The 56157-nt window shown below is 69.0% G+C and carries 53 protein-coding genes and 2 tRNA genes (2 of these 55 cut by a window edge); 39 read left to right on the top strand and 16 right to left on the bottom strand.

Annotated features, from left to right (window positions below; translation table 11 throughout):
* Positions 1-135 carry the beginning of a hypothetical protein gene (locus ITJ43_RS13875; protein ID WP_194584441.1) on the bottom strand. It extends 363 nt beyond the left edge of the window, so 135 of the gene's 498 nt are visible here — the first part of the coding sequence; its start codon is at positions 133-135; the stop codon falls past the left edge of the window.
* A 129-nt stretch (positions 136-264) separates the two neighbouring features.
* On the opposite strand from ITJ43_RS13875, the gene ITJ43_RS13880 reads away from it, so the two are divergent.
* A complete protein-coding gene (locus ITJ43_RS13880) occupies positions 265-2067 on the top strand; it encodes an ABC-F family ATP-binding cassette domain-containing protein (protein WP_194584442.1) in 1803 nt (600 codons plus the stop codon).
* Positions 2068-2082: 15 nt separating this feature from the next.
* On the opposite strand, the gene ITJ43_RS13885 is transcribed toward ITJ43_RS13880, so the two are convergent.
* Positions 2083-2580, bottom strand: a complete 498-nt coding sequence (locus ITJ43_RS13885; RefSeq protein ID WP_194584443.1) for a MarR family winged helix-turn-helix transcriptional regulator — start codon at positions 2578-2580, stop codon at positions 2083-2085.
* Positions 2581-2673: 93 nt separating this feature from the next.
* Here ITJ43_RS13885 and ITJ43_RS13890 point away from each other — a divergent pair, with 93 nt between their 5' ends.
* The 8 genes from ITJ43_RS13890 (at position 2674) to ITJ43_RS13925 (ending at position 10648) form a co-directional block, all read left to right on the top strand.
* A complete protein-coding gene (locus tag ITJ43_RS13890; RefSeq protein ID WP_194584444.1) occupies positions 2674-4359 on the top strand; it encodes an FAD-dependent oxidoreductase in 1686 nt (561 codons plus the stop codon).
* A 221-nt stretch (positions 4360-4580) separates the two neighbouring features.
* Positions 4581-4898, top strand: a complete 318-nt coding sequence (locus ITJ43_RS13895) for a metal-sensitive transcriptional regulator (RefSeq protein ID WP_194584445.1) — start codon at positions 4581-4583, stop codon at positions 4896-4898.
* 73 nt (positions 4899-4971) lie between these two features.
* Positions 4972-5043: transfer RNA gene (locus ITJ43_RS13900), tRNA-Gln, on the top strand.
* Position 5044: 1 nt separating this feature from the next.
* Positions 5045-6517 (top strand): bifunctional UDP-N-acetylglucosamine diphosphorylase/glucosamine-1-phosphate N-acetyltransferase GlmU, encoded by a 1473-nt coding sequence (glmU, locus tag ITJ43_RS13905; RefSeq protein WP_194584446.1) that lies wholly within the window; start codon positions 5045-5047, stop codon positions 6515-6517.
* A complete protein-coding gene (locus tag ITJ43_RS13910) occupies positions 6492-7526 on the top strand; it encodes a ribose-phosphate diphosphokinase (protein ID WP_194584447.1) in 1035 nt (344 codons plus the stop codon). The genes glmU and ITJ43_RS13910 overlap by 26 nt, the downstream gene beginning before the upstream one ends.
* A gap of 181 nt (positions 7527-7707) precedes the next feature.
* Positions 7708-8196, top strand: coding sequence for an FMN-binding protein (locus ITJ43_RS13915; protein ID WP_194584448.1), 489 nt, complete (start codon positions 7708-7710; stop codon positions 8194-8196).
* A gap of 35 nt (positions 8197-8231) precedes the next feature.
* Positions 8232-9098 carry an FAD:protein FMN transferase gene (locus tag ITJ43_RS13920; protein WP_194584505.1) on the top strand — a complete coding sequence of 289 codons (867 nt, stop codon included), beginning with the start codon at positions 8232-8234 and terminating at the stop codon, positions 9096-9098.
* Positions 9098-10648, top strand: coding sequence for an FAD-dependent oxidoreductase (locus ITJ43_RS13925; RefSeq protein WP_194584449.1), 1551 nt, complete (start codon positions 9098-9100; stop codon positions 10646-10648). Before ITJ43_RS13920 ends, ITJ43_RS13925 begins: the two co-directional genes overlap by 1 nt.
* Here ITJ43_RS13925 and ITJ43_RS13930 read toward each other — a convergent pair.
* Together ITJ43_RS13930 and ITJ43_RS13935 are read right to left on the bottom strand one after the other, a co-directional pair.
* The gene (locus ITJ43_RS13930) at positions 10642-12120 is read right to left on the bottom strand and encodes an ATP-binding protein (RefSeq protein WP_194584506.1); all 1479 of its coding nucleotides are present in this window, start codon (positions 12118-12120) and stop codon (positions 10642-10644) included. The genes ITJ43_RS13925 and ITJ43_RS13930 overlap by 7 nt on opposite strands.
* Positions 12121-12200: 80 nt before the next feature.
* Complete coding sequence (locus ITJ43_RS13935; RefSeq protein WP_323741241.1) at positions 12201-12935, bottom strand: response regulator transcription factor; 735 nt, start codon at positions 12933-12935, stop codon at positions 12201-12203.
* Between the two features lie 123 nt (positions 12936-13058).
* Between ITJ43_RS13935 and ITJ43_RS13940 the strand changes: the two genes are divergently transcribed.
* Complete coding sequence (locus ITJ43_RS13940; RefSeq protein ID WP_194584450.1) at positions 13059-14072, top strand: magnesium and cobalt transport protein CorA; 1014 nt, start codon at positions 13059-13061, stop codon at positions 14070-14072.
* A gap of 69 nt (positions 14073-14141) precedes the next feature.
* Here the strand turns inward: ITJ43_RS13940 and gndA are convergent, their stop codons facing one another.
* Entirely contained in the window at positions 14142-15635 is a 1494-nt protein-coding gene (gene gndA, locus ITJ43_RS13945) for an NADP-dependent phosphogluconate dehydrogenase (RefSeq protein ID WP_194584451.1), read from the bottom strand.
* Positions 15636-15789: 154 nt separating this feature from the next.
* Here gndA and ITJ43_RS13950 point away from each other — a divergent pair, with 154 nt between their 5' ends.
* Both ITJ43_RS13950 and ITJ43_RS13955 read left to right on the top strand, forming a co-directional pair.
* Positions 15790-16851, top strand: coding sequence for a D-2-hydroxyacid dehydrogenase (locus tag ITJ43_RS13950; protein ID WP_194584452.1), 1062 nt, complete (start codon positions 15790-15792; stop codon positions 16849-16851).
* Positions 16852-16981: 130 nt separating this feature from the next.
* On the top strand, positions 16982-17497 hold the full coding sequence (locus tag ITJ43_RS13955) for a gluconokinase (protein ID WP_228495918.1): 516 nt from the start codon (positions 16982-16984) through the stop codon (positions 17495-17497).
* Between the two features lie 28 nt (positions 17498-17525).
* On the opposite strand, the gene ITJ43_RS15235 is transcribed toward ITJ43_RS13955, so the two are convergent.
* Entirely contained in the window at positions 17526-17648 is a 123-nt protein-coding gene (locus tag ITJ43_RS15235; RefSeq protein WP_267238055.1) for a hypothetical protein, read from the bottom strand.
* 277 nt (positions 17649-17925) lie between these two features.
* Between ITJ43_RS15235 and ITJ43_RS13960 the strand changes: the two genes are divergently transcribed.
* A complete protein-coding gene (locus tag ITJ43_RS13960; protein ID WP_194584453.1) occupies positions 17926-18543 on the top strand; it encodes a 50S ribosomal protein L25/general stress protein Ctc in 618 nt (205 codons plus the stop codon).
* A gap of 115 nt (positions 18544-18658) precedes the next feature.
* On the top strand, positions 18659-19243 hold the full coding sequence (pth, locus tag ITJ43_RS13965; RefSeq protein WP_194584454.1) for an aminoacyl-tRNA hydrolase: 585 nt from the start codon (positions 18659-18661) through the stop codon (positions 19241-19243).
* A gap of 25 nt (positions 19244-19268) precedes the next feature.
* Here the strand turns inward: pth and ITJ43_RS13970 are convergent, their stop codons facing one another.
* On the bottom strand, positions 19269-19853 hold the full coding sequence (locus ITJ43_RS13970; RefSeq protein ID WP_194584455.1) for a hypothetical protein: 585 nt from the start codon (positions 19851-19853) through the stop codon (positions 19269-19271).
* A gap of 79 nt (positions 19854-19932) precedes the next feature.
* On the opposite strand from ITJ43_RS13970, the gene mfd reads away from it, so the two are divergent.
* On the top strand, positions 19933-23562 hold the full coding sequence (gene mfd / locus ITJ43_RS13975; protein WP_194584456.1) for a transcription-repair coupling factor: 3630 nt from the start codon (positions 19933-19935) through the stop codon (positions 23560-23562).
* 29 nt (positions 23563-23591) lie between these two features.
* Here mfd and ITJ43_RS13980 read toward each other — a convergent pair whose 3' ends face one another.
* Entirely contained in the window at positions 23592-25028 is a 1437-nt protein-coding gene (locus ITJ43_RS13980; protein WP_194584457.1) for a basic amino acid/polyamine antiporter, read from the bottom strand.
* 117 nt (positions 25029-25145) lie between these two features.
* Here ITJ43_RS13980 and ITJ43_RS13985 point away from each other — a divergent pair, with 117 nt between their 5' ends.
* Positions 25146-25745, top strand: coding sequence for a gamma carbonic anhydrase family protein (locus ITJ43_RS13985; protein WP_194584458.1), 600 nt, complete (start codon positions 25146-25148; stop codon positions 25743-25745).
* Between the two features lie 26 nt (positions 25746-25771).
* Here the strand turns inward: ITJ43_RS13985 and ITJ43_RS13990 are convergent, their stop codons facing one another.
* Positions 25772-28444, bottom strand: coding sequence for a phosphoenolpyruvate carboxylase (locus ITJ43_RS13990; RefSeq protein WP_194584459.1), 2673 nt, complete (start codon positions 28442-28444; stop codon positions 25772-25774).
* Between the two features lie 138 nt (positions 28445-28582).
* On the opposite strand from ITJ43_RS13990, the gene ITJ43_RS13995 reads away from it, so the two are divergent.
* The 19 genes from ITJ43_RS13995 (at position 28583) to ilvA (ending at position 46950) form a co-directional block, all read left to right on the top strand.
* Entirely contained in the window at positions 28583-29734 is a 1152-nt protein-coding gene (locus ITJ43_RS13995) for a Na+/H+ antiporter NhaA (protein WP_194584460.1), read from the top strand.
* Positions 29698-30414: a MazG family protein gene (locus tag ITJ43_RS14000; protein WP_194584461.1), complete on the top strand. Its 717-nt coding sequence runs from the start codon at positions 29698-29700 to the stop codon at positions 30412-30414. Before ITJ43_RS13995 ends, ITJ43_RS14000 begins: the two co-directional genes overlap by 37 nt.
* Before the next feature lie 31 nt (positions 30415-30445).
* The gene (locus ITJ43_RS14005) at positions 30446-31732 is read left to right on the top strand and encodes a histidine--tRNA ligase (protein WP_228495945.1); all 1287 of its coding nucleotides are present in this window, start codon (positions 30446-30448) and stop codon (positions 31730-31732) included.
* A 59-nt stretch (positions 31733-31791) separates the two neighbouring features.
* Positions 31792-32634 (top strand): SGNH/GDSL hydrolase family protein, encoded by an 843-nt coding sequence (locus ITJ43_RS14010; RefSeq protein ID WP_416361081.1) that lies wholly within the window; start codon positions 31792-31794, stop codon positions 32632-32634.
* A 70-nt stretch (positions 32635-32704) separates the two neighbouring features.
* Positions 32705-33076: a GntR family transcriptional regulator gene (locus tag ITJ43_RS14015; protein ID WP_194584463.1), complete on the top strand. Its 372-nt coding sequence runs from the start codon at positions 32705-32707 to the stop codon at positions 33074-33076.
* Positions 33073-34080, top strand: a complete 1008-nt coding sequence (locus ITJ43_RS14020; RefSeq protein WP_194584464.1) for a DUF1648 domain-containing protein — start codon at positions 33073-33075, stop codon at positions 34078-34080. Before ITJ43_RS14015 ends, ITJ43_RS14020 begins: the two co-directional genes overlap by 4 nt.
* 31 nt (positions 34081-34111) lie before the next feature.
* A complete protein-coding gene (locus tag ITJ43_RS14025; RefSeq protein WP_194584465.1) occupies positions 34112-34780 on the top strand; it encodes an O-methyltransferase in 669 nt (222 codons plus the stop codon).
* Between the two features lie 109 nt (positions 34781-34889).
* The gene (eno, locus tag ITJ43_RS14030; RefSeq protein ID WP_194584466.1) at positions 34890-36170 is read left to right on the top strand and encodes a phosphopyruvate hydratase; all 1281 of its coding nucleotides are present in this window, start codon (positions 34890-34892) and stop codon (positions 36168-36170) included.
* Between the two features lie 84 nt (positions 36171-36254).
* Positions 36255-36761 (top strand): FtsB family cell division protein, encoded by a 507-nt coding sequence (locus ITJ43_RS14035; protein WP_194584467.1) that lies wholly within the window; start codon positions 36255-36257, stop codon positions 36759-36761.
* A gap of 86 nt (positions 36762-36847) precedes the next feature.
* On the top strand, positions 36848-37318 hold the full coding sequence (locus ITJ43_RS14040; protein WP_194584510.1) for a DUF501 domain-containing protein: 471 nt from the start codon (positions 36848-36850) through the stop codon (positions 37316-37318).
* On the top strand, positions 37315-38625 hold the full coding sequence (locus ITJ43_RS14045) for a S8 family serine peptidase (protein ID WP_323741242.1): 1311 nt from the start codon (positions 37315-37317) through the stop codon (positions 38623-38625). Before ITJ43_RS14040 ends, ITJ43_RS14045 begins: the two co-directional genes overlap by 4 nt.
* Before the next feature lie 20 nt (positions 38626-38645).
* Positions 38646-40154, top strand: coding sequence for an NAD(P)/FAD-dependent oxidoreductase (locus tag ITJ43_RS14050; protein WP_194584469.1), 1509 nt, complete (start codon positions 38646-38648; stop codon positions 40152-40154).
* A 37-nt stretch (positions 40155-40191) separates the two neighbouring features.
* Positions 40192-40264 (top strand) — tRNA-Leu (locus ITJ43_RS14055).
* A 133-nt stretch (positions 40265-40397) separates the two neighbouring features.
* On the top strand, positions 40398-41630 hold the full coding sequence (locus ITJ43_RS14060) for an alanine racemase (protein WP_194584470.1): 1233 nt from the start codon (positions 40398-40400) through the stop codon (positions 41628-41630).
* Positions 41627-42940: a D-arabinono-1,4-lactone oxidase gene (locus ITJ43_RS14065; RefSeq protein WP_194584471.1), complete on the top strand. Its 1314-nt coding sequence runs from the start codon at positions 41627-41629 to the stop codon at positions 42938-42940. Before ITJ43_RS14060 ends, ITJ43_RS14065 begins: the two co-directional genes overlap by 4 nt.
* 106 nt (positions 42941-43046) lie before the next feature.
* Positions 43047-43613: a LemA family protein gene (locus ITJ43_RS14070; RefSeq protein WP_194584472.1), complete on the top strand. Its 567-nt coding sequence runs from the start codon at positions 43047-43049 to the stop codon at positions 43611-43613.
* A 13-nt stretch (positions 43614-43626) separates the two neighbouring features.
* On the top strand, positions 43627-44514 hold the full coding sequence (locus tag ITJ43_RS14075) for a M48 family metalloprotease (RefSeq protein WP_194584511.1): 888 nt from the start codon (positions 43627-43629) through the stop codon (positions 44512-44514).
* A gap of 16 nt (positions 44515-44530) precedes the next feature.
* Positions 44531-45727, top strand: coding sequence for an AI-2E family transporter (locus tag ITJ43_RS14080; protein WP_194584473.1), 1197 nt, complete (start codon positions 44531-44533; stop codon positions 45725-45727).
* Positions 45724-46950, top strand: coding sequence for a threonine ammonia-lyase (gene ilvA, locus ITJ43_RS14085; protein WP_194584474.1), 1227 nt, complete (start codon positions 45724-45726; stop codon positions 46948-46950). Before ITJ43_RS14080 ends, ilvA begins: the two co-directional genes overlap by 4 nt.
* Before the next feature lie 61 nt (positions 46951-47011).
* Here ilvA and greA read toward each other — a convergent pair whose 3' ends face one another.
* A complete protein-coding gene (gene greA / locus ITJ43_RS14090; RefSeq protein ID WP_194584475.1) occupies positions 47012-47500 on the bottom strand; it encodes a transcription elongation factor GreA in 489 nt (162 codons plus the stop codon).
* A 121-nt stretch (positions 47501-47621) separates the two neighbouring features.
* Positions 47622-48026, bottom strand: coding sequence for a DUF4307 domain-containing protein (locus tag ITJ43_RS14095; protein WP_194584476.1), 405 nt, complete (start codon positions 48024-48026; stop codon positions 47622-47624).
* A 64-nt stretch (positions 48027-48090) separates the two neighbouring features.
* Here ITJ43_RS14095 and ITJ43_RS14100 point away from each other — a divergent pair, with 64 nt between their 5' ends.
* Positions 48091-48405, top strand: a complete 315-nt coding sequence (locus tag ITJ43_RS14100; RefSeq protein ID WP_194584477.1) for a hypothetical protein — start codon at positions 48091-48093, stop codon at positions 48403-48405.
* 28 nt (positions 48406-48433) lie between these two features.
* Here ITJ43_RS14100 and trhA read toward each other — a convergent pair whose 3' ends face one another.
* Positions 48434-49138 carry a PAQR family membrane homeostasis protein TrhA gene (gene trhA / locus ITJ43_RS14105; RefSeq protein ID WP_194584512.1) on the bottom strand — a complete coding sequence of 235 codons (705 nt, stop codon included), beginning with the start codon at positions 49136-49138 and terminating at the stop codon, positions 48434-48436.
* Between the two features lie 121 nt (positions 49139-49259).
* Between trhA and ITJ43_RS14110 the strand changes: the two genes are divergently transcribed.
* The 3 genes from ITJ43_RS14110 to ITJ43_RS14120 all read left to right on the top strand — a co-directional run bounded on the left by ITJ43_RS14110 (position 49260) and on the right by ITJ43_RS14120 (position 52804).
* Positions 49260-50045: an isoprenyl transferase gene (locus tag ITJ43_RS14110; RefSeq protein ID WP_194584478.1), complete on the top strand. Its 786-nt coding sequence runs from the start codon at positions 49260-49262 to the stop codon at positions 50043-50045.
* A 53-nt stretch (positions 50046-50098) separates the two neighbouring features.
* Positions 50099-51271 carry an aminotransferase class V-fold PLP-dependent enzyme gene (locus ITJ43_RS14115; RefSeq protein WP_194584479.1) on the top strand — a complete coding sequence of 391 codons (1173 nt, stop codon included), beginning with the start codon at positions 50099-50101 and terminating at the stop codon, positions 51269-51271.
* Between the two features lie 177 nt (positions 51272-51448).
* The gene (locus ITJ43_RS14120; protein ID WP_194584480.1) at positions 51449-52804 is read left to right on the top strand and encodes a PhoH family protein; all 1356 of its coding nucleotides are present in this window, start codon (positions 51449-51451) and stop codon (positions 52802-52804) included.
* 22 nt (positions 52805-52826) lie between these two features.
* Here the strand turns inward: ITJ43_RS14120 and ITJ43_RS14125 are convergent, their stop codons facing one another.
* The 4 genes from ITJ43_RS14125 to ITJ43_RS14140 all read right to left on the bottom strand — a co-directional run.
* Entirely contained in the window at positions 52827-53483 is a 657-nt protein-coding gene (locus ITJ43_RS14125) for a response regulator transcription factor (RefSeq protein ID WP_194584481.1), read from the bottom strand.
* Positions 53480-54469 (bottom strand): HAMP domain-containing sensor histidine kinase, encoded by a 990-nt coding sequence (locus ITJ43_RS14130; RefSeq protein ID WP_323741243.1) that lies wholly within the window; start codon positions 54467-54469, stop codon positions 53480-53482. Before ITJ43_RS14130 ends, ITJ43_RS14125 begins: the two co-directional genes overlap by 4 nt.
* A 35-nt stretch (positions 54470-54504) precedes the next feature.
* A complete protein-coding gene (locus ITJ43_RS14135) occupies positions 54505-55902 on the bottom strand; it encodes a class II fumarate hydratase (RefSeq protein ID WP_194584482.1) in 1398 nt (465 codons plus the stop codon).
* An 85-nt stretch (positions 55903-55987) separates the two neighbouring features.
* Positions 55988-56157, bottom strand: the end of a protein-coding gene (locus ITJ43_RS14140) for a carbonic anhydrase (RefSeq protein WP_194584483.1). The gene runs 481 nt beyond the window's last position; the window shows 170 of its 651 coding nt (coding positions 482-651); its start codon lies off the right edge, out of view — the gene reads right to left on this strand; its stop codon occupies positions 55988-55990.

The raw sequence follows: 56157 nt of genomic DNA on the forward strand, positions 1-56157 counted from the left end.
GGCGGTCTGGATTTCGTTCTTGGCGATGGTGCATGCGTCTGCCACACTCTGCCCGCCTGCGCACGCCGTCATGGTGGCTGCGAGGGTGATGACGGCGGCGGCGCCGCCCAGTCGGGTCGCGATCTTGGTCTTCATATCTATCTCTCCGGTTCCTGATGATGTGGCGGCCGAGGTGCAAGCCGTCGGCAATTCTATGGGTTCGCCGTGAATGCGCTCGCCACCGAGGGCCGCGCGACGGGCGCGCTCGCGTAGCCTGGAGCGGATATGGCGCATCTGCTCGGGGCCGAGGGCCTCCACCTGGAATTTCCCACGAAGGTCGTGTTTGACGGCGTCTCGCTGGGCGTCGACGAAGGCGACCGCATCGGAATCGTCGGTCGAAACGGCGACGGCAAGTCGAGCCTGATGGCGATGCTCGCCGGTCGGCTCGAGCCGGATGCCGGGCGTGTCACGGTCCGCGGTGGCGTCACGGTCGGTGTGCTCGATCAGGGCGACACGCTGGATGATTCCCTCACGATCGCTCAACACGTGGTCGGCGACCGCGCCGAGCACGACTGGGCGGGCGACGCGGGCGTTCGCGACGTGATCGCGGGACTCGTCGGCGATCTCGACTGGAACGGCCCGGTGGCCGGCCTCTCCGGCGGTCAACGCCGCCGTGTCGCTCTCGCGCGTCTGCTGGTGGGGGACTGGGACGTACTCGCTCTCGATGAGCCGACGAACCACCTCGACGTCGAAGCCGTCGCGTGGCTCGCTGCCCACCTGAAGCGCCGGTGGTCGGCATCCAGTGGCGCACTGCTCGTCGTCACGCACGACCGGTGGTTCCTCGACGAGGTGTGCACCAAGACCTGGGAGGTGCACGACCGCATCGTCGAGCCGTTCGAGGGCGGCTATGCCGCCTATGTGCTGCAGCGCGTCGAGCGCGATCGGCAGTCGGCGGTCATCGAGCAGCGTCGCCAGAACCTCGCCCGCAAGGAGCTCGCCTGGCTGCGGCGCGGTGCCCCCGCCCGCACGAGCAAGCCGCGGTTCCGCATCGATGCGGCCAACGCGCTGATCGCGGACGTTCCCGAGATCCGAGACAAGGTCCAGCTGCAGTCGCTCGCCGTGTCGCGTCTGGGCAAGGACGTCGTCGATCTGCTCGACGCGGGCGTCGCGTACGACGGTCGCGACGTGCTGCGCGATGTCGAGTGGCGCATTGCGCCCGGCGAACGCACCGGCATCCTCGGGGTCAACGGGGCCGGCAAGTCGACGCTCTTGGGGCTCGTCGCCGGCACCGTCGCGCCGACCAGCGGGCGGGTCAAGCGGGGGACGACCGTGAAGGTCGCGACCCTCACCCAGCGAATGGACGAACTCGACCAGTACATGGACGACCCGGTTCGGGTGGTCATCTCCGGGCTACGCACCAGCTACACGATCGGTACGGGCTCGAAGGCGGCGGAGCTCACGCCCGGGCAGTTGCTGGAGCGGATGGGCTTCAGCTCGGCCCAGCTGTCCACGCCGGTCAAAGACCTCTCCGGTGGTCAGCAGCGTCGACTGCAGTTGCTGTTGATCCTGCTCGACCAGCCCAACGTGCTGATCCTCGACGAGCCGACGAACGATCTCGATACCGACATGCTCGCCGCGATCGAGGATCTCCTCGACTCGTGGGCGGGGACGCTGCTCGTCGTGTCGCACGACCGGTACTTCATCGAGCGGGTCACCGACCAGCAGTACGCCGTCATGGACGGCCGCCTGCGGCATCTGCCGGGTGGCATCGACGAGTACCTGAAGCTCCGTTCCCGGTCGCTCAGCGAGCAGCGCAGCGGGGGATCGGCGACAGCGGGCTCGACGTCGACCGCGCCTCCGACTCTTGCCGGGTCAGACCTCCGCGCCGCCCAGAAGGAGCTGGCCGCTGCGGAGCGTCGGATTCAGAAGCTCACCGCTCAGGTGGATGCCGCGCGTGCGGCCCTGGCCGACCATGACCAGGCTGACTACGTGGGCCTCGGCGACAAGATGCGGGTGATCGGCGAGATGCAGGCCGAGATGAGTGCGCTCGAGGACCGCTGGTTCGAGCTGTCCGAGCTGCTCGGCTGAGGCGCGGTCCGGCTCTCAGGAGTCGAAGCCCAGCGAGAGCTTGCGCAGCAGGCCGGCGAGTCGTTCGCGATCGCCGCGCGACAGCACACCGAGCAGCACCGCCTCGGCATCCACGAGTCGGGTGATCGCGGCATCCACACGCGTCTTTCCCTCGTCCGTGATGGTCACCAGCACGCTGCGCCCGTCTGCCGGGTCGGCTTCGCGCCGCACGAGGCGGCGACCGACCAGACGGTCGATGCGGTTGGTCATCGTGCCGCTCGAGACGAGGGTCTGCTGCAGAAGCTGCTTCGGGCTCAACTGGTAGGGCTCCCCGGCGCGGCGCAACGCCGACAGGACATCCCACTCCCACGGCTCTAGTTCGCTGCGCCGAAACGCCTCGCGGCGGGCGCGATCGAGGTGGCGGGAGAGTCGGTCCACACGCGAGAGCACCTCGAGGGGCGAGAAGTCGAGGTCAGGACGCTGGGCACCCCAAGCGCTGACGATGCGGTCGACTTCGTCGTGCTCGGTGGCCATGGCTCCATTATCGTCCGCGGTCTCGCGCTCGGTTTGGCTCCGAATACCCCCGGGGGTATATTGAACCTGTTCGTGGAAGAGGGAGAACACCAGATGCGCATTGTGATCGTCGGGGGCGTCGCCGGAGGCATGAGCTGTGCGGCGCGGGCGCGCCGGCTCGATGAGACCGCCGAGATCGTCGTGCTCGAGCGGGGGCCGCACGTCTCCTTCGCCAACTGCGGGCTGCCGTACTTCGTCGGCGGCGAGATCGCCGAAGAGTCCGCATTGCTCGTGCAGACGCCGGCGTCCCTGAGGGCCGCGCTCGCGCTCGACGTGCGTACCGGTCACGATGTGACCGCGGTGGATGCCGCGGCCAAGACGGTGACCGTGGTCAGCGCGGACGGCGTCGATACCCTCGCCTACGACGCTCTCGTGCTCGCTCCGGGAGCCGTCGCGGCACGTCCTGCGATCGCGGGACTCGATTCGCCCCGCGTGCGGACGCTGCGCAGCGTCGAGGACGCCGTGGCGCTCCGCGAGCGCGTCGACGCGGGCGCTCACCGTGCCGTCGTCCTCGGGGCGGGCTTCATCGGAATCGAAGCCGCCGAAGCGCTCGCGCAGCGAGGCCTCCACACGACTGTCGTCGAGTTCGCGCCACACGTCCTGCCGCCCCTCGAGGACGAGCTGGCGACACTGGTGACGGCGGAACTGCGCGCGCTCGGCATCGACGTCCGCGCCGGGACGGCGGCCACCGCGGTCGAGTCCGGACAAGACCGTGACGTCGTCGTCCTGGGCGACGGCACCCGACTGGATGCCGACCTCATCGTGCTCTCGGTGGGCGTGCGTCCCGACACCGGTGTCTTCGAGGCGGCGGGGGTCGCCTGCGAGCGCGGTGCGATGATCGTCGACGCGCACGGGCGCACGTCCCTGCCCGACGTGTACGCGGTCGGCGACGCCACAGCATCCGTCGACGCCGTCACCGGCGCGGTGCGCCCCGTCGCGCTCGCCGGGCCCGCCAACCGCGCCGGACGCCTGGTCGCCGATGCGATCCTGCGGCCCGAGCGGGCCCGCCCCCTCCCGCGCCCGGTCGGTACGGCGATCGTCCGCGTCGGCGCGAAGACTGTCGCGTTGACCGGTGCGAACCGCGCCGCTTTGGCGGCCGCGGGAATCGAGTTCGACACCCTGCATCTTCATCCCGGCCAGCACGCCGGCTACTTTCCGGGCGCATCGCAGATCCATCTCGTCGTGCACGTCCGCCGCGACGACGGGCTCCTGCTCGGCGCACAGGCCGTCGGCGCGGATGGCGTCGACAAGAGGATCGACGTGATCGCGACCGCCGTCCGTGCTGGTTGGGCCGTCGACGACCTCATCGATCTCGATCTGGCCTACGCCCCGCCCTACGGCTCCGCCAAGGATCCCGTGAACATGGTCGGGATGGTGGGGGAGAACGTCCGGGCCGGAGCGCTACGGCTCTGGTACGCACAGGACCTCGATGTCGTCGCAGCCACGGCGCTCATCCTCGACGTCCGCACGGCCGCGGAGGTGGCGACCGGTCACCTGCCCGGTGTCCTTGCCATCCCACACACCGAGCTGCGCGGCCGCCTCGACGAGGTGCGCGACGCCGCGGCCGGCCGGCCAGTGCGTGTGATGTGCCAGTCCGGCGTGCGTTCCGCGATCGCGCACCGCGTGCTCGCCCAGACGGGCTTCGACTCGGCATCCCTGTCCGGCGGCATGCTGACGCTCCGGGCGCTGCTCGGCGAGCGGGCGGAGGCCATGCTCGTCTCGACCCGCGCCGGCGTCTGAGCGGCTCGCTCTTCCGAGCTTCCACGACCACTTCCACAATCACGAACAGACAGGAGAACGCCCATGTGCTCAGCGGTGACCTGCCGAACCTGCGGCAAGACGACGTGGGCCGGCTGCGGCCAGCACGTCGACCAGGTGATGAAGAACGTCCCCGTCTCCCAGCGCTGCCCGGGCCATGACGACGTGGCCCAGGGCGGGTTCTTCTCGCGGATGTTCGGCCGATGACGGCGACCACGTCGGTGAAGTCCGCCCCCTCCGACGCCGCGGCCACCCACGATCCCGCTGCGCAGCGGAAGATCGCCAATCGCCTGCGCCGCGCGCGCGGACAGCTCGACGCCGTCATCGCCGCGGTCGACGAGGGCCGGCCCTGTCGAGACGTCGTGACCCAGCTGGCCGCGGTCTCTCATGCGCTCGACCGGGCTGGCTTCGCTATCGTGTCGACGGCTCTGCGCGAATGTCTCGCCGACCCCGAGGGGGCCGCGACCGACGACGGTCTGACGACGGATGAACTCGAGAAGCTCTTCCTCATGCTCGCCTGAGCGCTTCGATGCGGTCTTCCGGCGCGCGGGCTGGCAGACTAGATCGGCACACCCGCCGTCTCGTGGGTTGCGGTCCGCCGTAGTGTAACGGCAGCACGACAGCCTTTGGAGCTGTGAGGTTCAGGTTCGAATCCTGGCGGCGGAGCATGACAGAGAACACGTGGGACGCATCGCTCGCCGTCGTGATCCTCGCGGCGGGCCAGGGAACGCGCATGCGCTCCTCCCTGCCGAAGGTGCTCCACCGCATCGGCGGCAGACCGCTCGTCGGTCACGTCCTCGATACCGCTCGCGATCTCGCTGCCGCGCACGTGTTGGTGGTGGTGCGGCATGAGCGAGATCAGGTCGCCGACGCCGTCACCGGCATCTCGCCGGAGGTCGTGGTCGTCGACCAGGACGAGATTCCCGGCACCGGGCGCGCGGTCGAAGTGGCGTTGGAGGCGGTACCGGATTTCGACGGCGACGTGCTCGTCCTGTCGGCCGACTGCCCCCTGGCGGATGCCGAGACCCTCGCGGCCTTCGTCGCCGAGCATCGCGCGACAGGAGCGCGGGCGACGCTGATGACGGCGATCGTCGACAACCCGACCGGATACGGTCGTGTCATCCGCGACACTGAGGGCACCGTCGCCCGCGTCGTCGAGCAGAAGGATGCGACACCCGCCGAAGCGGCCGTCACTGAGATCAACGCGGGGATGTACGTCTTCCATGCAGCATCCCTGCGCGCACGACTGCGCGAGGTCGGCACCGACAACGCACAGCACGAGAAGTACCTGACCGACGTGGTCGGGTTGCTCCGCGGCGCGGGGGAACTCGTCGCGGCATCCGTCGTCGACGACGTGACGATCACGTACGGCGTGAACGACCGCGCGCAGCTCGCCGAGGTCGGACGTCTTCTCAACGCGCGCACCGTGCGTCGCTGGCAGCTCGACGGCGCGACCATCCAGGACCCGGCTACCACCTGGATCGACGTGACAGCCACGCTCGCCCCCGACGTCACCGTGCTGCCGAACACGCACATCCTGAGATCCACGGCGGTTGCCGCTGGCGCGACGATCGGCCCCGACACGACGCTGGAGGATTGCGAGGTCGGCGAGAACGCGGTCGTCCGCCGTACCGATGCCACCCTCGCGGTCATCGGTGCCGGTACCACGGTCGGTCCGTTCGCGTACCTGCGCCCCGGTACGCAGCTTGCCGCGGGCGGCAAGATCGGCACCTTCGTCGAGACCAAGAACTCCATCATCGGCGAGGGCAGCAAGGTGCCCCATCTCTCCTACATCGGCGACACCACGATCGGCCGCGGCGTCAACCTCGGCGCCGGAGCGATCACGGCGAACTACGACGACATCGCCAAGCACCGCACCGAGATCGGCGACGAGGTGCACGCGGGCTCGCACAACGTGTTCGTCGCGCCCGTTAGGATCGGAGATGGCGCCAAGACCGGTGCCGGTGCGGTGATCCGAAAGGACGTTCCCGCCGGCGCTCTCGCCTTGAGCGTTGCCCCTCAGCGCAACGTCGAGGGTTGGGTCGAGAACCACCGACCGGGAACGGCTGCGGCTACCGCTGCCGCTCGTGCCCGGTCCGCACAGGAAGCGGACGATGGCGCGCAAGAAGCACACGGTTGATCTGGACGTCGAGCGCGGGATCGCCCCCGGCCTCGTCGCCAAGACCAAGAAGCGTCTGGTCGTCGCGAGCGGAAGTTCGCACCCGGAGTTGTCGCGAGACGTCGCGCTCGCGCTGGGGACCGAGCTGGTGCCCACCGAGCACCGCACGTTCGCGTCCGGTGAGATCCTCACCCGGTTCGAAGTCTCGATCCGCGGCTGCGATGCGTTCATCATCCAGTCCTTCGGACCGCCGGTCAACGAATGGCTGATGGAGCTGCTGATCATGCTGGATGCCGCCAAGCGTGCATCCGCCAAGCGCATCACCGTCGTGGCCCCCTATTACCCGTACTCCCGCCAAGACAAGAAGGGTCGCGGTCGCGAGCCCATCAGCGCACGGCTCGTCTCGGACCTGCTCAAGACAGCCGGTGCCGACCGCGTCATGAGCGTCGATCTGCACGCCGCCCAGATCCAGGGCTTCTTCGACGGCCCGGTCGACCACCTGTTCGCCAAGCCGGTGCTGCTCGACTACTTCCAGAAGAGCCTGTCGGTGGAGGACCGCGAGAAGCTCACGGTCGTCTCGCCCGACACCGGTCGCGTGCGTGTCGCCGACCAGTGGTCGGACTCGCTCGGCGCGCCGCTGGCGATCATCCACAAGCGTCGCGACCCGAACGTGGCCAACCAGATCACGGTCAATGAGATCGTCGGTCACGTCGCCGGTCGCGTGTGTCTGCTGGTCGATGACATGATCGACACCGGCGGCACGATCGTCAAGGCGGCGCAGGCGCTCAAAGCGAGCGGCGCAGAGCGCGTGATCGTCGCCGCGACGCACGCGATCTTCAGCGACCCCGCCACTACGCGCCTTCAGGACCCCGCGATCGACGAGGTCGTCGTCACAGATACGGTCCCGCTGCCCCCTGAGAAGCGTTTCCCCGGTCTGACGATCCTGCCGATCGCACCGTTGCTCGCGCGCGCGATCAAAGAGGTCTTCGAAGACGGCTCCGTCACGAGCATGTTCGACGGCGCTGCTTAAGATACCGCGCCACCTCCGCGCCAGCTGCGGTTCACCTTCCGGGCACTCGAGCCTCATTCTCAATGCGAATGCATAAGAAATTCGCCCGGAGTGCGCTAGACGATCGCCTAGCGTTGAACTGCCACCGCGATGCGCCCGACGTGCATCTGAAGCGGCAGGGCACGACAGAAGGAGGACCACCATGATCCGCACCACCGCCGTACCCCGTTCCATCCGTGCCGGCGCGGCCGCAGCGTCTGTACTCGGCATGGTCGCTCTGGCGGGTTGCTCCGCGACGACATCCGCCACGACGCCGGGCTCGTCATCCGACAAGAGCACGGCTCCTACCACTGCTCCCGCGACCGCCAGCGCCGGATCCGCCGCTTCGGGCGGCGTCTACAAGAACGGCACGTTCAGCGCCGATGGTTCGTACTCCACCCCGGAGTCGGTCGAGAAGATCTCGGTGACGGTCACGCTCGCTGACGACGTCATCACCGACGTCGAGGTGAAGGGCAACCCCACCAAGAAGGAGTCCGAGCAGTACCAAGGCCAGTTCATCGGCGGCATCAAGGCCGAGGTCGTCGGCAAGAAGATCGATGAGATCTCGGTGTCGCGTGTTGCAGGATCTTCGCTGACCAGCGGCGGATTCAACAAGGCGATCGACGAGATCAAGGCCGAAGCGAAGGCGTGAGGCCAGCCGACGCGGTCGGAGTCGCCATGACCGAGATGTCTCGGTGGGAGTTCGAAGCCATCGGCACACGGTGGCAGATCGATACTGCTGCCGCGCTGTCACCGGAGGTGCGTGGTCTCGTCGACACGCTGATCGACGACTTCGACCGCGCCTGGTCGCGCTTTCGTGCCGACGGTCATATCGCTGCTCTCGCCGAGGCCGGGGGATCGGTGCGGGCCTCGGCGGATGCCCCGGCGATGCTCGACCTCTACGTTGCTCTGAGCGACGCGACGAGCGGGGCAGTCAACCCACTGGTCGGCGACGCGCTGGCACGCCGCGGTTACGACGCCCACTACGGGTTCGTCGACCGCGGCGCGCAGCCCGCTCCCGCCGCATGGCGGGAGCTGCTCAGCTGGACGGACGACACCGTAACCTTGAGCGCCCCCGCGACGATCGATGTCGGTGCGCTCGGCAAAGGGCGTCTCGTCGATCGGGTGCTGTCGCTGCTCGTCGGGCGTCTCGACGGATCGATCACCGTCGATGCCGGCGGTGACATCGCCCTGCGCGGCACCGAGAGCATCGCGCTCGAGCACCCGTACGATCCGACGCGCGCCATCGGAGTGTGGCCGCTCAGCGACGCCGCGCTGTGCGCCTCCGCGACGCAGCGACGAGCCTGGCCGGGGGCCGATGGCGGGGGAGGGCTTCACCACGTGCTCGACGCCCGCACCGGCGAGCCCGTGCGCACGATCGCCGCGACCTGGGCATCGGCCGCCGACGCGATGACGGCGGACGCCGCGGCGACGGCCCTCTTCTTCGAGGGCGGCCCGCAGTTCGCTCACTCCCACGGCGTCTCGTGGGTACGTATGACAACCGACGGCCGCGTGGAGTGGTCGCCCGACAGTAAGGCAGAGTTGTTCCTGTGATGAGCTCACTCACCGCCGCGTGGAATCGCGTGCTGGCCGTCCTCGGCCGCCTCTCGATGTACCGGATGGTCGTGCTCGCCCTCGGCGTGCTGGCCGCCATCTCGTTCGTGCTCTCGCTGCTCGGCGCGGTCGCTCCGTCGCCGTGGGCCCTTCTCGCATCGTTCGCCGTCCTGGGCGTCGCGTGTGTCGCCGTCGACGCGATCGCGCACCGCGTGCTCAGCACCGGGTGGCGGTGGGAATCGTCCCTCATCACCGTGCTGATCCTGCTGTTCGTACTGCGCCCGACTCTCGAGCCGCTCGGCCTCGTCGGGCTCGCGGTGGCAGCAGCGGTGGCCTCGGCATCCAAGTACCTGCTGGCCTGGCAGGGGCGTCACATTTTCAACCCCGCTGCCGTCGGCGCGACGTTCCTCACAGTGCTCAGCGTGTGGCTACCCGATCTCGGATCCTCCGCCTGGTGGGTGGGTTCGCCGTTCCTGGCCGCTCCGGTCATCATCCTCGGCCTGCTCGTGCTCATCCGCACCGAGAAGGTACGCGTGATCGGCCTGTTTCTCATCGTCGCCGTCGCCGTCGCGTTCCTGCGCACCTCGACGCAGTACCAGCAGGCCGGTCTCGATCTCGATGCGGGCATGGTCTTCTGGAACATCCTTTTCTCGTCGCCGTTCCTCTTCCTCGGCGCCTTCATGCTGTCGGAGCCGCTGACGATGCCGCCGCGCCGCTGGCAGCAGTTCACGGTGGCTGCCCTCGTCGGCCTGCTCGCCGGGTGGCCCATCGATATCGGTGACATCAGTTTGGGCCAGGAGCGTGCGCTGCTCATCGGCAACGTGCTCGCCTTCGTCTTCGCGGTGCGCACGGCTGTGCGGCTGACCTTCCAGCGCCGCGTGGTGCTGACACCGAGCGTGCGTGAGCTGTCGTTCCGCGCCGAGCGACGCTTCCGCTTCGTGCCCGGTCAGTATCTCGAGCTCGAGGTGGCCCACGCCAAGCCTGACGCGCGCGGCACGCGCCGCGAGTTCAGCATCGTCTCGGCGCCCGAAGAGCTGCCCGAGGTGCGCATCGCGATCCGTGAGGGTTCGCAGTCCAGCTACAAGAAGGCGCTGGCTCGTGTGGAGCCCGGAGAGAACCTGGCCGTCACCGGGGTCTGGGGCGATTTCATCCTGCCATCACGTGCCTCGGCGCCGGTCTTGATGGTCGCCGCCGGCATCGGCGTCACACCGTTCGTTTCACAGCTGCGGCACCTTCGCCTCTCTGGAGAGCAGCGCGACGTCGTCTTCGTCTACGTCGCCTCGGATGCCGAGGAGCTCGCGTTCCGCGGCGATCTGGAGGCGGCCGAGGTGCCGGTCATCGTGGTCACCCGCAACGAGCCCGCGACCCTGCCGGAGCACTGGCGGTGGGCCGGGGGTGTGCGTCTCGACGCGGAGGGATTGCTCCAGCTCGTCCCCGACATCGGCACGCGCCACGCCTACATCTCGGGTCCGCCCCGGCTGATCGCCGAATTGGCGCCCGCCCTGGAGAAGGCGCGGTCGCTCACGACCGACGCGTTCGCCGGCTACTGAGCCACCGTCTCGTCGGCCTCGCCGAAATCCGGATCGGCGGGGCGGGCGGGAACGCGCATCTCGAAGACCGTTCGTCCCGGGGCGCTGTCGACGGTGATCGTGCCGTGATGAGCAGTCACGATCGCCTTCGCGATCGACAGGCCCAGTCCGGTACCGCCCGTGTGCCGGGCGCGCGAGGAGTCGGCGCGCGAGAACCGCTCGAACAGCTCACCGGCGACGTCCGGGGCGATGCCCGGGCCGTTGTCCGTCACCTGCACCACGGCGTCACCGTCCACGGCGATGATGGATGCCGTGACGGTCGTTCCGGCGGGCGTGTGCACGCGAGCGTTCGTCAGAAGGTTGGCGATGACCTGGTGCAGTCGCATCGCGTCGCCTGCGACGACCACGGGCTTCTCCGCAGCATCCAGCTGCCATTCGTGGTCCGGACCGGCCGCCTGGGCGTCGGCGACGCTGTCGACGACGACGCGGGTGAGGTCGACCGCTCCATAGACGAGTTCCTGACCTTCGTCGAGCCGGGCGAGCAGGAGCAGGTCTTCCACGAGGGTCGTCATCCGCAGTGACGCCGACTGGATGCGTTCCAGGCTCTGTTCCGATTGCTCGGCGCTCGTGGCCAGTTGCGCGTGTGTCGCGGCCGGGCCCGCGGCGTGCGCGGCGCGCAGCGATCGCAGCGACAGCTCGGAGTATCCGCGGATCGCGGCGAGGGGTGTGCGCAGCTCATGACTGGCGTCGGCGACGAATGCGCGCATGCGCTGTTCGTTGCGTTGGCGCGCCGCCAAGGAGAGATCGACGTGGTCGAGCAGGGAGTTGAGGGCCGCTCCCACGCTGCCGATCTCGTCGCGCTCGTCGGCTTCGGCGGCGGGGACGCGCTCGGTGATGGTGACGTCGCCCGAGTCGAGGCGCTGTGCGGCGACCCGCGTCGCCGTGGCGGCGACCGCACGAAGGGGGCGCAGGGAGTGGCGGATCACGAGGGCGATCACCGCCGCCAGCAGCAGGAGACCGCCCGTCGTGACGAGCGCGATGGTCGTGAGGATCTGAGCGATAGTGGTGCTGACGGTGGACAGGGGAAGACCGACGGCGATGAAGTAGTCGCCCACCTGTCCGATGTACATGCGGTAGGTGTCGACGCCCTCGACCGTGACCGTGGCCGAGGTGCCTCCGTTGAACGCGGAGAGCACCTTGGCCGTCTGCGCCGCCGTCAGCGAAGCGACGGAATCGCTGCCCGAGAGGTAGGCGCCGTCGGTCCCCATCGAGGTGTTGCCCACGACCAACAGGACATCGGCGGTGTTGAGACGCCCCTGGGCGAGCACGTCGTGGGCGTTGGGCGGCCCGGTGAGGTTGCTGTGCCAGCTGACCAGCTGAGAGGCCACCACTCGCGCCGTGTCCTGCACCTCGTTGTTGAGCTGCTCGGAGAGGATGTTGCCGAGGATGGCGCTCGTGGCCACGCCGATCATCGCGAGGATGAGGGCGACCATGCCGACGACAGCGGCGATGAGGCGGGTCTGCAGACTCAGCCGCGTGCGCGCCCGCCGCGGCTCAGGAGCGCCGTCCGTGGTCACTGCGGCGCTTTGATCATGTAGCCCACCCCGCGGACCGTGTGGATCAAGGGCTCCCGACCGGCGTCGATCTTCTTGCGCAGGTAGGAGATGTAGAGCTCGACCACCGACGAGCGGCCGCCGAAGTCGTAGTTCCAGACGCGGTCGAGGATCTGCGCCTTCGACACGACGCGGCGCTGGTTGCGCATGAGGAAGCGCAGCAGTTCGAACTCGGTGGCGGTGAGCTCGATCTCGGTGCCCGCGCGCATGACCTCGTGCGAGTCCTCGTTGAGCGAGAGCTCCCCCACCCGGAGAATCGGGTCGGCTCCTCCGGCGGTCGCCGTACCCGCGCGGCGCATCAGCCCCCGCAGACGCGCCACCACCTCCTCGAGGCTGAACGGCTTCGTCACATAGTCGTCGCCGCCGGCCGTCAACCCCGCGACGCGGTCGGCGACGGAGTCCTTCGCGGTCAGGAACAGCACCGGCACGTCGTTGCCGGCATGGCGCAGACGCTGGAGCACCGACATCCCGTCGAGGTCGGGCATCATGATGTCGAGCACCATCGCATCGGGATCGAACTCACGCGCCTGGCTCAGCGCGTCGTAGCCGGACCCGGCGGTGCGCACGTCCCAACCCTCCATGCGCAGCGCCATCGAGAGGAGATCGGTGAGCATCTGCTCGTCGTCGACGACGAGCACGCGAAGGGCCGACCCGTCGGGGCGGTGCAGGGCGGGGGAGGGGGCGAGTGCTGTCATGACATCCATTCTCGTGGCGTGCCTGTGAGGAGCCTATGGCGCATGTTATGAGAACGCTATGTGTACGCTCCACGGTCTCGCCCTTCGCCGCGTTCGCGATCGCGCGGGCCTAGGGTGGCACTCATGCCACAACCCCAGTGCGTCGTTTACGTCGACGGCACACCTCACCCGACCGATGCGATGCCCGCCGACGCCCTCGCCGACGCGCGTCGGCGAGGCGGGATGCTGTGGGTCGGCATCACGACGCCCGATCCCGATGAGATCCGCAGTGTCGCTCAGCTGCTGGGGTTGGAGCGCATCGGCGTCGAGGGGGCGCTGCGCACGCATCAGCGCTCCAAGCTCGACCGGTTCGGAGACCACCTCTTCGTCGTCGTGCAGCCCTCGCAATACGACGACGCGACCGAGGCGGTGCACTGCAGTGAGGTCGACCTGTTCGTGGGAAAGGACTTCGTCGTCGTGATCTCGGCCGATGGCGCTGTCGACACCGAGAAACTGCGTGCCCTTCTCGACGAGCATCCCGACATCGCCGCCCGCGGACCGTTGGGCGTGCTGTGGGGCACGTTCGAGTACGTGACGCGGGGCTATCGCGAGGTCATGGACGGTATCGAGCACGACATCGACGAGATCGAAGAAGAGCTGTTCGGGGAGGATGAGGGGGTGTCGCGGCGCATCTTCGCCCTGCAGCGCGAGGTGATCGATCTGCGTCACGCGACGGCGCCGCTGCCGGGCATCATGGATCGCCTGGAGCATTACGTGGGAAGTCGGATGCCGAGCGGCGAGGCTCCGGGCTATCGCGAGATCGCCGACCGTGCGCGCTATATCGACGCACGGGTGGCGGCCTTCCGCGAGACGCTCGACAATGCCCTCACGATCCACGCGACGATCGTCGACCAGCGTCGCAACGATCAGATGAGCGAGATGACGCGCACCAGCATCGAGCAGAACGACCAGGTCAAGAAGATCTCCTCGTGGGCGGCCATCGGCTTCGCACCGACGCTCGTCGCCGGCATCTACGGCATGAACTTCCAGAACATGCCCGAACTGGCGTGGCCCTGGGGTTACCCCTTTGCTCTGGGCCTCATGGTCGCGGTGAGCGCGGGCCTGTACGCCGTCTTCAAGAAGAAGGACTGGATCTAGGACCTTTCGACTCGCGGCAGCGCAACCTTCCGGCCGCTGACCGAGCGCCGCGAGTCGAAACGCCCCTCGTCAGTGGGTGTCTTCGGCCTCGATCTCGGTGCGGTCGGCCGACCACAGCGTGTGGAAGGTGCCCGGCTTGTCGATGCGCTTGTAGGTGTGCGCCCCGAAGAAATCGCGCTGACCCTGGATGAGGGCGGCCGGCAGACGACGCGCGCGGAGCCCGTCGTAGTAGGCCAGCGACGACGAGAAGGCCGGAGCGGGGATGCCGGTAGCGGCGGCCAGGGCGACGATGTTGCGCCAGGCGTCCTGCGCGCGTGTGAGGGCGTCGACGAAGTACGGCGCGGTCAGCAACACGGCGAGGTCGGGCTCAGCCGCATAGGCGTCGGCGATGCGGTTCAGGAACTGGGCGCGGATGATGCAGCCGGCGCGCCAGATCTTGCTCACGGCTCCGAGATCGATCGACCAGTTGTACTGGGCGGCGCCAGCACGGATCTCATCGAAGCCCTGCGAGTAGGCGACGATCTTCGACGCGTAGAGAGCGAGGCGCACCTGCTCGATGAAGGCGTCGGCGTCGGCTCCGGTCAGGTGCGCGCCGGCGCTCTCATCGGGGCCGGGCAGGTCTCCGGAGATCGAGCGCTGCTCGGGGTGGCTCGACAGCGATCGTGCGAAGACGGCCTCGGCGATCCCCGACACGGGCACGCCGAGATCGATCGCCGTCTGCACGGTCCAGCCGCCGGTGCCCTTCGCGCCGGCCTGGTCGAGGATGACGTCGACGAGCGGCGTGTCCGTCTCGGCATCCACTTGGCGCAGCACCTCGGCGGTGATCTCGATGAGATAGCTCTCCAGCTCGCCGGTGTTCCACTGAGCGAACACGTCGGCGATCTCCGCCGGCGACTTTCCGGTGGCGCGGCGGATGAGGTCATACGCCTCGGCGATGAGCTGCATGTCGGCGTACTCGATGCCGTTGTGCACCATCTTCACGAAGTGGCCGGCCCCGTCGTGACCGATGTGCGTGACGCACGGCTCGCCTTCGGCGACCGCGGCGATCGACCGGAGAATCGGTCCCAGCGTGACCCACGCCTCATCGGGGCCACCGGGCATGAGCGAAGGGCCGAGCAGCGCGCCTTCTTCGCCGCCCGACACGCCCATGCCGACGAAGTTGAATCCGCGTTCGCGGACGGCCTTCTCCCGGCGGATGGTGTCGGTGAACAGCGAGTTGCCGCCGTCGATGATGATGTCGCCCGGCTCGAAGACGTTCATGAGTTCGTCGATGACCGCGTCGGTGGGACCGCCCGCTTTCACCATGATCAGCGCGGTGCGCGGCTTCTGCAGGCTGGCGGCGAACTCTTCGTACGAGAATGCCGGAACGAATCCGGCTTCGGGGTGTTCGGCGACCAACTCGTCCGTCTTGGAGCGGGAGCGGTTGAACACTGCCACGGTGTTGCCCTCGCGGGACGCGAGGTTGCGGGCGAGGTTCGAGCCCATCACCGCGAGCCCGACGACTCCGATGTTGGCCGTGGGCGACACGGGGGTGGTGGACTCTGCAGCGGACTGTTCGGGCACGTCGAACTCCTCAGGGATCAGTCGGGGTCACTGATCAGCGTAGTCCGCCCACAACGCCCCTGGCGCTGCGTCTCAGCCGTGCCCACGGTGTGGACTCGTGCCGCAGGCGGCTAAGGTGATGCCCGTCGTTTGCCCCTCGGTGAAGGAAGCACCTATGTCGGAGAACTCACCGTCGTCTCTGCGCGTCGCCGTCGCTGTTCCGCTCCCCGAGCAGCTGTGCCGGCTCATCGAGCAGCTCGAGCCGCGACTGGAGGTCGTCCGCGATCACGAACTCCTGGCGCCGATGCGCTGGCCCGCCGATTGGTCGGGCGATCCGGCTTTCGTACGCACACCGGCGCAGCACGCGCGCTTCGAGGAGATGCTCGATGCCGCCGACGCGCTATTCGGCATCCCCGACGCGTCCCCGGCGGCTCTCGCGCGGACGGCGGAGGCGAATCCCCGTCTGCGGTGGGTGATGACGATGGCGGCGGGCGGCGGCGCCCAAATAGGAGCCGCCCAGCTTCCCGCAGAAGTGCTGCGACGGATCACATTCACGACCAGCGCCGGAGTGCACGGCGCTCCCCTCGCGGAGTTCGCCGTGTTCGGTGTGCTGGCCGGCGCGAAGAACCTGCCGCGCCTCCATGATGACCAGCAGAAACGGGTGTGGCCGGATCGGTGGGAGATGAGCCAGCTCGACGAGATGACGGTGCTCATCGTCGGGCTCGGCGGCATCGGCGCGGCGTGCGCGAGCCGCTTCCACGCGCTGGGTGCTCGGGTGTGGGGCACGACGCGTTCGGGGGAGCCGGTGGAGGGCGTCGACCGGCTGGTGCCCGTCGACGAGCTCGACACGGCCATCGCCGAAGCCGATGCGGTCGTGGTGACACTTCCCAGTACCGCTCAGACGCACCACCTCATCGACGCCCGCCTCTTTGCCGCCGCGCGTCCGGGCCTGATCCTGGTCAGCGTCGGGCGGGGCTCGGTCATCGACGAACGCGCCCTGGTGTCGGCACTCGACGACGGCACGGTCGCCTTCGCCGCACTCGACGTATTCGAAGAGGAGCCGCTGCCGCATACCTCGCCGCTGTGGACACATCCGAAGGTGCTCGTCAGCCCCCACACCGCCGCGCTCAGTTCCCGTGAAGAGGAGCGGATCGCGCGACGTTTCGCCGCCGACGCGACGCGCCTGCTGGACGGTGAGCCGATGCGGGCGGTCGTCGACACCGTCGAGTTCTACTGACGCGTCGGCGTGCGACACCTCCGTCGGCTGACGCGCACGCGCCACGGGCGGAGCTATCCTCGTGACGATGCCGGAGCGCTCACCGACAGTGGTCATGCCGCGGATCGTATCGAATGAGGGAGTGCGACGGATGAGATGGAGGCGCGGCCCGAAGCCGCTCGTGCGCATCGTCGTGATGGGGCCGAGTGGTTCCGGAAAGTCGCTGGTGGGTGCGGCGCTCGCTGCACGCCTCGGCGCGCGGTTCGTGGACGGGGATGACCTGCACCCGGCATCCAACATCGCCAAGATGCGCGCCGGTGCGCCACTGTCCGACGCCGATCGTGAACCCTGGCTCGACATCGTGGGCGCAACGCTCGCCCGTGAGCACTCGTCGATCGTCATCGCGTGCTCGGCGCTGCGCCGCGCCTATCGCGATCGCATCCGCGCGGCCGGCGCCGGTGTCGCGTTCGTCGAACTGGTCGTCGATGCGCCGGACCTTCGCCGACGCATGTCGCGCCGCGAGCATTTCATGCCGACCGCGCTGCTGGACTCTCAACTGGCGACCCTCGAACCGCTCGCCCAAGACGAAGCCGGCTTCCGGGTCGCCAACGATGCCGACCTGCAATCGGTGGTCGATCGGATCGTCGAGCTCATCGAAGGGCGATGAGGCGCGGAATCTGCCGCGCAGCGATCGGTCAGTCCTTGCGGTAGCCCGAGCGGCCCAGCGACCAGATCGCGCCGACCACGCCGACCGTCGCGCACACCGACATCAGCCCGACGATCCACAGCAACGCGTGTGACATCCAGCCGTAGTCCATGGTTTCTCCCGGGGTGACGCTCGAGCGCGCGGACGCCGGAGGCGCCGCCGCGGACGCCCGTTTCGGGCATCGTCTTCATCGTAGCGGGGGCGCTGGTAGACTGGTGTCTTCCCTCGGCGAGGGATGCGGCGCGAAAGCGACGGCATCCGTGATCGACGCGGTGATGCGGGCCCATGCGGCTCGGGCGACAGTCCGGGCGGGCTCTCCTCACGTGCAGACGTTCGAGTCGAGACCCAGACCCAGATCAGGGCGCCTGAGCCCACAAGGAGAACCCCTCATGTCCACCGAGACTGACACCAAGGTCGTCGCCGAGCTTCGCGAGAACTTCGGCAAAGGCTTCGCGCGCCGCCTGCGCGCCGCCGGCAAGATTCCCGCCGTGATCTACGGCCACGGCGCCGAGCCGGTCCACGTCGCGCTTCCGGGGCACCAGGTCGCGCTGCTCATCCGCCGCGCCAACGCGGTGCTCGAGCTCGATGTCGCCGGTGCGCACCAGCTCACGCTGGTCAAGGATGTGCAGAAGGACCCCGTGCACCAGATCATCGAGCACATCGACCTCCTCGTCGTGAAGAAGGGCGAGAAGGTCCAGGTCGACATTCCCATCGTCGTCGTGGGCGAGCCCTTCGCCGGCACCATCGTCAACCTCGACAACACGACCGTGTCGCTCGAGGTCGAGGCCACCCACATCCCCAACAACGTCGAGGTCGACGTCGACGGTCTCGAGGATGGCACCCACATCACTGCCGCCGATCTGAAGCTCCCGAAGGGCGCGTCGCTGGTCACCGACCCCGAGACGCTCATCGTGGCCATCTCGGTTCCCTCCTCGTCGGACGCCGACGAGATCGAGGCCGCTGACGAGGCCGTCGCCGAGGGGCAGTCTGAAGAGGCCGCGGAGTAATCTCCTCACCACATCGCAGCGGAGCCCGCTTTCACGCCAGACGAGGAAGCGGGCTTCGTCGTCGACAGAGCACAACGAGCTCGACGGTTCTCCGTCGAACACAGAGGATGAGAGTATGGCGCAGACGTGGCTGGTGGTCGGACTCGGCAACCCGGGCACGCGGTACGAGAGCACCCGTCACAATGTGGGTCAGATGGTGATCGCTGAACTCGCCGCACGGCGCTCTGAGACGCTGCGTGCGCACAAGGCAGGCGCCCGCGTCGCCGAGACGTGGGTGCGCCCGGGCGGGTCGAAGCTGGTGCTCGCCGCGCCCAACTCGTACATGAACGTCTCCGGGGGTCCCGTCTCCCGGCTGGCCCGCTTCTATGACGTGGTGCCCGAGCGCATCGTTCTGGTGCACGACGAACTCGACATCCCCTTCGACACCATCAAGCTGAAGACCGGTGGCGGTCATGGCGGGCACAACGGCATCCGCGATGTCGCCAAGGCTCTCGGCACGGCCGACTTCCCGCGCGTTCGTGTGGGGATCGGACGCCCGCCCGGCCGTCAAGACCCGGCGGACTGGGTGCTCGATCCCTTTTCGAGCGCCGAGCGCACGCAGCTTCCGATTCTGATCTCGGATGCTGCGGACGCGGTCGAACTCCTCGTCGAGGAGGGGCTGCTCGCCGCGCAGCAGAAACACCACGCTCCGCGCGCGTGAGCGGAGCCTTCCGGTCACGGGCAGATCAGGAATAGGTCTGCATACCAACCGCCATGCCAGCAAGCACGGCGATGGTGACGGCGACGCCGTAGACGATCGGACCGACCGCCGCGAGGACGATGGCGCCGACGCCGGGGCCGCGGCCACGCCGGGTGGCGGTCGCGACGATGCCCTGCACGATCGCCCAGATCCCGAGCAGTGCGCCCGCCCAGAACCCGATCTCCGCCCACAGCACCAGGCCGCGGACGGGACTCAGAAGCGCCAGCGCCTCATCGTCTGACAGATGTTCGAGCGAATACGTCGAGTTCAGACCGGCATGCGCGACGGCGCCGCGAGCGGCCTCGAAACCGGTGATCGAGGTGAGGAGCGTCGCGGCGATGACTCCCACGAGTGCCACGATGAGTGCGCTCACGCCGAGCATCCGCGAGGTGCCGGTCGGGCCGTACAGCGCGGTGTGAGCCGCGGGTGTCGGCGGGTTCGGGTCGACCGCGACGTACACGGGCGGTGCGCCCGGCGTCGTCTGCACGTACGCGCCCCCCGATGCGGGTGGCATCGGCGCCGCCGGCGCCACGGGGGCTGAGGCGGGCGCTTCCTGAGGGTTCTCGCTCACGTGCTCATCCTAGGCAGTGCCGCTTCGTCGCCGGGGCAGACCCGCGAGCGATGTCGCCGGGGCGCCGTAGACTTCTGCGGTGACAGTTTCCGGGATCGTTCGCGCCCTCCTCCAGGCGGACACGGTCCGCGAAGCGGTCGATGCAGCCCTCGTCGACACCGACTTCTCCCTCGTCACCGGACTCGGTGCGCCCATGCTCGCCGCCCTCGTGGAGCGGCGCCGCGCATCTGAGCGCCCGGCCGCTCTCCTGGCCGTAGCGCCCACCGGCCGCCGCGCGGAGGCGATCGGCGCGGCGCTGGCGAGTGTCGTGCCGGATGCCGTCGTGCTGCACTTTCCGGCGTGGGAGACCCTTCCACACGAGCGTCTCAGTCCCTCACCCGAGACCGTGGGGCGACGCCTCGCTGTGCTGCGTGCGGTACAGCAGTGGGACGGCACTCATCCCCTCATCGTCACGTCGTCGGTGCGCAGCGCGCTGCAGCCGATCGCGGCGGGACTCACCGAGGCCGGTGTGGTCGAGCTGTCGGCCGGCGGTCGTGGATACGACCTCGACGGCGTCACTCGCCGGCTCGTCGAACTTGCCTACCACCGCGTCGACATGGTCTCTCGTCGTGGCGAGTTCGCGGTGCGCGGCGGCATCCTCGACGTCTTCCCGCCCGTGGCCGATCATCCCTATCGGATCGAGTTCTTCGGCGACGAGGTCGATCAGATCCGCGCGTTCTCGGTGGCCGACCAGCGGTCGCTGCCCGGCGAGGTCGCCGGCATCACCCTGCTGCCCAGTCGCGAGCTGCTGCTGACGCCGGCCGTTCGCGAACGCGCGCTGGCATTGCAGCCGCGGTTCCCGGGGTTGCGCGGCATGCTCGAGAAGATGGGCGAGGGCATCCCGGTGGAGGGTATGGAGTCGCTCCTTCCCGCCGTCGCCGACGCCGTCGTGCCCCTGGTCGACTACCTGCCTCGCGGTGTGGCCGTCGCCCTCGTCGATCCCGAGCGCGCCGTCGGGCGCGCGATGACGCTGGGTGAGACGAACCGCGAGTTCCTCGAGGCAGCCTGGAGCGCCGCGGTCGCCGGGGCTGACACTCCGGTCGACCTCGGATCGGGCGACTTCCTCACCCTTCCCGAGTTGCGCGCGGCCACGGCCTCACGCGGCGGCGTCTGGTGGACGATGAGCGGCTTCGACTCGGGCGAGGCCGATGCCGCCGCCGATCTGCGCGCCGTGGGCGTCGACAGTCGCTCGGACGTCGTGCGCGTCCCGGCATCGTCGGTGCCCTCGTTCCAGGGCAACGTCGACGGTGCGACCGCGCACGTCGGCGAACTGCTCGCCGACGGATGGCGTGTCGTGATCGCAGCGTCCGGCGCGGGGCTCGTCGAGCGCGCGCGCGACGTGCTCTCCGAACAGGGCATCGCCGCCCGGAGCGCCGAAACTCTCGTCGACATTCCCGAGCCGGGGGTGGCCGTCGCCGTCATCGCCACGCTCGAGGGCGGGTTCGAGCAGCCCGACGCACGGCTTGCGGTGCTCACCGAGGCCGAGTTCTACGGACGCACGATCGGTGCGGACAGTCGTGTCGTCAAGAAGCTTGCTTCGCGGCGTCGCAATGTCGTTGACCCCCTGCAGCTGAAAGCGGGCGATGTGGTCGTGCACTCCACGCACGGCATCGGCCGGTTCGTCGAACTCGTGCAACGCGAGGTGTCCAGCGGCGGTCGCAACCCCGTGAAGACCACTCGCGAGTACCTCGTGCTCGAGTACGCGCCCTCCAAGCGTGGACACCCCGGCGACAAGCTCTTCGTTCCGACCGATCAGCTCGACCTGCTGAGCAAGTACGTCGGCGGTGAGGCGCCGACGCTGTCGAAGATGGGCGGCAGCGACTGGGCGGCCGCGAAGGGCAAGGCCCGCAAGGCAGTGCGCGACATCGCCGTCGAGCTCGTGAAGCTCTATTCGGCACGGATGGCCGCGAAGGGATATGCGTTCGGCCCCGACACGCCGTGGCAGCGCGAGCTCGAAGAGGCCTTCCCGTTCGCGGAGACTCCCGATCAGTTGCAGACGATCGAGGAGATCAAGGCCGACATGGAGCGCCCGATCCCGATGGACAGACTCCTGTCGGGCGACGTCGGCTTCGGCAAGACAGAGGTCGCCGTGCGCGCCGCCTTCAAGGCGATCCAGGATGGCAAGCAGGTCGCGATGCTCGTGCCCACGACCCTGCTCGTCAAGCAGCACCTCGACACCTTCGCCGAACGCTTCGCAGGCTTTCCCGTCAAGGTGCGCGCCCTCTCGCGCTTCCAGAGCGACAAGGAAGCGCGCGAGATCCTCGCCGGCCTCACCGAAGGCAGCATCGACATGGTGATCGGCACCCACCGCATCCTCACCGAGAAGGTGATCTTCAAAGACCTGGGCCTCATGATCATCGATGAGGAGCAGCGGTTCGGGGTCGAGCACAAGGACGCGCTCAAGAAGCTGAAGACCAACGTCGATATCCTCGCTATGAGTGCCACGCCCATCCCGCGCACGCTCGAGATGGCGGTGACCGGCATCCGTGAGATGTCGACGTTGCAGACGCCCCCGGAAGACCGGCATCCGATCCTCTCGTACGTCGGTCCCCGCAGCGACAAGCAGATCGCGGCCGCGATCCGCCGTGAGCTGCTGCGCGAAGGCCAGGTCTTCTACGTGCACAATCGCGTGCAGTCGATCCAGCGCGTCGCGGCCGACCTCGCGGAGCTCGTTCCGGAGGCGCGCATCGCCGTCGCGCACGGCCAGATGGGCGAGCACGCGCTCGAAGAAGTCGTCGACGGATTCTGGGAGCGCAAGTTCGATGTCCTCGTCTCGACGACGATCATCGAGACCGGGCTCGACATCTCCAACGCCAACACGATCGTCATCGACCGCGCCGACAAGTACGGTCTCAGTCAGCTTCATCAGCTGCGCGGTCGCGTCGGCCGCGGGCGCGAACGTGCGTATGCCTACTTCCTCTACGACGAGATGAAGCCGCTGTCCGAGACGGCCGCCGATCGCCTCGAGACCATCGCCGTGAACAACGATCTCGGCAGCGGCATGCAGGTCGCGCTCAAAGACCTCGAGTTGCGTGGCGCCGGAAACCTCCTCGGGGCTGAGCAGGCCGGGCACATCGCCGGGGTGGGCTTCGACCTCTATCTCCGCATGATCGGCGAGGCGGTCGCGACGTTCCGCGGCGACGAGGTGGAAGGGCCGACAGAGTTGCGGCTCGAGCTGCCCATCGATGCCCGCCTGCCCGAGAGCTACATCGACAGCGAACGCCTGCGCCTCGAGGCGTACCAGAAGCTGTCGGCGGCGGCGTCGCCCGATGCGCGCACGCGCGGCGGGGGCGAGGCGGGTGCCCATGCCGATCCGATCGATCTCGTCGTCGAAGAGCTCACCGACCGTTACGGCACGCCCCCGCGCGAGGTCGACGGGCTGATCGCCGTGGCGCGTCTGCGCCGCCGCGCCGCCGCCGCGGGGCTGTCGGATGTCGTGGCCATGGGGCCCAATCTTCGGGTCGTGCCGGCCCCGGCATCCGACTCGCTGCGTGTGCGGTTGCAGCGGCTGTATCCGAAATCGAAGGTGCTGGCGGGCGGCGAGGCGATGGTCGTCCCCCTGCCGAACGCCGGGGGAGAGCCGCTGGCCGACGCCGACCTGCTGGCGTGGGTGCGTCAGCTGATCGACCAGCTGTATCCGCTGCCGGTGGCCGAGGCCGTCGACGCCTGAAGCCGGTGCGTCGCCGCCGCAGGGTCGGGTCAGATCTCGATCGCGCCGACGGCGAGCATGACGATCGCGGCGATGGCTGCCGCGACCGCCGCGCCGAAGACGATCCACTCCGCACCGGTGAACACCCGCGGTGCGCGGCGGCGGCGGGCGACGACGAACAGGAGCGTCCCCGGAACGAGCACCAGCATGGCCAGCAGGACGTACTCGCCCCCGGCCGCGGCGAGCAGGAACAGTGTGTATCCGGTGGCACAGACCGCGACGACGAGTGCGGCGATCGCGCGGGCACGCCGCGTCGACCGCACATCGGCGACGGCGACCCGCACGCCGTAGCCGGCGGTCAGCACGTAGGGAATCAGGGCGAAGGCGCTCGTGAGACTGAGGGCGACGTTGAACGCATTGGTGGAGAAGAGGACGACCACGAGCAGCACCTGCACGAGCAGCGTCGACATCGTGAGCGCGCCGACCGGCACGTCCTTGTCGTTGGTGCGGGCGAAGACAGGAGGGAGGTCGCCGTCGCGCGCGGCGACCAGGAGCACCTCTGCGGCCATGAGCGTCCACGACAGGTAGGCGCCCAGAACCGCGACGATGAGTGAGATGCCGACGAACGCCGCTCCCCACGGACCCACGACCTCGGCGAGCACCCCGGCCATCGAGGGCTGGTCCAGCTGGGCGATGCGCTCGCGCGGAAGGATGCCGAACGACACGATCGTCACCGACATGAAAATCGCCAACACGCTCACGAAACCGAGCACCGTTGCCCGCCCGACGTCACGGCGCCGCCGCGCGTGCCGCGAGTACGCGCTTGCCCCCTCGACGCCGATGAAGGCGAAGACGGTGACGAGGAGCGTCCCGCGCACCTGGTCGTAGAGAGCGGCATCCGCAGGGCCGCTGAGGTTGGCCGCGAACACCGCCGGGTCGAACGCGAAGAGACAGAGCAGCACGAACACGACGATCGGCAGCACCTTCGCGACGCTCACGACACGATTGATGGCGGCTGCTTCCCGCGTGCCGTGGCGCACGAGCAGGAAGAACACCCAGAGGCCCACCGACGACAGCAGGACGGCCAGAGGGGTGTCGCCGCCCTGCACGCCCGGGAACACGGCACCCACGGTCGACATGATGAACACCCAGTAGAAGACGTTGCCGGCGCAGGCGCTCGCCCAGTAGCCGAAGGCCGAGAGGAAGCCGAGGTACCGACCGAAGCCGGCGCGGGCGTAGGAGTACACACCGGCGTCGAGGTCGGGCCGTCGTGCGGCCAGTCGCTGGAACACGAGCGCCAGCAGGAACATGCCGGTACCGGCAAGTGCCCAGGCGACCAGCGCGCCGATCACGCCCGTTTGTGTGGAGAAGGTGCCCGGCAAGGAGAAGACGCCCGCTCCGACCATCGACCCGACGACGAACGTCGACAGGGTGAGGGTGGAGACGGTCGTGGGGGCGGTTTCCGACCGGGGGGCGGGGTGTGACACAGCGGAACTCTCCGGCCGCAGACCCGGGCGGCGCGGCCTGTCCTACCCTAACGGCGACACGGGAGGCGCTCGACGCCGTGGCGCGCGCGCCTCTACTGTGGGGGCGGGAGGTCGATCATGCAGTTCGAACACCTCGGGGCTCGGCCCCGCATCCACCCCGACGCCGTCGTCTCACCGACCGCCGTCATTTCCGGCGACGTGGAGATCGGCGCAGGATGCCAGGTGCTGCACGGGGCGGTGGTGACCGCCGAGGGCGGGCCCATCACGCTCGGCTCCCACGTCATCGTCATGGAGAACGCGCTCATCCGCGCCAGTGCGGCGCACGCGGTGCACATCGGCTCGCACGTGCTGGTAGGTCCGACCGCGAGCATCTCCGGCGCCACGATCGGCGACGAGGTGTTTCTCGCCACGGGCATCCGCGTGTTCAATGGCGCGCGCATCGGCGATCGTGCGGAGGTGCGCATCGGCGCGATCGTGCACGTGCGCACCGTGCTGGCGCCGGATGCCGTGGTGCCGATCGGCTGGGTGGCCGTGGGCGACCCCGCGCAGCTGCTCTCGCCCGACCGTCACGAGGAGATCTGGGCGCTGCAGAAAGAACTCGACTTCCCGGGGTTCGTGTTCGGCCTTGACCGGGAGACACCCGACTTGATGATCCAGCTCACCGAGCGCTATGCCGCGGCGTTGGCGCGTCACGCCGACGACCGCCGCGTGGACTGAGCCCGCGGCGGCCGCCGACGCGGCACTCACCCGGTGTTCTGCAGTCCGGCCGAGACGCCGGACACGCTGAGCAGCAGCAGGCGCTGCCAGTGCGGAAGTTCGGCGTCGTCGTGGTCGCCCGTGCGGAGCGTGCGCAGCGCACGCAGCTGCAACAGTGACAGGGCATCGACGTAGGGGCTGCGCATCTTGACGGCCCGCTGCAGCACCGGCTTGTTCGACAGCAGTTCGTCGCCGCCGACGATGCGTACGACCCAGTCGCCGGTCAGCTGCAACTCGTCGACGACGAGGTCGGCGAGGTCGCTCCGATCGCCCAGGTCGAGGTAGCGACGTGCGATGCGCCCGTCCGCCTTGGCGAGGCTCATGCCGACGTTGTCGATGACCGTGCGAAACAGCGGCCACTCGGCGTAGGCGCGGCGCAGCAGCTCGACGTCGCCGACGGCCTCCAGCGCCGACCCCAGACCGAACCAGCCGGCGAGGTTGATGCGGGCCTGCGACCACGCGAACACCCACGGGATCGCCCGGAGATCTTCGAGCGACTCGACCGACAGGCCGCGTCGCGCCGGCCGCGAGCCGAGGGCCAGCAGGCCGATCTCCTCCATCGGGGTGACCGTGGCGAACCACGAGGCGAAGCCGGGTGCCTTCACGAGGGAGAAGAAGCGCTCGCGCGAGGCGGCATCCATTGTCGCCGCGACGTCGGCGTACCGCTCGGCGGCGGCACTGTTGCGGGTCTCGATCGACGGCGCGGAGGCCAGCAGGACTGCGGCGGCGACCTGGTCGATGTGCCGCATCGCGATGTTCGGATCGCCGTAGCGCGCGAAGATCACTTCGCCCTGCTCGGTGAGTTTGAAGCGGCCGTCGACGGAGTGCGGCGGCTGCGCGAGGATCGCGGAGTTGGCCGGCCCGCCCCCACGTCCGAGGGCGCCGCCGCGGCCGTGGAAGAGAGTGAGCTGGATGCCGCTGTCCTTCGCCCACGCGGCGATCTTCGCCTGGGCTTCGTAGAGGGCGAGATTCGCCGCGACCGGGCCGACATCCTTCGAGGAGTCGGAGTAGCCGAGCATGACCTCCAGGCGCCGGCCGGTCGCCTCCAGGCGTGCGGCGAACTGCGGGTGCTCGACGATCTCGGCCATGATGCCGGGGGCAGCCTGCAGGTCGGCGAAGGTCTCGAACAGCGGGATGACGTCGAGCACCGGCGGCGTGCCGCTCGGGCCGACGGCGAGGCGCGCCAGTTCGTGGACGGCCGCCAGATCGCGTGCCGACGTGGTGAACGAGACGATGTACCGGCCCGCGGCGCGCGGTCCGTAACGGTGCTGGATCTGCGCGATGGTGCGGAACACCTCGAGCACTTCTTCGGCCTGCGGGCTCAGCGGCTCGCCGCTGGCCGCTTCGGCGAGCACCTTCGCGTGCACGGCCGAGTGCTGACGCACCTCGAGCTCGGCGAGGTGGAAGCCGAATGTCTCCACCTGCCACAGCAGCTGCTGCAGGTGTCCATAGGCCTGACGGGGTGCGCCGGCCTCGACGAGCGAGCGCTGTACGGTCTGCAGATCGGCCAGCAGCACGTCGGGGTCGCGGTAGGCGAGATCGGCGTCGCGTTTGCGTGTGGCGGTGATGCGGCGAGCGATCAGCAGTACGGCGCGCTTGTGCGGCTCGACCTTGGCGCGCTTGGCCGCGTCGGCGGCGCCGTCCTCATCGGCATCCGCCAGACGCTGCAGCAGCGCGAGGAGTTCCGCATTCGGCGGCGTGGTGTCGTCGGACAGCGTGAGCGTCTTCGCGATGCGCACCGCCGAACGCTCCAGACCCAGCAGGATGTGCTCGGCGCCGATGGCCGCGGCCTTCTTCGTCACCGCCGCGGTGACGAACGGGTTGCCGTCACGATCGCCGCCGACCCAGGTGCCGAGGCGGACGAAGGGGCGAACGACGGGCGCGCGTCCGCCGGCGGCGGGGCCCTGGAGTGCGTCATCCACCCGCCGGTAGACATGCGGTACCGCGGTGTACAGGGTCTCGTCGAAGACGGCCATGATGGCGCGCACCTCGTCGACCGGGGTCGGCTTCTCGGCGCGCAGGGGAGCCGTGCGCCACAGCGTGTCGATCTCCTCCAGCATCCGCCGCTCTGCGCGCCGCTCGCCGGCGCCGCCCTGCAGCGAGGCGTCGTGCTCGGTCAGGAGCGTCACGAGGCGTCGGATGCTGGTGGAGACCGCGCGTCGACGCGCCTCGGTCGGGTGCGCGGTGAACACCGGGTGGAAGCGCATGTCCTGCAAGCGCTTCAGCGCCGTGTCGTCGCCGACCTCGGCGGCGAGACGCACGAATGCGGCTGCGACGGAATCGGCGGCGTCTTCGCGCTCGGGCCGACCGTCGCGCTCGCGCAGCACGCGCACACGCTGATGCTCCTCGGCGAGGTTGACGAGGTGGAAGTACACCGTGAAGGCACGAGCGACTTCTTCGGCGCGCTCGACCGAGAACGATTCGGCGATCGCAGCGGCACGTTCGAAGGCTTCGGGAGACTCGTCGGTGTACGCGGCGATCGTCGCGACCCGCAGCCGTTCGACGTCCTCATAGAGCCCCGGCGAACCACTCTCGCGGAGCACGCGGCCCAGCAGAGCGCCCAGCATGCGCACGTCGGCGCGCAGACGCTCGGGCAATTCGCTCTCGGCCTCATCGCGCCCGACGATGTCGATCGCTTCGGTTCGGGTGAGTTCACGCATGAGACCACGCTAATGGCACGGTGTTTCACATTTGTCACGGGGTAGAATTCAGGCGTCACATGGAGCCCCGCAGGGGCGCGTGATGGTGTGCCGGGAAGTCTGGTCGGCGATCGCCGTCCACCGACCCCCGGAGTGCCCATGTCGCTGTTGCGATCCGCCCGATTCCCCGCCGTGCTGCTTCTCGTCGCCGCCGCCCTCGGCCTGGCGCTGGCGAACTCTCCGCTGAGCGCGGGCGCCTTCGCGGTGGCCGACGCGCACGTCGGCATCCCCGGGGTCATGGACCTGTCGGTGCGGCACTGGGTGTCGGACGGGCTGCTCGCGGTGTTCTTCTTCGTCGCCGCCGTGGAACTGCGATTCGAGCTGACGAGCGGGCAGCTCGCGTCGCCGCGACGAGCAGTGCTGCCCGCGATCGCCGCCGCCGGTGGCGTGCTCGTGCCGATCGCGCTGTACCTGTCGGTCGCCGGATCGCCGACCACCGCGGGTGGCTGGCCCATCCCGACGGCGACGGATATCGCTTTCGCCCTCGGGGTGCTGGCGGTGTTCGGGCGCGGGCTGCCGCCCGGGGTGCGCGTGTTCCTTCTCGCCCTGGCGATCCTCGACGACATCGTCGGCATCGTCTTCATCGCCGTTCTGTTCACCTCGGGCGTCGATGTCGGGATGCTGCTGCTCGCTCTGGTCTTCGTCGTCGTGTTCGCCGTCTGCAGCCGCCTGCTCGCCACGCGGTGGCGCCGGTTCGCGCTCGTCGGCCTCGCCGTCTCGGCCATCGGCGCCTGGTACGCCGTCCATGAGTCCGGAGTGCACGCCACGATCGCCGGGGTGTTGCTGGGGCTCGTGATGGCGCAGCGCCCCGCGATGCGCACGCGCCACACGATCGAGCCGTGGGTCAACGCGGTGGTGCTGCCGCTGTTCGCGCTGTGCGCGGCACTGGTGGTCATTCCCGCCGTGTCCGTCGAGGAGTTGTCGCCCGCGTTCTGGGGAGTCCTTCTCGCTCTGCCTGTCGGCAAGGTCGTCGGCATCGCGCTCGCCGGGACGCTCGCTCAAGCGGTTCTGCGCGTGCCACTCGCCGACAGACTCGCCGTGGGCGACCTCCTCGCCGCCGGCGCGCTCGGCGGCATCGGCTTCACCGTCTCGCTGCTGCTGAGCGAGCTCGCCTTCGCGGGCGCCCCCGGCATCCGGGATCAGGCGACCCTCGGCGTGCTCGCCGGCTCGGCGATCTCGCTCGTGGCGGCCGGGATGCTCGTATCGTGGCGGGCATGGCATCACCGACGCCGCACTCCGGCGACCGTCTGATCACGACCGACTCCGCAGCGGCTTCCGCCGACGACGCCCTCCGGCGCGCCGCCGACGTCATGGCGGCGGTGCGCGAGAGATGTGTCTGGTCGGCGCGCATCACGCACGCCGACCTCGTGCCCTACCTCGTGGAGGAATCCGCCGAACTGATCGACGCTGTCGAGGCCGGCACGCGTGACGATCTTCGCGAGGAGCTGGGTGATCTGCTGTGGCAGGTGCTCTTCCACGCCGCCGTGGCTGCAGACGATCCTGATGATCCCTTCGGCATCGATGACGTCGCCGACACGCTGGTCGAGAAGATGGTGCGGCGCCATCCTCACGTGTTCGCGGATGCCGTGGCCACCACGCCCGAGGAGGTTCTCGTGCACTGGAACGCCGCCAAGGCGGCCGAGAAGCGCGAGCGGCGTTCCGTGCTCGACGGCGTCTCGCCGCACATGCCCTCGCTGGCGCTCGCACAGAAGCTTCTCGCCCGTGCCGCCCGACTCCCCGTGCCTTCCGTCGGGCGGGACGGGGCGTGGCGCGACGAAGCGGAGCTGGGGCGGGCGCTGCTCGAAATGGTCGCTGCGGCACAGGAGCGCGGGTGGGATGCCGAGCGCGCGCTGCGCGGCGCCATCCGCGGGCTGGAAGGCGACATCCGCGCCGCAGAGGCGCAGGCCGGCGGGCGTGACCTGGAAGAATGACACCGTGGCATCCGTGAACCCGCCGCGCGGCATGCGCGACTTCCTCCCCGCCGACAAGGCCCGTCGTGAGCGTGTGCTCGCCGTCATCCGCGATCGCTACCGCGCGCACGGGTTCGACGAGATCGAGACGCCCGTCGTCGAGGACTACGACCGGCTGCACGCGGGCATCGGCGGCGACAACGAGAAGCTCGCGTTCAACGTGCTCAAGCGCGGACTGGATGCCGACGCGATCCGCGCCGCCGCCGACGCGCCCGACGGCGTCGATGCCCACGCGCTCGCCGATCTGGGTCTGCGCTATGACCTGACCGTTCCGCTGGCGCGCTTCTACGCGACTCACCGCGCGGAGCTTCCCACTGTCTTCCGCTCGATCCAGATGGCGCCGGTCTGGCGGGCGGAGCGCCCCCAGAAGGGGCGTTACCGCCAGTTCGTCCAGTGCGACATCGACATCATCGGCGACGCGACGAGCCGGGCCGAGGCGGAACTGCTCGTCGCGAGCCTCGACGCGCTCGACGAGCTCGGGCTCGTCGGCGCCACCTTCCGCATCAACGACCGTCGCGCGTTGGACTGGATGCTCGCGCACTTCGGCTTTGCCGAGTCGGAGCGAGCGGGCGTGCTCATCACGATCGACAAGCTCGACAAGGTCGGCCCCGACGGGGTGATCGCCGAGCTCCGAGGCCGGGATGCCGCGGCCAGCGCCGTCGAGGCGTTCGACGCGTTCCTGCGGCGGCCGCAGTCTGACCACGTTCTACCGTTCGGGGAGCAGCAGATCCGCGCCGCGTTGCCCGCGGGTGCGCCTGACGACATCGTCGCCGATCTGGTGGCCATCGGGGCGGCTGTCTCGGCGGCGCGCGGCATCGGCGGCGGCGATCGCGTCGACGCTCCGCTCGAGTTCGACCCGTTCCTTGTCCGCGGCATGGGGTACTACACGGGCACGATCTTCGAGCTCGCGCACCCGAGCGTCGCATACTCGCTCGGCGGCGGCGGGCGCTACGACGGCATGATCGGGCGGTTCCTCGGCCAGGACGTTCCCGCCGTAGGGTTCTCCATCGGCTTCGAACGCATCGTCGACCTGCTCGAGACGGCAGCGGATGCCGGAGCAGCCGCCGTGGTGCTGGTGCACGATCGCGATGTGCCGGTCGGCGAGCTGGTGGCTCTGAAGGCGGCTCTCGTCGCCGACGGCGCCCGCGTGCGCCTGGAACAGCGCACGAAGAACCTCAAGGTGCTGCTCGAGCGCGCGGCCGCCGACGGGTACACCTCGTTCGCAACGGTCGCGGCCGGCCAGCCGCGCGACGCGCTCGAGACCAAGCCGCTCAGCTGAGCGGCGCCGGGGCGTGCTCCGTCACCGCCCGTTTACCCGCGAGCGGTGCAATCGTCAGCGTGTCCTCTCGTTCACGCCTTCGCCGCAGGTCGCGCCTGGTCGCGGCGCGTGGTGTCGTGCTCGCCGTGGGCGTCTCGGTTGCCGCCAGCGTGTTGGTCACGCGCCGTGTGCTGACGCGGCAGGCGGCGATCGCCCGCCGCCGCATCGGCAAGCCTCTCGGCGAGATCGCGCTCGACGCAGATCGGCGTTGGCGCGCCAAGTTGCCCGGTGAGCCGATCGAACTGCTGGTCGTCGGTGACTCCATCGCCGCGGGGCTGGGCGCGGAGCGGCCGAAGGACGTGCTGGGCGCCCGCCTGGCCAAGGGCATCGCCGCGTTTCTCCAGCGGCCGGTGCAGCTGCGGACGGTTGCGGTCGTGGGTGCTCAATCCGTCGATCTGGCCGGCCAGCTCGAGCGTCTTCCGGAGGGGTACCGCGCGGATGCCGCGGTCATCATCGTCGGGGGCAACGACGTCACGCACCGCACGCCGGTGTTGACGGCGGCGGCGCAGCTCGAAGTGGCGGTACGGGCGCTCCGCTCGGCCGGCACCGCCGTCGTCGTCGGTACGTGTCCCGACCTCGGCGCGCTGCGCCCGGTTCCCCAACCGCTACGCAGTCTCGGAGCGCAGGCGTCGCGCCAGCTCGCCCATGCGCAGGCGGCGGCCGCCCGGCGCGCCGGCGCGCGTGTCGTCTCGCTCCGCCGCGCCGTCGGCCCGATGTTCATCGCCCACCCCGAAGACATGTTCAGTCTCGACAGATTCCACCCGAGCGCGCTCGGCTATCGGCGGACGGCGGACGCGCTCGTTCCGGAGATCGTCGCCGCTCTCGCCGACGGCTCGGTGTCTGGTGAGGCGCCCCGCCGGTGAGGGGGCGCCGCGTCGAGAGAGGCGACCTACATCTGTTCTAGTTGTCATAGAATAGATGCGAGGAGGCGCCATGCTGATCCGCACCGATCCGTCGAGCGATGTCCCGCTGTTCGCGCAGATCGCCGCGTCGGTCCGCGCGGATGCCGCCGCCGGTCGGTTGCGCCCGGGTGACCGCTTGCCGTCGGCGCGCGAGGTGGCAGCTGCCCTCGAGGTGAACCTGCACACCGTGCTGCACGCGTACCAGCAGTTGCGCGACGAGGGACTGCTGAACATGCACCGCGGACGCGGCGCGGTGGCGACGTCCGCTGTTGCCGATCTCGCGCAGCTCCGTGACGACATCGCTGCCCTCACATCCCGTGCCCGCCGTCTCGGCCTGAGCGCCGAGGCGCTCGGCGCCCTGATCCGCCACTCAGCCGAACCGACCCCGGAGGTATCCTCATGACCCCCCAGCCCCCTCGTGTGATCTCCTCCTTCGTCGCGGTCGCGGTGATCGCGCCGGCGGTGACCACCGGCGTCGCGGTTGCGCTCCAGCTGATGGCCGCGACCTCGCTGCCCGACCCGATCGCGATTCACTGGGGTCTGTCGGGTGCCGCGGATGGGTGGGGACCCGCATGGCTCACGCTGCTGCTCACCGTTGGGGTCGGTCTCGGCCTGCCGTGGTTGCTGGCGGCATCCGCCGTCGTCGGACTGCGCCGCGGCGACCGTGGGCCGGTCTATCGCCTGTTGGCCGCCATCGCGGCTGCGACATCCGTCTTCCTCGCCGCGCTTTCGACCGGATCCGTGCTCATTCAACAGGGCATCTCGGCGGCAGCAGATGCCCCGTCGATCGTGCCCGTCCTCGGCCTCGCCGGCGCTCTCGCGGTCATCACAGGGCTCGGCGGCTGGTTGCTCCAGCCCGACGAGCGTTCCACGCCCTCCACCCGCACAGCGACGATGGACCCCCCTCTCGGGTCGACCGAGCGCGCTGTGTGGGCACGCCAGGTCAGGCTCGCGCGTGGAGGGCTGGTCGTGCTGGGCGGCGCCCTGCTGCTTCTCGTCGCGGTGAGTGCCATCACGATCGCCGTGAGCGACAACGCCGCCGTCACGGCCATCCTCCTCGCTGTTGTGGTGCTGATGGTGGCCACGATCGCGATGACGGTGGTCTTTCAGGTGCGGGTGGACGCCACAGGTCTCGCGGTCGCATCCGCGGCCGGCTTTCCCCGCGTCCACATCCCGCTGAGCGACATCGAACGTGTCGAAGTCGTCGACGTGAGTCCGATGGGCGAGTTCGGTGGGTGGGGTCTGCGCTGGGCGCCGGGCGGCGGTTTCGGCGTCGTGATGCGCTCGGGTCCCGGCATCCGCGTCCACCGTGTCGGCGGGAAGGTCTTCACGGTTACGGTCGACGATGCCGAGACGGGCGCCGCCCTACTGTCAGCCGAGCGCGAGCGCACCGAGCCCAACCGTTGACCCGGTCGCGCCGAGCGAGTTTGCTGGGGGCATGACCGACGTCCCACTCGCGGCGGCCCACGCCGTCGACCGCTACCTCGTCGAGATGCTCGTCGGCTCGGATGCTGCTCTCGACGCCGCCGTCGCACATCAGCGGGCGGGGGGCCTGCCCGACATCGAAGTCGCCCCCACGAGCGGCAAGCTGCTCTGGTTGCTCGCGCGCATCTGCGGCGCCCGTCGTGTGCTGGAGATCGGCACGCTCGGCGGCTACTCCACGATCTGGCTCGCGCGCGGCATCCCCGACGGCGGTCGCGTCGTGACGATCGAGGCGGAACCGCGCCACGCCGAGGTGGCGCGCACGAGCATCGACCGCGCGGGTGTGGGGGAGCGGGTGGACATCCGGGTCGGCCGCGGAGCCGACGTGCTCCCGACGCTCGTGGACGAGGAGCCCTTCGACCTCGTTTTCATCGACGCCGACAAGGAGTCGAACACCCTCTACCTCGACTGGGCCGCAAGGCTCGGCCGGGCGGGCACGCTCGTCGTCGTCGACAATGTGGTCCGCGCCGGGCGCGTCGCCGATGACGCCGACGACAGCACGCAGGTGGCCGGCGTGCGCGCCGGTCTGCGCATGCTCCGCGATGACCCCCGGTTCACCGCGACAGCTCTCCAGACTCTGGATGCCAAGGGGTGGGACGGCATCGCCCTCGCGCTCGTCGTTTGATCCGGCACCGGGCACGTCGCCTCGGCATCCAGGTCACTAGACTCGAAGACGGAGCAGGAACACACCCGTGACGCTCCGAGATTCACCCTTCACAAGCAAGGAGTCCCCTGTGGCACTGATCGAGGCTGTAGGCGCACGCGAGATCCTGGATTCGCGTGGCAACCCGACCGTCGAGGTGCAGGTGTTGCTCGACGACGGCATCGTCCAGCGCGCGGCCGTCCCCTCCGGCGCATCCACCGGCGCCTTCGAGGCGTACGAGCTGCGCGACGGCGACAAGAGCCGCTATGGCGGAAAGGGCGTCCTGAAGGCCGTCAATGCCGTCATCGACGAGCTCGGCCCGGCCATCGAGGGCGTCGAGGCGAGCGAGCAGCGCGTCATCGACGAGATCCTGATCGCCACCGACGGCACCGAGAACAAGTCGCGCTGCGGTGCGAACGCCATCCTCGGCATCTCGCTGGCCGTCGCCAAGGCTGCGGCCGACAGCGCCGACCTGCCGCTGTTCCGCTACCTCGGCGGACCGAACGCGCACGTGCTGCCCGTTCCGCTGTTCAACGTCATCAACGGTGGCGAGCACGCCGACAACGGCATCGACTTCCAGGAGTACTTTCTCGCCCCCATCGGTGCGGAGACCTATGGCGAGTCGCTGCGCTGGGGCACCGAGGTCTACCACGTCCTCAAGGGCGAGCTGAAGGCCGCGGGCTACAACACCGGCCTCGGCGACGAGGGCGGCTTCGCCCCCGACCTGCCCAGCAACCGCGAGGGCCTCGACTTCCTCATCAAGGCGATCGAGAAGGCCGGCTTCACGCCTGGCAAGGATGTCGCCGTCGGCCTGGATGTCGCCGCGACCGAGTTCTACAAGGACGGCGTCTACACCGTCGAGGGCAAGGCGTGGTCGGCTGAGAAGCTGACCGACTACTTCGCCGACCTCGTCGCGAACTACCCCGTCGTCACGATCGAGGACGCCCTCGCCGAGGACGACTGGGAGGCGTGGAAGCACCTCACCGACGCGATCGGTTCCAAGGTCCAGCTGGTGGGCGACGACCTGTTCGTCACCAACCCGGTACGCCTGCAGAAGGGCATCGACCTCGGTGTTGCGAACGCTCTGCTGGTGAAGGTGAACCAGATCGGCACGCTGTCGGAGACCCTCGACGCGATCTCGCTGGCCACCCAGAACGGCTACCGCTCCATGCTGTCGCACCGTTCCGGTGAGACCGAGGACACCACCATCGCCGACCTCGCCGTCGCCGTGAACGCCGGCCAGATCAAGACCGGTGCCCCGGCGCGCAGCGAGCGCGTCGCGAAGTACAACCAGCTGCTGCGTATCGAGGAGGAGCTCGGCGACGCCGCGGTCTTCGCCGGTCGCGGCGCCTTCCCCCGTTTCAAGGGCTGAAGGTCACGGTCTCAGGCCAGCGAATCGTACGACTGTCCGGGGTGCCGCACGACGCGCGCGTGAGCGCGACGTAGGCTGGAGCCCATGACGAGAGAGGGAGCCGGGCGCGCTGCGCCGGCTCCCTCTTCCCGTTCTCCACGCGGGCGCGTCGACGTGCGCGCGTGGGCGGGCGGCATCCGCTTCTCGGCCTTCACGGTCATCATGCTCGGCCTCGTGGTGCTCGCGGTGTTCACCCTGGTTCCCACGGTCGGCACGTACCTCGGTCAGCGCCAGCAGATCTCGTCGCTGACCCACTCCGTCCAGGTCTCGCAGGCCGACGTGGCGTCGCTGCAGCAGCAGAAGGACCGCTGGAACGACCCCGCCTACGTGACGTCGCAGGCGCGCGAGCGGCTGTACTACGTGCGCCCCGGCGAGGTCGTCTACCTGGTCGACAACGATCTGCCCAAGACCGCGATCCCCGCAGAGCAGGGTGCGGTCAGCGCGCAGGTGCAGGAGACCCGCGTGGACTGGATGACCCAGCTGGTGCGTTCGGTCGCCGGTGCGGGCCTCGCCCAGACCGCCGCGGTGCCGCCCGCCGCTCCCGCCGGCTGATCCAGCAGTCGGTCAGCGCACCCCGGTACCCTGGACGGGTGTCGCACCCTGTTCTGACTCCTGCCACCGACGCCGACCTCGAGGTCATGCGTTCCCAGCTTGGGCGACCGATGCGCGGCGTGGTCGGCATCGCCGCGCGGTGCGTGTGCGGCAACCCCACGGTCGTCGCCACCGAACCCCGTCTGCCGGACGGCACCCCTTTCCCGACGTTCTACTACCTGACCCACCCCGGGGCGACCGCGGCGATGTCCGCGCTGGAAGCGACCCAGGTCATGCCCGAGTTCGCCGAACTGCTCGACTCCGATCCCGAGGTCGCGGCCTCTTATCGTGCCGCGCACGAGGCCTACCTCGCCGACCGCGCGGTCTACGGGGACGTGCCCGAGATCGCCGGCATTTCGGCCGGGGGGATGCCGACACGCGTGAAGTGTCTGCACGCGCTCGCCGGCCATGCCCTGGCCGCGGGGCCTGGCGTCAACCCCATCGGCGACCTCGCCTTGGCACGTGGCGAGTGGTCGCCGCAGCGGTGCACCTGCGTCGCCGTACGGAGCGACGCGTGAGGTTTCGCCGCGTCGTGTCGATCGCGGCGACACTCGTTCTGGTTGCGCTGGTCGACGTCACTACGGCCGCAGCAGCTCTCCCGGCTTCAGCCGCCGCATCCGCCACCCCTCCGCCCGCGGCCACCGATCCGGCGCGCGCGGCGGAGTACTGGCTCGACGAGTACGGCGTGCGGGCGGCGTGGCAGACGACCCGTGGAAAGGGTGCGACGATCGCCGTCATCGACACCGGTATCGGGCGCGCTCCGGTGGAGTTCTCCGGAGCCGTCGTCGGCGGTGCGGACTTCTCCGGAGCGGGCTCGTCGGACGGTCGCACGCCGGTTGGAGCGGTGGATGCCAACCACGGCAGCTGGGTCGCATCGCTCGCCGCGGCGCGGGGCACCGGTGCCGACACCGGCATGATCGGCGTCGCCCCGGAGGCGAATCTCCTGTCGCTGTCGATCGGCTTCGGTGCGGCATCCGCGGTGCCGTTCGTGCAGCAGGTCGCCGATGCCATGAAGTGGGCCGTCGACCACGGCGCCGACATCATCAACCTGTCCTTCACGACCAACACGCTGACGTGGGACCCCTCCTGGGACGACGCCTTCCAGTACGCGTTCGATCACGACGTCGTCGTCGTGGTCGCGGCGGGAAACAAGGGCAGCGGCACCGAGGAGGTCGGTGCGCCCGCGACCATTCCGGGGGTGCTGACCGTGGGCGGGGTCAACCGGGCGGGCGTCGCCAGCGAACAGGCCTCCACCCAGGGCATCACGATCGGCATATCGGCCCCGAGCGAGCAATTGCTCGGCGTCTCGGCCGACGGTCAGCTCGTGGTGTGGGACGGGACGAGCGGCGCCGCGCCGATCGTGGCGGGCATCGCCGCACTGATCCGGTCGGCGCATCCCGACCTCGACGCCAACAACGTGATCAACCGCATCATCGCCTCGGCGCGGCGCGCTCCGGCAGCGACGAAGGTACCGGACGAAAAGTACGGTTATGGGCTGATCGACGCGAATGCCGCCGTCAACGCCTCAGTGGCGAGCGTGAACGCCAATCCGATGGGCAGTCTGTCGGATTGGGTGCGCCTGTACCGGCGGGCCGATGCCGGACCTCAGCCGACGCCGACGTCCACGCCCGTGGACATCCCGCAGCTACCGAAGGCGGAGACGCTCGAGCATCGTTCGCCTCTGCTTCCCAGCGCCGATACCCTCCGCTATGGCACGGTGCCGCTCGTGGGGGTCACGCTGACGGCTATACTGGTCGCGCTCGGTGTCACTGCTGCTGCCCGGCGCATCAGATCGGAGCGCGCACCTCGTCCTCCGAGCCGTTGATCCAAGGAGTGCTTCCACCTGTGACTCACACAGCGCCCACGACGTCCGCGCGTGCCGTACCCAAGATCCTCGTCGTCGGCGGCGGTTACGCCGGCTTCTACACCGCATGGAAGCTGGAAAAGCACCTGCGCAAGGGCGAGGCCGAGGTCACCATCGTCGACCCGCTGCCCTATATGACCTACCAGCCTTTCCTTCCTGAGGTCGCTGCCGGTGAGATCGAGGCGCGCCACGTCGTCGTCAGCCTGCGTCGGCACCTGAAGAAGACCCGCGTGGTCACGGCCAAGGTCACCGGGATCGACCACGCCAACCGCACGGCGACCATCACGCCGCCCCAGGGCGAGCCGTGGCAGGAGAGCTACGACCAGATCGTCGTGACCGCGGGCGCCGTTTCCCGCACCTTCCCGATCCCGGGCATCGCCGAGAATGCCATCGGCCTCAAGACGATCGAAGAGGCCGTCGCCGTCCGCGACCGCATCCTCACCAACTTCGACCGCGCCGCGAACCTCCCGGCCGGCCCCGAGCGCGATCGTCTACTCACGGTCGTCGTCGTCGGTGGCGGCTTTGCCGGCATCGAGGTGTTCGCCGAGACGCGCGCGCTGGCGTCGTCGCTGCTCAAGGACTACCCGCAGCTGCGCTTCGAGGACACCCACTTCCACCTGATCGAGGCGATGGGCCGCATCATGCCCGAGGTCTCGCTGAAGACGAGCGAATGGGTCCTGAAGGATCTCGCCAAGCGCGGTGCGAACGTCCACCTCGACACGCAGGTCATGGGCGCCGTCGACGGCAACGTTGAGCTCTCGACCGGCGAGGTCATCCCCACCGATCTGATCATCTGGACCGCGGGTGTCATGGCCAACCCGACGGTCGTTCGCGGCGGTGACCTGCCTGTCGAAGAGCGCGGCCGTATCCGCACGCGCGCCGACCTCCGCGTCGGCACGCCCGAAGAGGTCGTCGAGGGCGCCTGGGCCGCCGGTGACGTGTCGGCCGTTCCCGACCTCACGGGCAAGGGTGTGGGTGGCTACTGCGTGCCCAACGCTCAGCACGCGGTGCGTCAGGCGAAGCTTCTCGCGAAGAACCTCGTCGCCGTTCTGCGCGACGAGGTGCCCCGCGAGTACATCCATCACAATCTGGGAGCCGTCGCCGGCCTTGGCCTGTACAACGGTGTCTTCCAGTCCCGCAATATCGCGCTCAAGGGCTTCATCGCGTGGTGCGCACACCGCGGCTACCACGGCTTGGCGATGCCGTCGTGGGAGCGTAAGTGGCGCGTGATCGGTGACTGGTGGCACAACTTCTGGCTGCGTCGTGACAACGTGTCGCTGCAGACCGTGCAGAACCCGCGTTATGTCTTCGAAGAGTTCGCGTCGCGTCCGCGCCCCGCTGCTCCCGCGGAGGCGCCGGCCGCTCCCGCAATCGACCCCAAGTCGGTCGCCGCGGAGAAGACGGGCGCCGCCGAGCCGACGGCCGAGAACAAGCCCGCAGCGAAGAAGGCACCGGCGAAGAAGAGCGCCGCTGCCGCGAACGCCGGCTGACGAGCTAGCGTGGGCGGTGCCGGTCGCTGACCGACGCGCCCCCGTAGCCCAATGGCAGAGGCAGGCGACTTAAAATCGCTTCAGTGTCGGTTCGAATCCGACCGGGGGTACGCGAAGCCCTTGCAACGACAGGCATCAGGCCCCCGTCGACTCCGGTCGGCGGGGGCTTTTGCTGAGTTTCACTGACGATGGCACCGCGTGTCATCTAGGCTGGTGCCCTCTGGCGCGAAGGAGCCCTGCCCGATGACGATCGATCTGCTCGAAGGGCAGCCGCGCGCGCGACAGCCCTGGTCCGATCCGGCGGCCTACTGGGCCGCGCGCTCCGCAGCTGTCGCCGACGTCTCCGGACCGGTCGCGACCATCGACCTCGACGCCTTGCAGTACAACGCGATGGACCTCATCGTCCGCTCCGCGGGAGTGCCCATCCGCGTGGCGAGCAAGTCGATTCGCGTGCGCGAGGTGCTCGACGCCACTCTCGCCGTCCCCGGGTATCGCGGCATCCTGGCGTTCACGCTGCCGGAGGCGCTCTGGCTGGCCAAGGATCACGAGGACGTTGTGCTCGGCTATCCGACGGTCGATCGGGCCGCCCTCGCACAGCTCGCGCACCATGAGGATGCCGCGGCCCGCATCACCCTCATGGTGGATGATCCGGCGCAGCTCGACCTGATCGACGCCGTCGCCGCGCCACGTGCTCGCGCGACGATTCGCGTCGCGATCGATGCGGATGCGTCGTGGCGGGCGCCTGTGTTCGGCCACATCGGTGTGCGCCGCTCGCCGGTGCACGACGCCGCGGAGGTCGCCCGCCTGGGGCTGGCGATCCTCGCGCGCCCCGGCTTTCGCCTGGTCGGTCTGATGATGTACGAGGCGCAGATCGCCGGGCAGCCCGACGACACGGGCTCGGGTGATGCCGTCATCCGGTGGATGCAGGGGCGGTCCCGCGAGGAACTCGTCGACCGCCGCGGAGCCATCGTCGCGGTGCTGCGCGGGCTCACCGAGCTCGAGTTCGTCAACGGGGGAGGCACCGGTTCGCTCGAATACACCTCCGCCGACCCGGCCGTCACGGAGACGACCGCCGGCAGCGGTCTGCTCGCGGGTCACCTCTTCGACGGCTACCGCGCGTTCGATCCCGCTCCGGCGGCGGCATTCGCTCTGGAGGTCGTGCGCCGGCCGACCGACGATATCGCCGTCGTGCTCGGTGGCGGCTGGATCGCCTCCGGCCCCCCGGTCGCCTCGCGTCAGCCGCTGCCGGTGTGGCCACCGGGATTGAAGACGCTGGGACGAGAAGGTGCGGGAGAGGTGCAGACGCCGTTGCAGGGTGACGCTGCGCGTCGGCTTTCGGTGGGAGACCGTGTCTGGTTCCGCCACGCGAAGAGCGGTGAACTGGCCGAACGGGTCGACAGGTATCACCTGACGATCGGTGATCGGCTGGTCGGTGAGGCGCCGACGTATCGCGGCGAAGGGAAGAACTTCCTGTGACGCGCCCCGGCGGCGTATGGCAGAACTGGGCGCGTACCGAGAAGATCCGACCACAGGTCGTCGAGTATCCGACGACCGTCGAGGCGGTGCGGCGCTCGGTGCGCGCGGCCGCGTCACGTGGCCGCGCGGTCAAGGCGGTGGGCTCCGGTCACAGCTTCACGGGGATCGCCGCCGCGCCCGGCACCCTGCTCGAGCTCAGCGAGCTGTCCGGCCTGGTCTCGGTCGATCGAGAGCGCGGTCGTGCTCGGCTTCTCGCCGGAACGCGGCTGTACCGCGTGCCCGCGCTCCTGGCTCCGTACGGCCTGGCGATGGCCAATCTCGGTGACATCGATCGCCAGTCGATCGCCGGCGCGCTGTCCACCGGAACCCACGGCACGGGGCTGCGATTCGGCGGACTGGCCACGCAGGTGGTCGCCGCAACGCTCATCACTGCGGACGCGCAGGTGCTGACGGTCGATGACGACAACGAGCCCGACTTGTTGCCAGCGGTGGCACTCGGCCTCGGCGCGCTCGGCATCCTCGTCGACGTCACACTCCAGTGCGTCCCGGCGTTCACGCTGCACGCCCAGGAACGGCCGGAAGCGCTGGACGGCGTGGTCGACAGCCTCGTCGCTCGTGCGGAGGATGCCGACCACTTCGAGTTCTACTGGTTCCCGCACACCGACGTGGCGCTGACGAAGACCAACACGCGGCGGGCCGCCGACGCGCCGACCTCGCCGCTCTCATCGGCAGCGAGACTGGTCGACGACCTCATCATCGGCAACGGCGTGCACCAGATCGTCTGCAGTGCTGGCCGTGCGGCGCCTGCGCTCGTGCCCGGGATCAACCGGCTGTCGGCGCGAGTGTGGGGCGACCGCGAGTTCTCCGACGCTTCGCACCGTGTGTTCGCCACGAGTCGCGGCGTGCGGTTTCGGGAGATGGAGTACGCCGTGCCGCTGGGGCGCCTGACCGAGGCGTTCCGCGCCGTCCAAGACCTCGTCGATGAGCGTCAGTGGCGAATCGAGTTCCCGATCGAGGTGCGGGTGGCGGCCGGCGACGACCGGTGGCTCTCGACGGCCCACGGCCGCGACAGCGGGTACATCGCGGTGCATCGCTATTGGCGTGCGGATCACCGCGACTACTTCGGGGCGGTCGAGGAGATCATGCTCGCGCACGAAGGCCGCCCGCATTGGGGAAAGCTGCACACCCTGGATGCCTCGGTATTGCGGCATCGCTACCCTCGCTTCGACGACTTCGTCGCGCTTCGCGATCGTCTCGATCCCACTCGCATGTTCCGCAACAGCTATCTCGATCGCATCCTGGGTGCGTAGGCCGCACGGGCGAGGACGATGGATGGGGAACGGCTGAGAGTGCGCTCTCGGCTCGGTGAACGGAGCGGCCCCGCCGATAGGATGATCCTCAGTCGATGGGAGTTGTATGGAATGGCTGATCCCGGTTCTGATCGTCGTCGCTCTGGTGGTGGTCGCCGGTGTCTATCTGTGGGCGACGTACAACTCGCTCGTCGCGCTCGGCGTGCGCGTCGATGAGGCGTGGAGCGACATCACCGTACAACTCAAGCGTCGTGCCGATCTGTTGCCGAACCTCATCGAAACCGTCAAGGGCTACGCGGCGCACGAGAAGGCAGTGTTCGAGAACGTCACGCGCGCCCGAGCTGAGACGCTCACGGCGGGCTCGCCGGCGGAAGCGGGCGTGGCCGAGGGGCACATGCAGCAGGCGCTGAAGTCGCTGTTCGCCGTCGCAGAGGCCTATCCGCAGTTGCAGGCGAGCCAGAACTTCCTCCAGCTGCAGCAGTCGATCGTCGACACCGAGGACAAGATCCAGGCGTCGCGGCGGTTCTACAACGGCGGCGTCCGCGAACTGAACACCAAGATCAAGGTCTTCCCGAACAACATGTTCGCGCGCAACCTCGGCTTCCACGAACGTGAGTTCTTCGAAGTCGTCGACGGTGCGGCGATCGCCGAGCCTCCGCGCATCCAGTTCTGAGCGCAAGCGCGGCATGTATTCCGCGATCGCACGCAACAAGCGCAACACCTGGCTGATCCTGGCCGGGTTCGTCGTCGTCCTCGGGTTGATCGGCCTTGCGGCGGGCTGGCTCGCCGGAAACAACTGGTGGATCACCGCTTTCGTGCTGGTCGGCGCCGCCGGATACGCGACCTTGCAGTACTTCCTCGCCGACCGGGAGGCGTTGGCGCTGTCGGGTGCACAGGAAGTCACCCGGGAGGAAGCACCGCGCTACTTCCGAATCGTCGAGAACCTCTGCATCAGCACCGGAACACCCATGCCGACGCTCCACGTGGTGGAGGATGCCGCGCCCAATGCCTTCGCCACCGGCCGCACACCCGAGCGCGCCGCCATCACTGTGACGACGGGCCTGTTCGAACTGATGACCGATCGCGAGCTCGAAGGCGTTCTCGGCCACGAGCTGGGCCACATCCGCAACTACGACATCCGCGTCTCGCTCGTCGTCTTCGGGCTCGTCGTCGCGGTCGGTCTGATCGCCGACATCCTGCTGCGGGTCGCGTTCTTCGGGGGAGGGCGCCGCGGCGGCAACAACCAGTCCCAGCTCTTCTTCCTGCTCTTCGGCGTGGTGGCTGCTCTCGTCGCTCCGCTTCTCGCCGGAGTCGTCCAGGCCGCCATCTCTCGTCAGCGCGAGTACCTCGCCGATGCCACCAGCGCCCTCACGACCCGCGACCCCGACGGCCTGTCGTCTGCGCTCGCGAAACTCGGAGAGTACGGACGTCCTCTGGCCAAAGCGAACACATCGATGGCGCACCTGTGGATCAGCGACCCGCTGCGCCCCGGCGCCGTCCAGCGCCTGTTCGCGACTCACCCGCCCATCCCTGACCGCATTGCGCGTCTTCAAGAGATGGGTGGCCGGTTCTGAGTTCTAGACTGGCGGGATGAGCGGCTCCGACGACACTTCCGGCGCCGAGCGGCGCGGCTCGTTCCTCGACTCTCTGCGCGAGCGCACCGTGGCCTCGGATATCGACCGCGGCTTGCCCCGTGGCCTGCGCGTGGCAACGGCCTACGCCTGGCGCTTCGTGGTCATCGCCGTCGCTGCCGGCATCCTGATCTGGCTCGTCATCCAACTCAAGCTGCTCGTCGTTCCCCTGCTCGTGGCGATATTGATCACGGCTCTGCTCTGGCCCGCGCTGAGCTGGATGCTGAACCGTGGAGTGCCCCGCTGGCTCGCGATCGTCGTATCGGTGATCGGCACGATCGCCGTCGTGGGCGGTCTGCTCTGGCTGGCGATCTGGCAGATCACTCGGGAGTGGTCGAGCGTTCAGGCGCGCACGACGCAGGCGATCGATCAGTTGCGCCAGTATCTCATCGACGGACCGCTTCACCTCACCGCCGAGCAGATCGACGATCTGCTGGCGCGGGCATGGAGCTACCTGCAACAGCAGGTGGAAGTGCTGTGGTCAGGCGCCCTGGTGGTGGGCTCCACCGTCGGCCATGTCATCACGGGCGCGGTGCTGGCCCTGTTCATTCTGCTGTGCACGCTCGCCGACGGCGCGGGTATCTGGCGTTGGGTCGTGCGACTGTTCCCGCGTCGCGCCCGCAGCGAGGTCGACGGGGCGGGTCGCGCCGGCTGGCGAACGGTCGTCACCTATGCGCGCACACAGCTGCTCGTCGCGACGATCGACGCCACCGGCATCGCCCTTGGCGCCTTCTTCCTGGGTGTTCCGCTGGCCATTCCGATCGGCGTGCTCGTCTTCCTCGGCGCGTTCGTCCCCTTCGTCGGTGCGGTTGTCACCGGCGCCCTCGCCGTCTTCCTCGCGCTCGTCTACAACGGGCCGTGGATCGCCTTGTGGATGCTGGTGGTCGTTCTCGCCGTGCAGCAGATCGAAGGCCATATCCTCCAGCCGCTGCTGATGGGCTCCGCAGTGAAGGTTCACCCGCTCGCGGTCGTCCTCGTCGTCGCCGGGGGAGCGATGATCGCCGGCATCCCCGGTGCTCTGTTCGCCGTACCGCTCGCCGCGTTCGTCAACGTTGTGGCGGTGTACCTCGGCCGGCGCCGCGACGACGGCTCTCCACCGGAGGAGAGCGACCTCATCTGGAGCACCGTTCCCCGCAGCAGGAAGAAGACCGCGTGACCCTCCCTACCCTGGCAGAATTCGAGGGAGCCGCCGCCGTCCTTCGCGATGTCATCCTCAAGACTCCCTTCGACGTCTCCGAGCACCTGAGCGATGTGCTCGGTGCCCCCGTCTACCTCAAGCTCGAGAATCTGCAGCGCACGGGCTCGTTCAAGATCCGGGGTGCCACCTATCGGCTGTCCCGACTGAGCGCCGAAGAGCGGGCTCGTGGTGTGGTGGCCGCGTCGGCGGGAAACCACGCTCAGGGTGTCGCCCTCGCAGCGCAGAAGCTCGGCATCCACGCGACGATCTTCATGCCTCTCGGTGTGCCCGTGCCCAAGCTGCTGGCAACGAGGGGCTACGGTGCCGAGGTGATCTTGGAGGGAGCCACCGTCGAGACGCCGCTCCGCCTGGCCGCCGAGTACGCTGAGCGCACCGGCGCGGTGCTCATCCACCCGTTCGACCATCGCGACGTCATCGTCGGACAGGGAACGCTCGGGCTCGAGGTGTGGGATGCCGTGCCGGACCTCGACACCGTCATCGTCGGCATCGGGGGAGGCGGTCTCATCGCCGGGGTCGCCGCCGCGGTGAAGGCGCGGGCGGCCCTTCACGGCCGCACGGTGCGCATCGTCGGTGTGCAGGCTGAGAACTCCGCGGCCTATCCTGCTTCTCTCGCGGCCGGCGAGCCTCTCACGGTCGCGACCACCCCGACGATCGCCGACGGCATCGCCGTGGCGCGTCCGGGCGACGCGCCGTTCGAGGTCATCAGCGAGCTCGTCGACGAGGTCGTCACCGTCAGCGACGACGACATCGCGCGGGCGCTGCTCGTGCTCTTGGAGCGGGCCAAGCAGGTGGTGGAACCGGCGGGGGCGGTTGGAGTGGCGGCGATCCTCTCCGGCAAGGTGGCGCCGACGGGCGCGACCGCGGTCATCCTCTCCGGGGGCAACATCGATCCGCTGCTGCTGCAGCGCGTCGTCGCGCACGGGCTCGCGGCATCTGGGCGCTACATGACCCTCGAGATCCCGCTGCCCGATCGGCCCGGACAGTTGGCGCGGGTGTCGGAGCTGCTCGCGATCGCGGGAGCCAACGTCATCGAGGTGCTGCACACCCGCCACGGTCAGGGCTTGCAGATCAGCGAGGTGGTCCTGCAGCTCAGCGTCGAGACGCGCGGCGCGGAACACCGCGCACACGTCATCACCGTGCTCGAGGAGGCCGGCTTCCACCCGCGCCTCGCACGCGACTGAACTCGGCGGACGAAGAGCGACGAGGGGGAGTGGTCAGGATGCTGCGGCTCGCCGCATCCGGTCACTGACCGTTGTAGGTCTCGACCTTGACGATCTCGACGGCGATCTCGCGGCCGTTCGGAGCGGTGTACGAGGTCTTCTCGCCTTCGGCGAGGCCCAGGATGGCCGCGCCCAGTGGCGAGGCCTCGCTGTAGACGTCGAGTTCGGACCCGGCGGCGATCTCGCGGCTGCCGAGCAGGAATACCTCTTCGCCTCCGGCGACGATCGCCGTGACGACGGTTCCGCCCTTGACGGTGCCGTCCGACTCCGGTGCTTCACCGACGACAGCATCCTTCAGCAGCGATTGCAGGGTGCGGATGCGCGCTTCCTGCTTGCCCTGCTCATCCTTCGCGGCGTGATAGCCGCCGTTCTCCTTGAGGTCGCCCTCTTCGCGTGCGGCTTCGATGCGCTTCGCGATCTCTTCGCGACCCGTGGTCGACAGGTGCTCGAGCTCGGCCGCGAGCCGGTCGTAGGCGTCCTGGGTGAGGAAGGTCTCCGTGTTCTCGGGCACGTCGTCTCCTTGTCGATCGGAATCGGAGAGTCCGGTCGCGATGGCGTCGATGCGACACCCTGCCCGCGCCGGGCTAAGCCAAACGCCCCGGCTGCTGCCGGGGCGCGTATGTCGAATCAGCCTACGGGATCCAGCATGACGGGACCAAACCGGTCGTCGCCTCGGCGGTCGTTGGCACGACCTCGGAGAAGGTTCGGCTGTGGGCGGGGTCGGCCGGGTACGACACGACCTTCCAGCCCACGATGCCGTGATCGGTGTCCTGTGCCTCGATGACACAGTCGACCGCCGAGCTCGGCGCCAGCGTCAGCTGGAAGTCGACGGTGACGCTGCGCGCGTCGGTGAGGTGGAAGCCGAGCACGTCGATGTCGACGGACTGCGCGGCCTGCGCATAGGTCGACCAGCCCAGGTAGCCGACGGCGGCGACGGCCACGAGACCGATGCCGATCACCGCAGCACGGCGTCCACGGAGGCCGCGGCGACGTCCGTAGCGATCGTCGAGTTCCTGCTGCGTGCGCATCGCGGTCATGACACTTCCCGAGGTTCTAGGCTGGTACTTCCAGGCTAGGCGCTCCGCGCGGAACAGAGGAACGATGCACGCACTGACGGTCGCACTCGCGAGCGTCGCCGCCGAGGCGACACCCACCCCGACGATGACGGTCAACCCGGATGCCGTCACCCCCGGGTTCGCGGGCTTCGTCGGCATCGCCGTGCTGGCCGTGGCGGTGATCTTCCTCCTCATCGACATGCTCCGCCGCATCCGTCGCGCGGGGTATCGATCCGAGATCGCCGAAGAACTCGACGCGCAGCAGCAGGCCGACGCCGCTGCGGTGGCCGAGGAGCAGGCGTCCGCCGCCGTCGAGGCGAGCGACACCGACGATCAGGACATCGACCGCGCGACGCGCTAGCAGCGCCCCATCGCCGTGACGGAGTGGCTCAGCCGGACGCGCCCAGCGACGGCACCAGTGGGTGCAGTGCGATAAGCAGGCACGCCGTCCAGTGGCACAGGAACGCGAGCACCGTGCACACGTGGAAGATCTCGTGGAAGCCGAAGTGCCCCGGCCACGGGTTGGGCTTCTTCAGCGCGTAGACGATAGCCCCGCCCGTGTACAGCAGGCCGCCGACGATGACCAGGATCATCATCGCGACGTTCACCTGCAGCAGGTCGACAAGGTACATGACCGCGGCCCAGCCGAGCAGGAGATAGAGCGCGACGTAGAGCCATCGCGGCGCGTTGATCCAGAACACGCGGAACAGGATGCCCAGCAGTGCTCCCGACCACACCAGCACGAGCAGCAGAGTCCCCTTGCCCGGTTCCAGCGCCAGCACCGCGATCGGTGTGTAGGTGCCCGCGATCAGCAGCAGGATGTTCGCGTGGTCGATGCGCTTGAGCACCGCCTTGGTCGTCGGCGTCCAGGTGAACCGGTGATACAGCGCGGAGTTGCCGAACAGCAGCAACGAGGTCGCCATGAACACGGCTGCCGCCCACTTCGCCGGCGCGCCATGAGCTGCGACGATGAGCACGGTTCCGGCGACGAGCGCGACGGGGAACGTCCCCGCGTGGATCCATCCGCGCCACGTCGGCTTCAACTCGTCCTGAGAGCTGGCAGATGCCGCTTCGATGAGGGGGAGCTGGGGCATCTCGGTGCCCTCGGAACCTGGGTGTCGGGTCACGTCACAGAGCCTACGCGCCTGTGCATTCCGCGCCACGCACATAGCGTTCGCGCGAGATCGGGCCAGCCCGCGCGGTAGCGTAGGGGGCGTGACACCCACCGGTTCGAGCGAGGGGCGCGGCTTCCTCTATCGCCTCTACAGTTCGCGGCTGCGTCGCGAGTTGACGCCTGAGACCGTGCCACACCATGTCGCGATGATGATCGACGGCAACCGCCGGTGGGCACGCCAGGCGGGCTTCGCGACTGTGGCGCACGGGCATCGCGCCGGGGCGGCGAAGATGCATGAGTTCTTGCGGTGGTGCGATGACCTCGGCATCCGTGTCGTGTCGCTGTATCTGCTCTCGACCGACAATCTCACCAAGCGTGACTCACAGGAACTCGCCGATCTCCTCGAGATCATCGCCGAACTGGCCGACGAGCTCTCCCGCGAGCCGGGCTGGCGCGTGCAGCACGTGGGGCGGGCGGAGATACTCCCGGCCGACCTCGCCCGCGTGCTTCGCACGGCAGAGGAACGCACCGCCGGAAATACCGGGCTCCACGTCAACCTGGCCGTCGGCTACGGCGGGCGCGGCGAGATCGTCGACGCGGTGCGCAGCATCATCGCCAAGCACGACGAGAGCGGAGGCTCGCTCGAAGAGCTTGCCGCGAGCCTCACACCAGAGCAGATCGGCGAGCATCTCTACACCGGCGGTCAGGTCGACCCCGACCTCGTCATCCGCACCTCGGGCGAGCAGCGGCTCAGCGACTTCTTGCTCTGGCAGTCCGCACATTCCGAGTTCTACTTCGTCGAGGCCCTCGGGCCGGATCTGCGCGAGGTCGATTTCCTGAGGGCGATCCGCGACTACGCGACGCGAGATCGGCGCTACGGCGGCTGAGGACTGTCGGCGGCGCGCGACGGCCCCGGCTGCGCCCGTGGGCGCATGGGACAATGGCAGACGTGAACGATCTGGCGCCCTATCTCGAGTCCTTCGACGGCGTGGAGGGCTACCTCGATTGGGCCGCATTCGGGCCGCTCTCCCCGGCCGTGCGGGCGGAGATGCTCGCCGACGCCGAACTGCTCGGCAGTGGTCGCCGCTCGGGAATCGACCTGGTGGCCTCGCGGGTGGGCGAGGCGCGCGAGTTGATCGCCGGCATCCTGGCGTGTTCGGTCGACGACGTGGTGATGCAGCCCTCGACGACCCAGGGACTGATGCACGCGATGCACGGGTTGGCCGGAACCGTGATCGTCTCCGCGCAGGACTTCCCGGCGCTGCGTGTCACCGCGCGCCGTGCCCACGACTCGCGCGGGCGCCTCACTGTGCGCGAGATCGACCCGCCTGACGGCATCGTCACGGCGGATGCGGTCGCCGACGCCCTCGATGACGACGTGACGGCTGTCGGGGTGAGTCTCGTCGATTTCCGCACCGGGGCTCTCGCCGATCTCGCCGCGATCCGCGAGCTGATCGGCGACCGACTTCTGATCGTCGACGCCATCCAGGCGTTCGGCGTGACCGACGTGGATTGGTCTGCCGCCGACGTCGTGTGCGGCAACGGGTACAAGTGGCTCCGTGCGGGGCGCGGCACCGGTTTCGCCCGCTTCTCCGATCGTGCCCGCGAGCGCATACAGCCGGTCCTCTCGGGAATCTCCGGGATGCAGGGCGATGCATCCAGCCTCGGCGTTCCGGCGCCGCTGTCGAGCGCCGCGGCCTATCAGGTGGCGCCGACGGATCCGCTGGCCGCGGGCCGTCTGGCAGTCGCGCTGCGCGAGATGACGGATGCCGGCATCCCCGAGATCGCGGGCGAGGTGCGCTCGCGCGCGCAGGCCGTGATGGACCTCGCCGATCGCTACGGGGTCCCGATCCTGACTCCGCGCGACCGGCATGCCGGCATCGTGACACTGCAGCCCGCCCCCCACGATGCCGCGCCACTCTCGGCCGCCCTAGCCAACCACGGGGTCACTATCACTGCTCGGGGTGCGACGATCCGTGTCGCCGCCCACGCGGGCACTGGCGCCGACACCCTGCGCCTGCTCGGCGACGCGCTGGCCGAGGTGGGCACCACACGCGTGGTGATCGACGTCGCACCAGGGGGCCTCACGCTTCCCGACGCGATCGAGGCGTGACGCACCGAGTTAACACGTTGGTCACCTGCGAGCGGCGTGTCGTGGATGACGCGAGGCGCCTCGTCGCCGTACGTTCATCACATCGGGCACGGCGCCCGGTCGAGTCGGCCTTTTCACGACTCGTGGCCACGGTCGACTCGAAACTGCCGGGTGTTGCACCCGGGGCGGGAGTGAGTTGTGATCACACGGGCTTCACTGCAGCAGCGACACATCGACGACGAGACCGATGACGCCGCAGACACCGATCTGCGCACCTACGTCCTCGATACTTCTGTCCTGTTGAGCGATCCGCGGGCATTCTTCCGGTTCGCGGAGCATTCCGTCGTCGTACCCGTCGTCGTCGTCACCGAGTTGGAGGGCAAGCGCCACGATCCGGAGATCGGCTACTTCGCCCGACAGGCGCTGCGCCACCTCGACGAACTGCGCGTCGAGCACGGCCGCCTCGACTTTCCGGTGCCCGTCGGCGAGGGCGGCACGTTGCGCGTCGAGCTGACCAACACCGACTCCTCGATCCTTCCCGCAGGTATGCGCCTGGGCGACAACGACACCCGCATCCTCGCGGTGGCGATGCACCTCGCCCAGGAGGGCCAGGAGGTGACGGTGGTCTCCAAAGACCTCCCGATGCGTGTGAAGGCGGCCTCACTCGGCATCCCGGCCGAAGAATACTTGGCCGAGCAGGCGGTCGACAGCGGCTGGACCGGCATTGCCGACATCTCCGTATCGGGTGATGACATCAGCGACCTCTACGAGACAGAAGTCGCCACCAGCGACGAGGTGCGCGGCTTTCCCCTGAACACCGGCCTGGTCATTCACTCCGAGCGTGGCTCGGCTCTCGGTCGGGTGACTGGCGACGGCAGCTACCGCCTCGTGCGGGGAGACCGCGACGTGTTCGGGCTGCACGGACGCAGCGCCGAGCAGCGCATCGCGATCGACCTGCTGCTCGACCCCGACGTCGGCATCGTGTCGCTGGGTGGTCGAGCCGGCACCGGAAAGTCGGCTTTGGCCCTCTGCGCCGGACTCGAAGCCGTGCTGGAGCGGCAGCAGCAGAAGAAGATCATCGTGTTCCGTCCGCTCTTCGCGGTGGGCGGGCAGGAACTGGGCTACCTGCCGGGAGACCAGGCCGAGAAGATGAACCCCTGGGGTCAGGCGGTGTTCGACACCCTCGGCTCCGTGGTCACCGGGAACGTGCTGGAAGAGGTCGTCGACCGCGGGATGCTGGAAGTCATGCCCCTGACCCACATCCGCGGACGTTCGCTGCACGACGCGTTCGTGATCGTCGACGAAGCCCAGTCGCTCGAGCGCAACGTGCTGCTCACCGTCCTGAGCCGGATCGGGCAGAACTCCCGGGTCGTGCTCACCCACGATGTCGGCCAGCGCGACAACCTGCGCGTCGGCCGCCACGACGGCATCGCTTCGGTCATCGAGACGCTCAAGGGACACGGCCTGTTCGGGCACGTGACGCTCGTGCGTTCCGAGCGCTCCGCGATCGCCGCGCTTGTCACCGACCTGCTGGAGCAGGGCGAACTCAGCTGATCGTCACGGTGCGTGGCGAGGGCTACTCCCAGCGGTAGCCCTCGCCACGCACGGTCGTGATGTGGTCGGCGCCGAGCTTGGCGCGCAAGTAGCGCACGTACACGTCGACGACATTCGAGCCCGGGTCGAAATCGAGGCCCCAGATGCGGCTGAGGAGTGTTTCGCGGGTCAGCACCGCACCGGGATGGCGCAAGAACTGCTCGGCGAGGGCGAACTCGCGCGCCGACAGGTCGACATCGCGTCCGGCGACGGTGGTGCGCCGCGCGAGGAGATCCAACGTGACATCCCCCTGCGTCAGCACCATGGTGATCGTGCCGGTGCGCTCACGCAGTCGTGAGCGCACGCGTGCCATCAGCTCGGCCAACGAGAACGGCTTCGGGACGTAGTCGCTGGCACCGGCATCCAGTCCGTCGACGGCGTCGCGCGCCGAACTGCGTGCCGTGAGCATGATGACCGGGACCGAGGCTCCGTCGGAGCGCAGATGCCGGAGCACCTCGAATCCGTCCATCGTGGGAAGGCCGACGTCGAGGATCACGAGGTCGATGTCGCCCTGACGCGCGCGGTCGAGCCCGGCGGGCCCGTCGTCAGACGCAACGCACTCGTAGCCCTCGGCCGTCAGCGCGCGTGTGACCATCGCCACGATGTGCGGTTCATCATCGATGATGAGGATGCGAGTCATCCGGAAGCCTCCCGTTGTTGGACGACGTCCCCCGCACGCACAGGCGTCGGGAGGGTCGCCTGTGTGCCGATGGGGATTTCAATGGTGAACGTCGCGCCGCCGCCCGGGGTGTCGGCGACGACGCAATGACCGCCGTGCGCCTTGGCGATCGCATCGACGATCGCCAAGCCCAGCCCCGAACCGCCGACCGAGCGCTTTCCGGTGCCGCGGTCGAAGCGTCGAAAGATGCGATGGCGCACGGCGGGGGCGATGCCGGCTCCGTGGTCACGGACCCAGAGCTGAGCACCCGAGGGATGCACGGCGCTACCGATCTCGATGGGCGAGTCGGACGGGGTGTACTTCGCGGCGTTGTCCGCCAGCTGCAGCCACGCCTGGAGCAGCCGGTCGTGATCGCCGTGGATGATGCCGGAAGCCTCTTGCTCCAGGCTCCAGCCGTGGCCGCCGATGACCGTGACCAGCTCGGAGACCCGCTGGGTGAGAGCGGCGAGGTCGACGTCGCCCATGGTGAAGTTGTCGCTCTCCGCAGCGGCGAGCAGGTCGATGTCGCCGATGAGTCGGGTCATCCGATCAAGCTCGGCGATTCCCAAGGCGCGCGTCGCTCCCACGTCGACGGGATCCTCGGGGTCCATGAGTTCGAGGTGACCCCGCACGATCGTGATCGGCGTCTTCAGTTCGTGGCGCACGTCATCGAGCAGCCGGCGCTGGGCGTCGAACAGGGCGTCCGGAGTGTCCAGGCCCTCGGGTGGCCCGGGCGATGCCGGGTCATCGATCAGAAACCATCCGACGACGGTCGTTACCGCCAGCGTCAACGCGCCGGCAGCGGCGAAGACACCGACGGCGCTCCAGGTGGTCTCCGCTCCGGTCACCGCATGCAGCACGAGCAGAGCGAGCCCGGTGAAAGCGAAACCGGCCGCCACGACGGCGAGGATCACCGCCAGCGTGCGCGCACGACGACTCGTCGGGACGAGGCGAGCGGCGCGGTTCACGTGATGATTATCGACCCGGATGCGTCGTCGTGCGATCAGCCCGGGTGTGTCATGGAAAGCAGGTCGAGCTTCTCATCGAGCTGCTGCTCGGTCAGCTCGCCGCGTTCGACGTATCCCAGTTCGATGACGGCCTCGCGGACGGTGATGCCCTGGGCGACGGCGTGCTTGGCGATCTTGGCTGCCGCTTCGTACCCGATCAGCTTGTTGAGGGGTGTCACGATCGACGGGGACATGCCGGCGAAGGCGGCGGCTCGCTCGAGGTTGGCCTGCAGCCCATCCACCGTCTTGTCGGCGAGGACTCGCATGGCGTTGGAGAGCAGGCGGATCGACTCCAGCAGCGCGGTGCCCATGACGGGGATCGCGACGTTGAGCTCGAACGAGCCCGACGCGCCCGCCCACGCCACGGTGGCATCGTTTCCGATCACACGGGCGCACACCATCAGGGTCGCTTCGGGAACCACGGGGTTCACCTTGCCGGGCATGATCGACGAGCCCGGCTGAAGATCGGGGATGTGCAGCTCGCCGAGACCGGTGTTGGGTCCGGAGCCCATCCATCGCAGGTCGTTGTTGATCTTGGTGAGCGACACCGCGATGGTGCGCAACGCACCCGAGGCTTCGACGAGGCCGTCGCGGTTGGCCTGGGCCTCGAAGTGGTCCTTCGCCTCGGTGATGGGCAGCTCGGTCTCTGCGGCTAACAGCGCGATCACCTTCTGGGGGAAGCCCTGCGGAGTGTTGATGCCTGTACCGACGGCTGTGCCGCCCAGCGGCACCTCACCCACGCGGGGCAGGACGGCCCGTACCCGCTCGATGCCCAGGCGGATCTGGCGCGCGTAGCCGCCGAACTCCTGCCCGAGAGTCACCGGTGTGGCATCCATGAGGTGCGTGCGGCCGGACTTGACGGCATCCTTCCAGAGCACCGCCTTGGCCTCGAGCGCCACAGCGAGGTGGTCCAACGCCGGGATCAGGTCATCGATGAGCGCCTGCGTGACGGCGATGTGCACCGACGTCGGGAACACGTCGTTGGAGGACTGCGACGCATTGACGTGGTCGTTCGGGTGCACCGTGGCGCCGAGCTTCCGCGTCGCGAGAGAGGCGAGCACCTCGTTCATGTTCATGTTCGACGACGTGCCCGACCCGGTCTGGTAGGTGTCGACGGGGAAGTGTGCGTCGTAGCGGCCGGAGATCACGTCGTCGGCGGCGGCGGCGATCGCGTCGGCAATGGCGCCGTCGAGGGTGCCGAGCTCCTTGTTGGCGAGTGCAGCGGCCTTCTTGATGCGCGCGAGCGCCGCGATCTGCGTCGACTCGAGCCCGGTCCCGGAGATGGGGAAGTTCTCCACGGCGCGCTGTGTCTGCGCGGCGTACAGTGCGTCTTTCGGAACGCGCACCTCGCCCATGGTGTCGTGCTCGATGCGGTACTCGGTGGTGTCGGTCATTGCGGTCACATCCTCGTTTCCTGTGCGTGTTCTGTTGTGCTCCGCCCCGTCGGCCGGCCGGACGCCGGTGCGCGGGCGGTGGTGCTCAGGGCTGGTCGAGCCCGACCGCGACGTGGGGGACGGCCGTGCCTTCGATCAGTCGATAGTTCGCTCCGACAATGCCCAGGCGGCCATCGGCCACCGCATCGGAGATGAGTCGGGAGGAGGCGAGGATGTCGTCGACCGTGTTCTTGAGGTGCTCGCGGCCGACCTCCT

Origin of the sequence: Microbacterium sp. VKM Ac-2870 (genome assembly GCF_015350795.1) — a bacterium.
Taxonomy (GTDB): domain Bacteria; phylum Actinomycetota; class Actinomycetes; order Actinomycetales; family Microbacteriaceae; genus Microbacterium.

Excerpts from the sequence above, each read along its gene's own strand:
- ITJ43_RS13880 (WP_194584442.1), top strand. The coding sequence starts at position 265 with ATGGCGCATCTGCTCGGGGCCGAGGGCCTCCACCTGGAATTTCCCACG.
- ITJ43_RS13885 (WP_194584443.1), bottom strand. The coding sequence starts at position 2,580 with ATGGCCACCGAGCACGACGAAGTCGACCGCATCGTCAGCGCTTGGGGT.
- ITJ43_RS13890 (WP_194584444.1), top strand. The coding sequence starts at position 2,674 with ATGCGCATTGTGATCGTCGGGGGCGTCGCCGGAGGCATGAGCTGTGCG.
- ITJ43_RS13895 (WP_194584445.1), top strand. The coding sequence starts at position 4,581 with ATGACGGCGACCACGTCGGTGAAGTCCGCCCCCTCCGACGCCGCGGCC.
- glmU (WP_194584446.1), top strand. The coding sequence starts at position 5,045 with ATGACAGAGAACACGTGGGACGCATCGCTCGCCGTCGTGATCCTCGCG.
- ITJ43_RS13910 (WP_194584447.1), top strand. The coding sequence starts at position 6,492 with ATGGCGCGCAAGAAGCACACGGTTGATCTGGACGTCGAGCGCGGGATC.
- ITJ43_RS13915 (WP_194584448.1), top strand. The coding sequence starts at position 7,708 with ATGATCCGCACCACCGCCGTACCCCGTTCCATCCGTGCCGGCGCGGCC.
- ITJ43_RS13920 (WP_194584505.1), top strand. The coding sequence starts at position 8,232 with ATGTCTCGGTGGGAGTTCGAAGCCATCGGCACACGGTGGCAGATCGAT.
- ITJ43_RS13925 (WP_194584449.1), top strand. The coding sequence starts at position 9,098 with ATGAGCTCACTCACCGCCGCGTGGAATCGCGTGCTGGCCGTCCTCGGC.
- ITJ43_RS13930 (WP_194584506.1), bottom strand. The coding sequence starts at position 12,120 with ATGGTCGCCCTCATCCTCGCGATGATCGGCGTGGCCACGAGCGCCATC.
- ITJ43_RS13935 (WP_323741241.1), bottom strand. The coding sequence starts at position 12,935 with ATGACAGCACTCGCCCCCTCCCCCGCCCTGCACCGCCCCGACGGGTCG.
- ITJ43_RS13940 (WP_194584450.1), top strand. The coding sequence starts at position 13,059 with ATGCCACAACCCCAGTGCGTCGTTTACGTCGACGGCACACCTCACCCG.
- ITJ43_RS13950 (WP_194584452.1), top strand. The coding sequence starts at position 15,790 with ATGTCGGAGAACTCACCGTCGTCTCTGCGCGTCGCCGTCGCTGTTCCG.
- ITJ43_RS13955 (WP_228495918.1), top strand. The coding sequence starts at position 16,982 with ATGAGATGGAGGCGCGGCCCGAAGCCGCTCGTGCGCATCGTCGTGATG.
- ITJ43_RS15235 (WP_267238055.1), bottom strand. The coding sequence starts at position 17,648 with ATGGACTACGGCTGGATGTCACACGCGTTGCTGTGGATCGTCGGGCTG.
- ITJ43_RS13960 (WP_194584453.1), top strand. The coding sequence starts at position 17,926 with ATGTCCACCGAGACTGACACCAAGGTCGTCGCCGAGCTTCGCGAGAAC.
- pth (WP_194584454.1), top strand. The coding sequence starts at position 18,659 with ATGGCGCAGACGTGGCTGGTGGTCGGACTCGGCAACCCGGGCACGCGG.
- ITJ43_RS13985 (WP_194584458.1), top strand. The coding sequence starts at position 25,146 with ATGCAGTTCGAACACCTCGGGGCTCGGCCCCGCATCCACCCCGACGCC.
- ITJ43_RS13990 (WP_194584459.1), bottom strand. The coding sequence starts at position 28,444 with ATGCGTGAACTCACCCGAACCGAAGCGATCGACATCGTCGGGCGCGAT.
- ITJ43_RS13995 (WP_194584460.1), top strand. The coding sequence starts at position 28,583 with ATGTCGCTGTTGCGATCCGCCCGATTCCCCGCCGTGCTGCTTCTCGTC.
- ITJ43_RS14000 (WP_194584461.1), top strand. The coding sequence starts at position 29,698 with ATGGCATCACCGACGCCGCACTCCGGCGACCGTCTGATCACGACCGAC.
- ITJ43_RS14005 (WP_228495945.1), top strand. The coding sequence starts at position 30,446 with ATGCGCGACTTCCTCCCCGCCGACAAGGCCCGTCGTGAGCGTGTGCTC.
- ITJ43_RS14015 (WP_194584463.1), top strand. The coding sequence starts at position 32,705 with ATGCTGATCCGCACCGATCCGTCGAGCGATGTCCCGCTGTTCGCGCAG.
- ITJ43_RS14020 (WP_194584464.1), top strand. The coding sequence starts at position 33,073 with ATGACCCCCCAGCCCCCTCGTGTGATCTCCTCCTTCGTCGCGGTCGCG.
- ITJ43_RS14025 (WP_194584465.1), top strand. The coding sequence starts at position 34,112 with ATGACCGACGTCCCACTCGCGGCGGCCCACGCCGTCGACCGCTACCTC.
- ITJ43_RS14035 (WP_194584467.1), top strand. The coding sequence starts at position 36,255 with ATGACGAGAGAGGGAGCCGGGCGCGCTGCGCCGGCTCCCTCTTCCCGT.
- ITJ43_RS14040 (WP_194584510.1), top strand. The coding sequence starts at position 36,848 with ATGCGTTCCCAGCTTGGGCGACCGATGCGCGGCGTGGTCGGCATCGCC.
- ITJ43_RS14060 (WP_194584470.1), top strand. The coding sequence starts at position 40,398 with ATGACGATCGATCTGCTCGAAGGGCAGCCGCGCGCGCGACAGCCCTGG.
- ITJ43_RS14070 (WP_194584472.1), top strand. The coding sequence starts at position 43,047 with ATGGAATGGCTGATCCCGGTTCTGATCGTCGTCGCTCTGGTGGTGGTC.
- ITJ43_RS14075 (WP_194584511.1), top strand. The coding sequence starts at position 43,627 with ATGTATTCCGCGATCGCACGCAACAAGCGCAACACCTGGCTGATCCTG.
- ITJ43_RS14080 (WP_194584473.1), top strand. The coding sequence starts at position 44,531 with ATGAGCGGCTCCGACGACACTTCCGGCGCCGAGCGGCGCGGCTCGTTC.
- ITJ43_RS14095 (WP_194584476.1), bottom strand. The coding sequence starts at position 48,026 with ATGACCGCGATGCGCACGCAGCAGGAACTCGACGATCGCTACGGACGT.
- ITJ43_RS14100 (WP_194584477.1), top strand. The coding sequence starts at position 48,091 with ATGCACGCACTGACGGTCGCACTCGCGAGCGTCGCCGCCGAGGCGACA.
- trhA (WP_194584512.1), bottom strand. The coding sequence starts at position 49,138 with ATGCCCCAGCTCCCCCTCATCGAAGCGGCATCTGCCAGCTCTCAGGAC.
- ITJ43_RS14115 (WP_194584479.1), top strand. The coding sequence starts at position 50,099 with ATGGCAGACGTGAACGATCTGGCGCCCTATCTCGAGTCCTTCGACGGC.
- ITJ43_RS14125 (WP_194584481.1), bottom strand. The coding sequence starts at position 53,483 with ATGACTCGCATCCTCATCATCGATGATGAACCGCACATCGTGGCGATG.
- ITJ43_RS14135 (WP_194584482.1), bottom strand. The coding sequence starts at position 55,902 with ATGACCGACACCACCGAGTACCGCATCGAGCACGACACCATGGGCGAG.